The organism is Rhodopseudomonas julia (genome assembly GCF_030813515.1).
Taxonomy (GTDB): Bacteria; Pseudomonadota; Alphaproteobacteria; order Rhizobiales; family Afifellaceae; genus Afifella; species Afifella julia.
Window position 1 is genome coordinate 1,530,378 of sequence record NZ_JAUSUK010000002.1, and the last position, 57,671, is coordinate 1,588,048.

The 57,671-nt window shown below is 62.6% G+C and carries 48 protein-coding genes and 1 tRNA gene (2 of these 49 cut by a window edge); 20 read left to right on the forward strand and 29 right to left on the reverse strand.

The features are described 5' to 3' along the window. The 6 genes from bchZ to J2R99_RS16420 all read right to left on the reverse strand — a co-directional run. Nucleotides 1-790: the 5' portion of a chlorophyllide a reductase subunit Z gene (bchZ, locus tag J2R99_RS16395; protein WP_307155446.1), read on the reverse strand. Its footprint begins 668 nt before the window's first position; the window shows 790 of its 1,458 coding nt (coding positions 1-790); its start codon is at nt 788-790; its stop codon lies beyond the left edge, outside the window. After that, on the reverse strand, nt 790-2,337 hold the full coding sequence (gene bchY / locus J2R99_RS16400; protein WP_370872428.1) for a chlorophyllide a reductase subunit Y: 1,548 nt from the start codon (nt 2,335-2,337) through the stop codon (nt 790-792). The genes bchZ and bchY overlap by 1 nt, the downstream gene beginning before the upstream one ends. A gap of 138 nt (nt 2,338-2,475) precedes the next feature. Continuing rightward, nucleotides 2,476-3,489: a chlorophyllide a reductase iron protein subunit X gene (locus J2R99_RS16405; RefSeq protein WP_307155447.1), complete on the reverse strand. Its 1,014-nt coding sequence runs from the start codon at nt 3,487-3,489 to the stop codon at nt 2,476-2,478. Beyond that, complete coding sequence (gene bchC / locus J2R99_RS16410) at nt 3,486-4,424, reverse strand: chlorophyll synthesis pathway protein BchC (protein WP_307155448.1); 939 nt, start codon at nt 4,422-4,424, stop codon at nt 3,486-3,488. Before bchC ends, J2R99_RS16405 begins: the two co-directional genes overlap by 4 nt. A gap of 93 nt (nt 4,425-4,517) precedes the next feature. After that, on the reverse strand, nt 4,518-5,663 hold the full coding sequence (locus tag J2R99_RS16415; protein ID WP_370872429.1) for a methyltransferase: 1,146 nt from the start codon (nt 5,661-5,663) through the stop codon (nt 4,518-4,520). A 43-nt stretch (nt 5,664-5,706) separates the two neighbouring features. Next, nucleotides 5,707-6,579, reverse strand: a complete 873-nt coding sequence (locus J2R99_RS16420) for a polyprenyl synthetase family protein (RefSeq protein ID WP_307155450.1) — start codon at nt 6,577-6,579, stop codon at nt 5,707-5,709. Between the two features lie 110 nt (nt 6,580-6,689). Between J2R99_RS16420 and crtD the strand changes: the two genes are divergently transcribed. Both crtD and J2R99_RS16430 read left to right on the forward strand, forming a co-directional pair. After that, nucleotides 6,690-8,231, forward strand: coding sequence for a 1-hydroxycarotenoid 3,4-desaturase CrtD (gene crtD, locus J2R99_RS16425; protein WP_307155451.1), 1,542 nt, complete (start codon nt 6,690-6,692; stop codon nt 8,229-8,231). Continuing rightward, nucleotides 8,171-9,094 (forward strand): carotenoid 1,2-hydratase family protein, encoded by a 924-nt coding sequence (locus tag J2R99_RS16430; RefSeq protein WP_307155452.1) that lies wholly within the window; start codon nt 8,171-8,173, stop codon nt 9,092-9,094. Before crtD ends, J2R99_RS16430 begins: the two co-directional genes overlap by 61 nt. 239 nt (nt 9,095-9,333) lie before the next feature. On the opposite strand, the gene J2R99_RS16435 is transcribed toward J2R99_RS16430, so the two are convergent. From J2R99_RS16435 to ispH, 7 genes are all read right to left on the reverse strand, one after another. Then, a complete protein-coding gene (locus J2R99_RS16435; protein ID WP_307155453.1) occupies nt 9,334-9,492 on the reverse strand; it encodes a hypothetical protein in 159 nt (52 codons plus the stop codon). 39 nt (nt 9,493-9,531) lie between these two features. Continuing rightward, nucleotides 9,532-10,590 carry a phytoene/squalene synthase family protein gene (locus J2R99_RS16440; protein WP_307155454.1) on the reverse strand — a complete coding sequence of 353 codons (1,059 nt, stop codon included), beginning with the start codon at nt 10,588-10,590 and terminating at the stop codon, nt 9,532-9,534. After that, complete coding sequence (locus tag J2R99_RS16445) at nt 10,571-12,064, reverse strand: phytoene desaturase (RefSeq protein WP_307155455.1); 1,494 nt, start codon at nt 12,062-12,064, stop codon at nt 10,571-10,573. Before J2R99_RS16445 ends, J2R99_RS16440 begins: the two co-directional genes overlap by 20 nt. A 125-nt stretch (nt 12,065-12,189) precedes the next feature. Next, complete coding sequence (bchO, locus tag J2R99_RS16450; protein WP_307155456.1) at nt 12,190-13,083, reverse strand: alpha/beta fold hydrolase BchO; 894 nt, start codon at nt 13,081-13,083, stop codon at nt 12,190-12,192. A gap of 62 nt (nt 13,084-13,145) precedes the next feature. Next, nucleotides 13,146-14,951 (reverse strand): magnesium chelatase subunit D, encoded by a 1,806-nt coding sequence (locus tag J2R99_RS16455; RefSeq protein WP_307155457.1) that lies wholly within the window; start codon nt 14,949-14,951, stop codon nt 13,146-13,148. A 13-nt stretch (nt 14,952-14,964) separates the two neighbouring features. Then, nucleotides 14,965-15,990, reverse strand: coding sequence for a magnesium chelatase ATPase subunit I (bchI, locus tag J2R99_RS16460; protein ID WP_307155458.1), 1,026 nt, complete (start codon nt 15,988-15,990; stop codon nt 14,965-14,967). A gap of 219 nt (nt 15,991-16,209) precedes the next feature. Beyond that, nucleotides 16,210-17,169 (reverse strand): 4-hydroxy-3-methylbut-2-enyl diphosphate reductase, encoded by a 960-nt coding sequence (gene ispH / locus J2R99_RS16465; RefSeq protein ID WP_307155459.1) that lies wholly within the window; start codon nt 17,167-17,169, stop codon nt 16,210-16,212. A gap of 185 nt (nt 17,170-17,354) precedes the next feature. Between ispH and J2R99_RS16470 the strand changes: the two genes are divergently transcribed. After that, complete coding sequence (locus tag J2R99_RS16470) at nt 17,355-19,625, forward strand: putative bifunctional diguanylate cyclase/phosphodiesterase (RefSeq protein ID WP_307155460.1); 2,271 nt, start codon at nt 17,355-17,357, stop codon at nt 19,623-19,625. A gap of 14 nt (nt 19,626-19,639) precedes the next feature. On the opposite strand, the gene J2R99_RS16475 is transcribed toward J2R99_RS16470, so the two are convergent. From J2R99_RS16475 to J2R99_RS16485, 3 genes are read right to left on the reverse strand one after another with little or no spacing between them, the layout of a single operon-like run. Next, complete coding sequence (locus J2R99_RS16475) at nt 19,640-20,827, reverse strand: CaiB/BaiF CoA transferase family protein (RefSeq protein WP_307155461.1); 1,188 nt, start codon at nt 20,825-20,827, stop codon at nt 19,640-19,642. A 21-nt stretch (nt 20,828-20,848) separates the two neighbouring features. Further along, on the reverse strand, nt 20,849-22,057 hold the full coding sequence (locus tag J2R99_RS16480; RefSeq protein WP_307155462.1) for an acyl-CoA dehydrogenase: 1,209 nt from the start codon (nt 22,055-22,057) through the stop codon (nt 20,849-20,851). A 22-nt stretch (nt 22,058-22,079) separates the two neighbouring features. Next, nucleotides 22,080-22,769 carry a TetR/AcrR family transcriptional regulator gene (locus J2R99_RS16485; RefSeq protein WP_370872395.1) on the reverse strand — a complete coding sequence of 230 codons (690 nt, stop codon included), beginning with the start codon at nt 22,767-22,769 and terminating at the stop codon, nt 22,080-22,082. Nucleotides 22,770-23,214: 445 nt separating this feature from the next. On the opposite strand from J2R99_RS16485, the gene J2R99_RS16490 reads away from it, so the two are divergent. From J2R99_RS16490 to J2R99_RS16510, 5 genes are all read left to right on the forward strand, one after another. After that, nucleotides 23,215-24,345, forward strand: coding sequence for an efflux RND transporter periplasmic adaptor subunit (locus J2R99_RS16490; protein WP_503167856.1), 1,131 nt, complete (start codon nt 23,215-23,217; stop codon nt 24,343-24,345). 9 nt (nt 24,346-24,354) lie between these two features. Continuing rightward, nucleotides 24,355-27,504 carry an efflux RND transporter permease subunit gene (locus J2R99_RS16495; protein ID WP_307155464.1) on the forward strand — a complete coding sequence of 1,050 codons (3,150 nt, stop codon included), beginning with the start codon at nt 24,355-24,357 and terminating at the stop codon, nt 27,502-27,504. A gap of 99 nt (nt 27,505-27,603) precedes the next feature. Next, the gene (locus J2R99_RS16500; RefSeq protein ID WP_307155465.1) at nt 27,604-29,043 is read left to right on the forward strand and encodes an efflux transporter outer membrane subunit; all 1,440 of its coding nucleotides are present in this window, start codon (nt 27,604-27,606) and stop codon (nt 29,041-29,043) included. A 21-nt stretch (nt 29,044-29,064) separates the two neighbouring features. Beyond that, nucleotides 29,065-30,282 (forward strand): efflux RND transporter periplasmic adaptor subunit, encoded by a 1,218-nt coding sequence (locus J2R99_RS16505; protein WP_307155466.1) that lies wholly within the window; start codon nt 29,065-29,067, stop codon nt 30,280-30,282. A gap of 3 nt (nt 30,283-30,285) precedes the next feature. Beyond that, nucleotides 30,286-32,241 (forward strand): MacB family efflux pump subunit, encoded by a 1,956-nt coding sequence (locus tag J2R99_RS16510; protein WP_307155467.1) that lies wholly within the window; start codon nt 30,286-30,288, stop codon nt 32,239-32,241. A 48-nt stretch (nt 32,242-32,289) separates the two neighbouring features. Here J2R99_RS16510 and prpB read toward each other — a convergent pair whose 3' ends face one another. The 3 genes from prpB to J2R99_RS16525 are packed head-to-tail and all read right to left on the reverse strand — an operon-like array spanning nt 32,290 to nt 35,081. Continuing rightward, nucleotides 32,290-33,219: a methylisocitrate lyase gene (prpB, locus tag J2R99_RS16515; protein WP_307155468.1), complete on the reverse strand. Its 930-nt coding sequence runs from the start codon at nt 33,217-33,219 to the stop codon at nt 32,290-32,292. A 33-nt stretch (nt 33,220-33,252) separates the two neighbouring features. Beyond that, nucleotides 33,253-34,407, reverse strand: a complete 1,155-nt coding sequence (locus J2R99_RS16520; protein ID WP_307155469.1) for a PrpF domain-containing protein — start codon at nt 34,405-34,407, stop codon at nt 33,253-33,255. Next, a complete protein-coding gene (locus J2R99_RS16525) occupies nt 34,404-35,081 on the reverse strand; it encodes a GntR family transcriptional regulator (RefSeq protein WP_307155470.1) in 678 nt (225 codons plus the stop codon). The genes J2R99_RS16520 and J2R99_RS16525 overlap by 4 nt, the downstream gene beginning before the upstream one ends. Before the next feature lie 217 nt (nt 35,082-35,298). Between J2R99_RS16525 and J2R99_RS16530 the strand changes: the two genes are divergently transcribed. From J2R99_RS16530 to J2R99_RS16545, 4 genes are all read left to right on the forward strand, one after another. Continuing rightward, nucleotides 35,299-36,291 carry a Bug family tripartite tricarboxylate transporter substrate binding protein gene (locus J2R99_RS16530; RefSeq protein WP_307155471.1) on the forward strand — a complete coding sequence of 331 codons (993 nt, stop codon included), beginning with the start codon at nt 35,299-35,301 and terminating at the stop codon, nt 36,289-36,291. 74 nt (nt 36,292-36,365) lie between these two features. Continuing rightward, nucleotides 36,366-36,818, forward strand: coding sequence for a tripartite tricarboxylate transporter TctB family protein (locus J2R99_RS16535; RefSeq protein WP_092815063.1), 453 nt, complete (start codon nt 36,366-36,368; stop codon nt 36,816-36,818). Further along, a complete protein-coding gene (locus tag J2R99_RS16540; RefSeq protein ID WP_307155472.1) occupies nt 36,815-38,344 on the forward strand; it encodes a tripartite tricarboxylate transporter permease in 1,530 nt (509 codons plus the stop codon). The genes J2R99_RS16535 and J2R99_RS16540 overlap by 4 nt, the downstream gene beginning before the upstream one ends. Beyond that, nucleotides 38,341-39,414 (forward strand): AbrB family transcriptional regulator, encoded by a 1,074-nt coding sequence (locus tag J2R99_RS16545; RefSeq protein WP_307155473.1) that lies wholly within the window; start codon nt 38,341-38,343, stop codon nt 39,412-39,414. Before J2R99_RS16540 ends, J2R99_RS16545 begins: the two co-directional genes overlap by 4 nt. Nucleotides 39,415-39,419: 5 nt before the next feature. Here the strand turns inward: J2R99_RS16545 and J2R99_RS16550 are convergent, their stop codons facing one another. Then, nucleotides 39,420-40,133, reverse strand: a complete 714-nt coding sequence (locus J2R99_RS16550) for an IclR family transcriptional regulator (RefSeq protein WP_307155474.1) — start codon at nt 40,131-40,133, stop codon at nt 39,420-39,422. A 164-nt stretch (nt 40,134-40,297) separates the two neighbouring features. Here J2R99_RS16550 and J2R99_RS16555 point away from each other — a divergent pair, with 164 nt between their 5' ends. From J2R99_RS16555 to J2R99_RS16580, 6 genes are all read left to right on the forward strand, one after another. Next, nucleotides 40,298-41,491 (forward strand): CaiB/BaiF CoA transferase family protein, encoded by a 1,194-nt coding sequence (locus tag J2R99_RS16555; protein ID WP_307155475.1) that lies wholly within the window; start codon nt 40,298-40,300, stop codon nt 41,489-41,491. Beyond that, on the forward strand, nt 41,488-42,333 hold the full coding sequence (locus tag J2R99_RS16560) for a citryl-CoA lyase (protein WP_307155476.1): 846 nt from the start codon (nt 41,488-41,490) through the stop codon (nt 42,331-42,333). Before J2R99_RS16555 ends, J2R99_RS16560 begins: the two co-directional genes overlap by 4 nt. Continuing rightward, nucleotides 42,330-43,325, forward strand: coding sequence for a Bug family tripartite tricarboxylate transporter substrate binding protein (locus J2R99_RS16565; protein ID WP_370872396.1), 996 nt, complete (start codon nt 42,330-42,332; stop codon nt 43,323-43,325). Before J2R99_RS16560 ends, J2R99_RS16565 begins: the two co-directional genes overlap by 4 nt. Before the next feature lie 58 nt (nt 43,326-43,383). Continuing rightward, nucleotides 43,384-43,815: a tripartite tricarboxylate transporter TctB family protein gene (locus J2R99_RS16570; RefSeq protein ID WP_307155477.1), complete on the forward strand. Its 432-nt coding sequence runs from the start codon at nt 43,384-43,386 to the stop codon at nt 43,813-43,815. An 18-nt stretch (nt 43,816-43,833) separates the two neighbouring features. Continuing rightward, nucleotides 43,834-45,372 carry a tripartite tricarboxylate transporter permease gene (locus J2R99_RS16575; RefSeq protein ID WP_307155478.1) on the forward strand — a complete coding sequence of 513 codons (1,539 nt, stop codon included), beginning with the start codon at nt 43,834-43,836 and terminating at the stop codon, nt 45,370-45,372. Between the two features lie 145 nt (nt 45,373-45,517). Next, nucleotides 45,518-46,651: an alpha/beta fold hydrolase gene (locus tag J2R99_RS16580; RefSeq protein WP_307155479.1), complete on the forward strand. Its 1,134-nt coding sequence runs from the start codon at nt 45,518-45,520 to the stop codon at nt 46,649-46,651. Between the two features lie 40 nt (nt 46,652-46,691). Here J2R99_RS16580 and J2R99_RS16585 read toward each other — a convergent pair whose 3' ends face one another. The 4 genes from J2R99_RS16585 to J2R99_RS16600 all read right to left on the reverse strand — a co-directional run bounded on the left by J2R99_RS16585 (nt 46,692) and on the right by J2R99_RS16600 (nt 49,870). After that, the gene (locus J2R99_RS16585) at nt 46,692-48,014 is read right to left on the reverse strand and encodes a TRAP transporter large permease (protein WP_307155480.1); all 1,323 of its coding nucleotides are present in this window, start codon (nt 48,012-48,014) and stop codon (nt 46,692-46,694) included. After that, nucleotides 48,007-48,492: a TRAP transporter small permease gene (locus J2R99_RS16590; protein WP_307155481.1), complete on the reverse strand. Its 486-nt coding sequence runs from the start codon at nt 48,490-48,492 to the stop codon at nt 48,007-48,009. The genes J2R99_RS16585 and J2R99_RS16590 overlap by 8 nt, the downstream gene beginning before the upstream one ends. Nucleotides 48,493-48,555: 63 nt before the next feature. After that, complete coding sequence (locus J2R99_RS16595) at nt 48,556-49,557, reverse strand: DctP family TRAP transporter solute-binding subunit (protein WP_307155482.1); 1,002 nt, start codon at nt 49,555-49,557, stop codon at nt 48,556-48,558. Nucleotides 49,558-49,793: 236 nt separating this feature from the next. After that, nucleotides 49,794-49,870 (reverse strand) — tRNA-Ile (locus J2R99_RS16600). A 125-nt stretch (nt 49,871-49,995) separates the two neighbouring features. Here J2R99_RS16600 and J2R99_RS16605 point away from each other — a divergent pair. Then, entirely contained in the window at nt 49,996-50,715 is a 720-nt protein-coding gene (locus tag J2R99_RS16605; protein WP_307155483.1) for an SIMPL domain-containing protein, read from the forward strand. An 89-nt stretch (nt 50,716-50,804) separates the two neighbouring features. Here J2R99_RS16605 and rpoD read toward each other — a convergent pair whose 3' ends face one another. The 5 genes from rpoD to J2R99_RS16630 form a co-directional block, all read right to left on the reverse strand. Continuing rightward, nucleotides 50,805-52,790: an RNA polymerase sigma factor RpoD gene (rpoD, locus tag J2R99_RS16610; protein ID WP_307155484.1), complete on the reverse strand. Its 1,986-nt coding sequence runs from the start codon at nt 52,788-52,790 to the stop codon at nt 50,805-50,807. 165 nt (nt 52,791-52,955) lie between these two features. Then, on the reverse strand, nt 52,956-54,914 hold the full coding sequence (dnaG, locus tag J2R99_RS16615) for a DNA primase (RefSeq protein ID WP_307155485.1): 1,959 nt from the start codon (nt 54,912-54,914) through the stop codon (nt 52,956-52,958). A 104-nt stretch (nt 54,915-55,018) separates the two neighbouring features. Further along, entirely contained in the window at nt 55,019-55,753 is a 735-nt protein-coding gene (locus tag J2R99_RS16620; RefSeq protein WP_307155486.1) for a DUF4396 domain-containing protein, read from the reverse strand. A gap of 171 nt (nt 55,754-55,924) precedes the next feature. Then, nucleotides 55,925-56,389, reverse strand: coding sequence for a GatB/YqeY domain-containing protein (locus tag J2R99_RS16625; protein WP_307155487.1), 465 nt, complete (start codon nt 56,387-56,389; stop codon nt 55,925-55,927). Between the two features lie 75 nt (nt 56,390-56,464). Beyond that, nucleotides 56,465-56,629 (reverse strand): hypothetical protein, encoded by a 165-nt coding sequence (locus J2R99_RS16630; protein ID WP_307155488.1) that lies wholly within the window; start codon nt 56,627-56,629, stop codon nt 56,465-56,467. Here J2R99_RS16630 and carA point away from each other — a divergent pair. Beyond that, nucleotides 56,628-57,671, forward strand: partial view of a glutamine-hydrolyzing carbamoyl-phosphate synthase small subunit gene (gene carA, locus J2R99_RS16635; protein WP_307155489.1) — the 5' portion only. The gene runs 156 nt beyond the window's last position; only the first 1,044 of its 1,200 coding nucleotides appear in the window; the start codon lies at nt 56,628-56,630; its stop codon lies beyond the right edge, outside the window. The genes J2R99_RS16630 and carA overlap by 2 nt on opposite strands.

Sequence of the window (57,671 nt, forward strand, 5' to 3'; positions counted from 1 at the left end):
GTTTTTCGCGCGCGATGAAGGGTTCCGGATCGAGCCCCAGAAGCTCGCCCAGCGCGCGCAGGAATTTCGTAGTGGAATGCAGGCCGATCGGCGCCTGCAGATAGGGCTTTTCCAGCCCCTCGCAGAGAAGTCGGCCGAACTCGCGGTACATGCAGATATTGACGTCCGCGTCGACGAGCCGCCCGACCTCGGAAATATGGCTGCCCATCGGGAAGACCATATTCACTTCAGCACCGATTCCCTCCACCAATCGCCTTATCTCGGCGAGGTCGGAGGCCATGTTGAACATGCCGTAGATCGGGCCGATGATGTTGACGCGCGGCTTGTCGCCTTCTTTGCGAGCCCGCGCCTTCGGCATCTTGCCCTTCTTGGCGCCAAACTGATTCCACAGCCAATACATCGCGCGGTCGGCGCTCTGCCATTGGTCCTCATCGATCGTGCGCGGCAGGAAACGCTGAAGATTCGTCCCCTCCGGTGTCACGCCCCCACCGATCATCTCGGCGATCGAGCCCGTTACCACGACTGCAGGAAGAGCAGGATCGAGCGTTTCATGCGCTCGGCGCATCGCGCCTTCCGTGCCGGTCTGGTTGAGGTTTTCCTCAGACAGACCCGTGACGACGATCGGCAATTCATGCGGCGGCAAGGCATCGGTGTAGTGCAGCACCGATGTGACCGGCAGATTCTCACAGCCGACCGGACCATCGATGACGACTTGGAGCCCTTTGATTGCGGTAAAGACGTAGACGGAGCCCCAATAGCCGCCGGCGCGATCATGATCGAGAACCAGCATCAGACCACCGATTCCGCGACCCGTTTCGGGTCTGCGGCCTTCCGAGCTTTTTCCGCCCTGGCGAGTTCCTTGCGGCGGAAATCCGAATGGTCGGCGGGAACTCCTTCCCACAAGCCGGCGGTGTCGCCGTGGCCGACGCCATCAAAGAACTCACGCATCTCATCGAAGCGGGCCTTGTTGCCGATCGCAGCATTGACGACCTGCGCGAGCGAGCCGGCGCCGGCAACGCCGAACAGCGGCCGCGCCGAGATGAGATTGGTGAAGTAGAGACCCGGGATCGCCATCTCCTTCGCCTTCTGCACGACCGGTGTCGTGCCAATGGCGAGGTCCGGCCGAAACTCCTCGACCGCGGCGATATCCTTTTCAAGTGACGCTCGGTATTCGACGTGAACGCCGCGGGCCTCAAGCCATTCGCAGTCAGCGGCCGAATACGGCGTCTTCGGGCAGGCCGTGCCGACATAGGGCACGTTCGCGCCGCTCTCCAGGAGAAGTCGCGCGACCAGAAGCTCAGAGCCTTCGTAGCCGGAGAGCGTCACGCGTCCCTTGATCGGCGCATTTGCCAGAGCTCCCTTGATCATCGGGAGGAAGCGATTCTTCGTCTGATCGACACAGTCGCGGGCAATGCCACACGCCTCGCCGATCGCATCAAGCCAGGCTGCCGTTCCGTCGTGGCCGACCGGCGCAGAACCCACGATCGGGCGCCCGGCTTCCTGAAACTCGCGGATGCTCGCCGTATAGAACGGATGGAGCGCCGCCACGGCGGCACAGTCGAGCGCTGCATAGAGCTCGCGCCATTCGCGTGTCGGCACGACCGGGCCGGCGGCAAGACCGAGCGGCTCCAGCATCATGCCAAGACCCACGGGATCGGCCGGGAACATTTCGCCAAGAAGCGTCACGGTCGGCTTCTGGCTCGGGCCGCCACGCGGCGCTTGAACGGGACCAAGCTCCGCCTCGGTGCGTGCATAACGCAGCATGGCGCCGGAGAGGACGTCTTTCGCCTCTGCATGGGTCGGCACACCAAAGCCCGGCACATCGATGCCGATGATGCGCACACCGTTGATTTCTTTCGGCAAAAGCCTGAGCGGCACACCGGAGGCCGTCGGCACGCAGAGATTGGTGACGATGACCGCGTCATACTTCTCCGGATCCGCGAGCTTATGGACGGCTTCGCGAATGTCCTCGAAGAGCTTGCCGGTGACGAGCGTTTCGGAATCGAAGGGAACGTAGCCGACGGTGCGGCGCGCACCATAGAAGTGCGAGACAAAGCTCAGGCCATAAACGCAGCAGGCGGAACCTGAGAGGACGGTCGCCGTGCGGCGCATCCTCAAACCGACGCGCAGCGAGCCGAAAGCCGGGCACATCGATTGCGGCTGGTCGTGCGGCCCCTTCGGATAATCGACGGCGTAACGCTCCAAAATCTCGCTCTGGCCGGCCTTTTCGGCCGCAGCGCGCATTTCAGCCTGACCGCCGTGGCAGCCAAGGCCGTCCGCTTCGGGAGAAGGAACGTTTGAGGGGCTTTTCGTCATGTTTTCACCTGGAGCGGCCATACCGGTCCCGGACGCCGCGGCGAGATCATTCGCCATCGGCGTGGCAGCGGCACCGTCGTAGACGACTTCCGTCGTCTTGCGGTCCCCACCTTTCCGGTCTTCGGCATCTGCCATCGTCTTAGCCCCCCAAGACGGCTGTCACACTGTGTCGTATATCACTTCAAGCGACGGTTTCTCTTGGGCAGCTTTGCCGCACATGTCTTCCATGGTGGCAGGCTCCAAGACCACGTCGCGCCCGACCTCATCGCTCTTGAAGAGACCGAGAAGGTCCTCCTGGCTGAGCGGATCGGGGCGCATCGGCGGTGCATCGGCGACGTTTTTCGCGAGCCCTTCGAAAAGCGGCGCCCATTGCGTACCGGGACGTCCAACGATCTGATAGGCGGCGCTCTTGCGCCGGATGTCCTCATCCGCGGGAATCGCGGCAAGGACCGGGATGCCGACTTTGTCGGCGAAGGCCGCCGCCTCCCCGGTCCCGTCATCCTTGTTGATGACCATGCCGGCCACACCGACATTGCCGCCGAGCTTGCGGAAATAATCGACCGCATTGCAGACGTTGTTGGCAACGTAGAGCGACTGCAGATCGTTGGAGCCGACGACGATCACCTTCTGGCACATGTCGCGCGCAATCGGCAGACCGAAGCCGCCGCAAACCACGTCGCCCAAAAAATCGAGCAGGACGTAATCAAAGCCCCAATCGTGGAAGCCGAGCTTTTCCAGAAGCTCAAAGCCATGGATGATGCCGCGCCCGCCGCAGCCGCGCCCGACTTCCGGACCGCCGAGCTCCATGGCGAAGACGCCGTCACGTTTGAAGCAGACGTCGCCGATCTTGACCTCTTCGCCGGCGGCTTTCTTGATCGCAGACGTCTCGATGATCGTCGGGCAGGCGCGCCCACCGAACAGCAGCGAGGTCGTGTCGCTCTTCGGATCGCAGCCGATCAGGAGGATCTTCTTCCCCTGCTGCGCCATCATGTACGAGAGGTTGGCGAGCGTGAAGCTCTTGCCGATGCCGCCCTTGCCGTAAATGGCGATGATCTGAGTCTCGCGCGTCACGGGACCTGTCGCAACCGGATCAGGCTCGATCGCCGCCTCGTCCCGCAGATAGTCTTGCATTCCACGGCGGTTGAAGCCTGGCGCGTTGACGTCAAGGGTCATGCAGCTCTCCAATCCAGAATCATCTTGAGACAGGTGGCATCGCCGAAAGCGGTTCGATAGGCGCTGTCGGCGTCATGTGCCGGGCAGCGATGCGTGATCAAACCGTCGAGCGACAGGCGCCCCGTTTCTACCAATTCCTTGACCGCCACCAGATCCGGCTCGCGCCATTCGGCCGCGACGCGCAGTCGCGCCTCCCGCAGAAATGCCGGAGGGAAGGTGAAAGACAGCGGCGCAGAGTAAAAGCCGGCGAGGACGATCTCACCGCCTGGAGCAAGACGCGCAATCAGCCGATCCAAGATCGTCGAATCGCCGCTCACGTCATAGATCGCGCGATAATCCTGACGAGCATCCTTGTCTGGATCGATGGTGACATAGCCAAGCGCACCTTCCGCGCGTTCGGCGTTGCGCTCCCAGACGACGGGCGGCTCGGCCTCGAGCGCGACAGTCACGCGCGCCAGAAGGCGCCCGAGAACGCCGTGGCCGATGATCAGATCCGGCTTTCTCGCGCCTTCGGCCGCGATCGCGTGATATGCGGTCGCGGCCAGAGCAAGCAACGTCCCCCGCTCGCCGAGATCTTCTTTGATGGTGATAGCCCGCGCCGACGGCACGATCAGCCGCTTGGCGGCGCCACCAAACAGACTGCGTACGTCCGAAAAGCTGCGCGACCCAGGCACGAAAACCCGCTCGCCGATTCTGGCGCGCGCGCCCTCGCCCGCATCGCTCACTCGCCCGACGGATTCGTATCCGGGTACCAGCGGATAGCCCATGCCCGGAAAGTCCGGCATCCGCCCCGACCAGAGCAAACGCTCCGTCCCCGTCGAGATGCCGCTCCACTCCACATCCACGACAACGTCGTCCACACCAGGCGTCACAAGCGCGACTTCCTTCAGCGCAAGATGCTCAGGCTGTTCCAGAACGACGGCGAGAGTGTTCAAACCGGCCTCTCCTAAATGTGTGCTCACGCTTCTGTTTTGGCGCGTTTTATAGAGTGTAAGTCTAGCTTGACCCATCGATACGTCAAGCTAGATTTACACAGGCGCCTCGTCACGGAAGGCGACCAAAGCGCGCGCCAAGACCGGTGTCGGCGTTCCAAGTTGCTGCGAGCGCCCAAATCCGGCCTCCCGCAACATCGCCTGAAGCTCGCCGACCGAGCGCGGCCGACCGCTGCCCATGGCGAGGAGATAGAAGCCGAAATAGGCCTCGGCCGCGGCGTCGCGACCCGGCACCGGCGCCATCGGTTCGGCAATCAAAAGCATGCCATCGCGAGGCAGCGCCGCGTGCGCGGCGCGCAAAAGCGTCATCACCGACGCGTCGTCGTGATCGTGCAGGATGCGTACGAGCGAGATGACATCTGCCCCGAGCGGCAGAGGGTCGCGCAGGAAATCGCCACCAACGGCCGCAGCGCGCTGGCTCAACCCCGCTTGAGCGAACCGCGTCTCCGCGCGGGCGGCCACGCTCGGCAGATCGAAAAGCATCAGCTGGAGATCCGGAACCCGCCTTGCCACCTCCATCAGGAAAGTGCCGTCACCACCGCCGACATCGAGGAGACGCCGACGGGTGGCGAGCGCATTCGTTGCCAGGACCTCCTGGGCGATCATGGTCTGCGAGGCACCCATCAAGGCGGTGTATTCATCGATGGATTCTGCCGGCAGAGCCCGCGGATCTTCGGCCTCCGCATAGGCCCAGTATCGGGCAAGCCGCTTCTCTTTCGCCTCGCCCCTCAACAGAGCGACTGGATCTGCGAGATCGGCATAAAGATGCGCATGGTGCTCGACCATCGCAGCAATGCCTGGATTGTCGACCATTGCGGCACCGAGGGTGCCGAGGCCATAGCGGCCTTCCCCTCGAACGGAGACAAGGCCCAAAGAGGCAGCCGCACGCAGAAGCCGCCGCGCCTCGCTCTCCTCAAGCTTCAGCCGCCTGGCGAGCGATGCGAGATCCTGCGGTCCATCGGCGAGAATCTGGAAAATATCGAGCCGCACGCAGGCGAAAAGAACCTGCGAATAGACGAAACCCGCGCAGATATCGAAGAGCGAGCGCGCATTGTGCTGCGCAATGGGACGCGTCAGGAGGTTGCGCGAGGCACGCTCGCGAAACTCCTTGTTCCCGACCAGACGATCACGCAGGGCGTAGACACGGTCGAGTATCGATGCGCGCAGTTCCGAGGCGTTCATCTTATTACGGTCGACCCGATTGCCTTCGATATTCCCTGCCGCCTCAGGCGGCGACACGATCGGACAGCTGCTTTGGCACGAGCCGCGTCGATTCCGACATCACGAGCGCCTTGAGCTCGTCAGACCCCTGACAATCCGGGATCGAGGCGACTGCGCCCTTCACGAGATCACGGAGGCGCTCCATGGCACCAGCGAGACCCAGCTGAACGACCGCACTCGGGCGGCCCAAAGCAATGTCTCGCCCGACCGGCTTGCCGTTGTCTTCCTCAGCGGCGACGGCATCTCCAATGTCATCGGCGACCTGATAGGCCTCCCCAAGGCGATCACCGAGCGCGCGCCACGGCGCCGGATCGGCACCCGCGGCCAGAGCGCCAGCAGCGGTCGCAGCTACGAAGAGCGACCCCGTCTTCGCGCGCTGGTAATCGGAGACAGACACCCTCGGCTCGCTTTCCCACGCCTGACCGGCGATGATTCCGGCCGGCATGCCAACCGAGCGGGCAAGCGTCAAAGTGAGACCGGCGAGCCGTTGAGGGGCGCAGGCTCCTGCCCGCGCCAGCGTCTCAAAAGCAAGCACGATGAGAGCGTCGCCAGCAAGAACCGCCAGCGGCTCGCCGAAGGCCCGGTGGACCGAAGGACGGCCGCGCCGCAATTCCGCATCGTCGAAGCAAGGAAGATCGTCGTGTACGAGCGAAGCGCAATGGAAGAGCTCGATCGCCGCTGCCGCCGCGTTGGAAAGATCGGGCGCGTCATCACCGCAAGCATGCGCCACGGCAAGACAAAGCCTCGGACGGATACGTGCCCCACCCGGAAAAACAGAATAGCGCATCGCCTGCGCCAACTGTGGCGGGGCCCCTGGTGCTTCGGCATACGCCACAGCCATGTCGAGCGCCTGCTCGATGCGGACCAAGGCTTCCATAACGCCCCCCTTCACGCTGTCTGTAAGTCCCTATTGTCACAGGGAGTGTCAATTACGATGGACAGATGCTAGCCTGAAGTCAACAAAGTCATGTAGGAGTAAATGTCGCGGTGCGGAGCGAGCGGGTGGTGATCGTCGGGGCCGGGATCGGGGGCCTTGTGGCGGCCCTCATCCTCTCTGCCAAAGGTTGCGCCGTGACGGTCGTGGATAAAGAAAATGCGCCCGGCGGCAAGATGCGAGAAGTCGCAGCCGGGGGCCGCCGGATCGATGCGGGTCCGACCGTATTCACGATGCGCGATCTCTTTGAGGAGATCGTTGCGGATGCCGGTGTCGATCTCGGCGATGCACTTTCGCTCAGCCCCTTGTCGATCCTCGCGCGTCACGCCTGGAACGCGGATGAACGTCTCGACCTCTTCGCCGACATAGACGAAAGCGCCGAGGCGATCTCGGCCTTTGCTGGCCCCGACGAAGGGCGCGGCTATCGCCGTTTCTGTGCCCGGGCCAAGCGCATCTTCGACACGCTCGACGAACCGTTCATCCGCACGCCACGTCCGAGCGTGGAAAGTCTCGTTCGCGGCGTTGGTCTCTTCGGCCTGCCGGGTCTCATGCAGATCAGCCCGTTCACGACGATGTGGCGGGCACTCGGTGAATACTTCAAAGACCCGCGCCTCAAGCAGCTCTTCGGCCGTTATGCCACCTATTGCGGCTCCTCGCCGTTTTCATCGCCCGCCACCTTGATGCTGATCGCCCATGTCGAACAGGAGGGCGTGTGGCTCGTGGAGGGCGGCATGCACGAAGTGGCGGAGACCTTCGCCCGCCTCGCGGAGGCCAGGGGCGCGGAGTTCCTCTACGGCGAAAGAGTGACGGAAATCCTCTCCGAAGGAGGAAAGGCAACAGGTGTGGCCCTTGCATCGGGTGAACGCCTGGAAGCCGATTCCGTCATCTTCAACGGCGATGTCGCGGCGCTCGCGGCAGGGCTCGCCGGTGAGGCCTCTCGCCGCGCCATTAGCCTCCCCGCCTCTGCCGAGCGCTCCCTCTCAGCCATCACCTGGGCGATGACGGCGGAGGCAGAGGGATTTCCTCTTATTCGCCACAACGTATTCTTTTCAGACGATTACGAGGGCGAGTTCGACCGCATTTTCAAAGCCGGGCGGCCGCCGGAAGTTCCGACGGTCTATCTCTGTGCCCAAGACCGCGGCGACAATGCGGTTTCCGTTGCGGCTGGACCTGAGCGGCTGTTTTGCCTCATCAACGCACCAGCGCGTGGCGACAGCGCGCCCCTCACTGACAGCGAGATCGCGGCATGCGAGACACAGACATTCCAACTCATGGAAAAATGCGGCCTGACGATCAAACACGACGCAGAGGCGACGGTGATCACGGCGCCCCAGGGGTTCAACCAGCTTTTCCCGGCGACGGGGGGAGCGCTCTACGGCCAGGCGTCGCACGGGTGGAAGGCGTCGTTCGAGAGGCCGGGGGCGCGAACCAAGCTGAAGGGACTCTATCTGGCCGGGGGCAGCGTGCATCCGGGAGCGGGTGTTCCGATGGCGGCACTGTCGGGGAAGATCGCCGCCACGAGCCTGATGGACGATTGTGTTTCGACACGACGGTCCCGCCCCGCGGCTACCGCTGGTGGTATGTCGACGCGCTGAGCGAGGATGGTCGCCAGGGTCTGACCATCATCGCCTTCATCGGCTCCGTCTTCTCACCTTATTACGCCTGGGCACGAGACCGCGGCGAGACGGATCCCAAAGATCATTGCGGATTGAACGTCGCGCTTTACGGCGAAGGCGGCAAGCGCTGGTCGCTCACCGAACGCGGACGTGGCCGCCTGCAGCAGGGCCCCGACGCGCTCGTCATCGGCCCGAGCGCGCTTTCCTGGGACGGGCGCACGCTCACCATTCGCATCGACGAGACCACCGTGCCGATTCCCTCGAGTCTGAAAGGCACGGTGAGAATCACCCCGCACGCGATCACACCCGGCCCTTATCAGCTCGACGAGGCGGGCAAGCACTTCTGGTGGCCCATCGGACCGTGCGGTCATGCGGAAGTGGCAATGGAAAAGCCGTCGCGCGCCTGGCAGGGCGAGGCGTATCTGGATTCCAATTGGGGCAGCGAACCGCTGGAAGACGGCTTTCGCCAATGGGACTGGTCCCGCGCGGCGCATCCGGAAGGCGCTGCAATCCTTTACGACATGCAGCGACGACGGGAAGGCAGCAAAACGCTTGCGCTTCTCTTCGACCGTGAAGGCAACGCCCGGGATTTCGACGTTCCCGCCCCAGCTCCCCTGCCTTCGACTCTCTGGCGCATTGCGCGTAGCACGCATTGCGAGGTCGGCAGCGAGGCGCGCGTGTTGGACACGTTCGAGGACACACCTTTCTACGCGCGTTCTCTCGTCGCGACGCATCTGGCAGGTGCCCCAGTGAAGGCCGTGCACGAAAGCCTGTCTCTCGACCGCTTCAAAACCCGATGGGTTAAGATGCTGCTGCCTTTCCGCATGCCGCGGCTGCGCTGAGCTTCAGCTTCGAAAAGGCGCCGGCGACCACCTCGTCGTCGGCGCTGTCGATTTGCATCACCGTGGCCGGCGACTCTTCATTTTGTAGACGACAAAGACGATCGCCAACGCGATCAGGCCGCCGAGCGTCATCAAAGTCAACGACGGCAACAATGCCATTTCACCCATTTTCCTCTCCCTGCTTCTTGTGAAGGTTTCATCAAAGCCTATCGCGTGCGGGGAACGGCCGCTGACGTCGCTCAGCGCGGCGGCCGCCGGTCGAGTGCCTGCTTGCTCTCTTCCTCGAGCTTCGCTTGCCTGTCCGCGCGACGCACAGAGACAATCTGCCAAATGCCGAAGACGAGGACGCCGCCGAAGAAAAAGATGAGTTCGATCAAGACGATCGTCGTTGCATCCATGCTCTCCCCCCGAGGCAAAGATTGGCAGCCGCAGCTGCTCTAGAGGCGAATACGGCCTGCCGCTTCCCTCTCGTTAAGCTGGGCGAAGAGGTCGATCACCCACTCCGCCTGCTCGCCGAACCCGCGCCGCCGCACAGCCATGTCCCGGAGTGGATAGGCTGACGAGGTAGCTGCCGCTTCTACGAGGAAGCGTGTTTCCGGCAGCGGTGCGAACACCAGATGGGTCTGTGCAGATCGGCCAGCCGCGCAGCAAGCAAGCAGCAACGCCTTGCGCGAAGCGGGGACGACCGTTCGGCGTGACACCGAATCGAGCCCCCTGCGTTCGAGCTCGCGTCCAATCTCGGCATAAAGATAGCAAGCGGCCCTGATAGCGGGCCGGCATCGCCACGGCAAACGTGCAATGCCGCTCGCGGCACGCAGGTAAAGCTCGTCGGCATAATCGAGGAGCCTTTGGATGACGCGACCGAGCTCCGGAGAGAATTTCGGGTCTTCCAGCCAGATATCGGGATCGATCCCCTCCTCGCGCATCCATTCGAGCGGCAGATAGATGCGGCCCGCGCGCGCATCCTCGCCGACATCACGAGCGATGTTGGTGAGCTGCATCGCCACGCCGAGATCGCAGGCCCGCGCCAGAACCGGATAATCACACTCGCCCATGAGCACTGTCATCATGGCGCCGACCGTACCGGCGACACGTGCCGCATAAGCGTTGAGTTCGCCGATCGTCTCGTAGCGGCGCCCCTCGACATCCCAGGCGAAGCCGTCGAGCAAGGCTTCCGGCAGGGCGCGAGGTAGGCCATAGCAAAGAACCATCTCGGCAAACGCGCGATCCGCCGGAACGGCTGCGGGACGTGCCGCATAGGCCGCGTCGAGCCTCGCACGCAGGCGCTCGAGCGCTTCCGCCTTGCCGTTGGAGAGATCCACGGCATCGTCGGAAAGACGGCAGAAGCCATAAAGCGCATAAGCGGGGCCACGCACCGCCGGAGGCAAAAGAAGCGATGCAGCAAAGAACGTGCGCGAGCCCGTGCGAATGAGCTCGCGACAGGCGGCGTGATCGGCAGCTGAGGCCAGACGTTGCTCAGGCCAGCGCGGCAGCATCAGGGACGACCTCATCGAGAATGCGGGCGGAAGACAGAACACCCGGCAGGCCGGCTCCCGGATGCGTGCCTGCACCCACGAGATAAAGCCGGTCGACCTCTTCGCTCTTGTTATGGGGACGGAACCAGGCGCTCTGCGTGAAAACAGGTTCCAGCCCGAAGGCGGCACCATTGAGCGACAGAAGCCGATTGCGGAAGTCCAAAGGCGTCGTCATGCGCGAACTGATGACATGCGATTTCAGGTCCGGCAGGATGGTCTTGCTCAGATGTTCTTCGATCGTCTGGCGATAAGCCTCCGCTTCGGTGCGCCAATCGGTGTTGCCGCCGAGATGCGGGACCGGAGACAGCACGTAAAATGTGTCACATCCAGCGGGCGCGAGCGAAGGATCCGTCGCCGTCGGCCGATGCAGGTAGAGACTGAAATCGGGCGCGAGACGTTTCTTATCGAAGATATCGCTGAGCAATTCCCGGTAGCGCGGGCCGAGCAGGATCGTGTGATGAGCCACGTCTGGATAGGTGCGATCAGTGCCGAAATACCAGACGAAGAGGCTCATCGAATAGCGTGCGCGATCGATCTTTTCGTTGGTCCAGCGACGCCGCTTCACGCTGCGCAAAAGCTTGCGATACGTGAAGGCCGAATCGGCATTGGAAACGACGACATCGGCAGCGATCGTCTCTCCCGAGGCGAGGCGAACGCCGCAGGCGCGCCCATTCTCGACCAGGATCTCGTCGACCTCGGCATTGAGACGGACCTCGTTGCCCTGATGCGCGACCAGGCCCGCCATCCCTTCGATCAGCGCGCCCGTTCCACCCATGGCGAAATGCACCCCCCAATGCCGCTGTAGGAAGGTGATCATGGCGTAGATCGACGTGGTCCGGAAGGGGTTGGCGCCGATGAAGAGCGGATGAAAGGACAGCGCGATACGCAGGCGCTCATCCTTCACATAACGCGAGACGCAGGAATAAACGCTGCGGAAACTCTGCAGCCGCACAAAATCCGGCAGCACCTTGGCCATATCGAGCAAGGAGCCGAACGGCACATGCGCAAGTTGTTCGAACCCGACGCGGAAGATCGCCTCGCTTTCGGCCATGAAACGGTCATAGCCTTCCACATCCTGCGGCGAGATACGCGCGACTTCCTTGCGCATGACGTCCGGATCGGAAAACTCTTCGAACGTCGTGCCGTCGGCGAAGATCAGCCGATAGAACGGGCTCAACGACTTCAGCGTAATATCGTCGGAAAACTCACGGCCGGCCAGGCGCCAGAGTTCTTCGAAGAGAAAAGGCGCCGTGACGATGGTCGGCCCGGCATCAAAGGTGAAGCCGTCCTGGCGAAAGACGTAGGCACGACCGCCCGGTTGATCGAGCTTCTCAAGAACCGTTACGCGGTATCCTCGAGCGCCGAGACGGATGGCCGCGGCAAGACCGCCGAAGCCGCTGCCGATAACGATCGCATGCGGGCGACGCTCCGCCATCTCAGCGACCGGAATTGAAGCTGAAGCACGTGTCAACATAACCTGACATGTACACCTGAGAGGGCGTTTCGCGCAACGCGGCTCAAGGCATCACGGCCGCGACAATTCCGGCCCATCGCGCCGCCTCAGGCGTCAAAAACTCGCGTTTCCTCCCGGACCAGGCGGAAGATGAGGTCGGCCACCTGCCCCGGCGCTTCCTCATGCGCGAGATGACCAAGACCGCGGAGATACTCGACTCGGGCAGACGGCAAGATGTCTTTGACACGAAATGCGGTCGAGGGATCGATGGAACCATCCTCACCGCCGGTAACGAGAACGAGTGGCGTCTTGAGCTTCGGGAGATCACGCTCCAATGGGCCGAGCTCCCAATTTGCCATCATGTTGATTGCCGCCCAGACATGACCGGTGTTGCGGGCAAGCATTTCGTACCAGTCGATGTCCTTTTGGCTCAGTTTCGAGCCCGTTCCGTCGATCAACCGTTTGACCGCGTTCTCGTCCCGATCGGCGCTCCAGGCAAAAAAGCGCGCTGACAGTGACGTGCGTGCCAGGATCTTCGCCACGGGCGAGAAAAACTGCCCGGCCATCCCGGACAAAGGCAGAATAGCCCCGTTGAGACTGATCAGAAGGTCGGAATCCAGATGTCTGTCGAGATCCATACGCATCAGGATGGCCGCGCCCGCCGAATGCCCGGCAACGATGGTCGGACGCACGGCAAGAACATCGAGCAACCCTGCCACAGCATCGGCCATTCCCGGCATCGACAGCCGATGAGCCGCCGGCGTCGAGGTGAAGCCGTGTCCGGGAAGATCCATAGCCGTGACCGAAAAGCGCTCGGCCAGAAGCGGAAGGATCGCACCCCAGGAATGGGTCGTGGCGCCAGTGCCGTGAAGGAGCACAAGCGACGGCCCCTCCCCCATTTGTTGCACATGCCAGCGCAGCCCCGCCGCATCGACAAAGCGGCTCGCGGCCCGGTTCGGCCAATTACGGCCTTCCTTCTCCCAGTCGAGCTTCCTGGTCATCCGACGAATCGCCCTCGCATCACTCCACCAGCCGTCATTCTCGTCGCCACACGTCGAGCGGACTATGCCGCTGCCGGCACGTTCGAGGAAACGGCACGCACCGCCTGCGAGAGGCCTTCGGCATCCGCATAGGGCAACGGCAGATAGATCGCAGCCATTTCCCCGGCAAGCTTCTCCGCCTTCGGTTGCGGCCTTGGCGAAGTATCGACGAGAACGGCGCGAAAACCAGCCAGACGAAAGGCCCTGGCGGAGGCCAACGCATCCTCCTCGGCCTGAGAACGCCCCGGCTCGCCGTCACGCGCGATATTGGCGCGTCCATCGGTCAAGAAGACGATGCTCGGCGTCTGGCCCTTGCGTTTGACGCTATCGGCGAGGGCCGCGGCCGCATCGATCGCCGTCGCGAGCGGGGTACCACCTCCGCCCGGCAGCCCTGCGAGGCTGCGCTTGGCGCGCGTCAAAGACCGCGTCGGGGGCAGAAGGAGCTCGGCCTCACGTCCGCGAAAGGCGATCAGCGCCACCTGGTCGCGGCGCACGTAGCAATCGGCCAAGAGGAGCTCGACGGCCCCCTTGGCCTCGGCGAGGCGATGCAAGGCCGCCGAGCCCGACGCATCGACGACAAAGATGGTGGCCGTCTCCGACCGCTCCTTGTGACGCGAGATGCGGAAATCGTCGCGCCGAACCTCGACGCGTGCCGGACGTTTGCCTGGTTCGAGCACCTCCCCGCGCGCCGTTCGGCGGATCGGCTGCCAGGGAGCGGCAGCACGCAACGTCTCCACGACATTGAGGCGCATCCCATCACGCAAATCGCCCTGTCGCGTACCGATCGGCCGGCCGCGCGTCTTCGACTGTTTTTGCGCGCCCGCCTTGCCCCCGGCCGAAGAGCCGCGGTTGTGGCGGTCGAGCCCCATCTTCAACATGGCCAGGAGGCCCGGCGGAATGGCAGCCTGTGCGGCTTCCAGGATCACGTCATCGAGCGGCTTGTCCTTGGCCTCCGATTCGTCCTTCTGCTCGGTTTCTTCCGGAGGTTCCTGCGGCTCGGGCGGTTGTTCCTCGGTGGATTCGTCCTCCGGATCCTCCATTTGCGGGATCATCGTGGCGCGCGGCGCCAGAACGAGACGAGCGGCCGTCTGCAGGTCCACCTCGCCGACCGAATCTTCGCCGCACAAGGCAGCGTGCGCCTTTGCGGCCCGTGCGGCCAGCATTGGCGCGCGCAGAGAGCCGATCCCAAGTGCCATCGCCGTCGTGCACAGCGCCTGCAGCGCCTCGTCGGAGAGGGCCACGGCGCTGAAACGCGCAGCGGCGGCCGTCACCTCTTCCGCCGTCACAACGGAAGGCTCAAGATCCCGCAAGGTGGCGCCGGAAAGATCGATATGGAAGGCGAGCCGGTCCATGAGCGCGGCGGGCGGTCGCTCCTCTTGCGACAAGCCCTCATCGAGGGCGACGACGCCGAAACGGCTTGGCGTCCGCAACGCAAGGCCATCGCGTTCGAGAACGACTTCGCCGGCATCGAGTGCGGCGACGAGATGAGCGGCCTTGTTCAGTTCCATGCGCTCCGCCATGGCGAGAACGACGACGCCACCATCGGCCGCGGCGAGGATGCCACGCTCGGCGACCGGACGCCCGGCGCGCAGGGTCGCCGTCAGATCCAGCCCGCCCAAAATGCGGCTCTCGCTGGCATGCAGCGGCACCCGGCGCATGGGAGCCTCATCGGGCAAAAGAGCACGCAGAGCTTCAAGCCAGGCATCGCGGCCCGGGCCTGCGAGAGAGCGTATCGCAGCACCGCCGAGCTGCGCAGGGGCAACGGCGAACAATGCCGCGGCAAGAAGCGCATCGCCCCAAATCGGATCTTCTGCTGAGCGCTCGCTCATCACCTTCGCACCTTTAAGCGCCGAAAAGCTCCTCAAGGGCGCGACCGACGCGCACCGAGGAACCGGAATCGTCGAGGGGATTGCGCCGCAAGCGGTGTCGGAGTGCCGGTGGCGCCACCTGACGCAAATGTTTGTCACCCACTTCCGCGTCGCCTTCGAATGCTGCGAGCGCCCGTGCGGCCCGCATCAGCGTCAGCTCGCCCCGCAGACCGTCCGTGCCAAGCGCCATGCACAACTCGGCCGCGCGCTCCAAAGCCTTGTCAGGAACAGACACATCGCCAAGACGCTTGTGCGCAGCGGTCAGACGCGAACGCAGCTTGCCGTCGCGGCGCTTCCAGTGCTCGACGAACGCAGCGGGGTCATGTTCGTACGTGTCACGACGGCGGATCACGTCGATGCGCGTCGGCAAATCCGTCGGGGTCTTCACTTCGACGGAAAGACCGAAACGGTCGAGAAGCTGCGGGCGCAGCTCGCCTTCTTCCGGGTTGCCGCTGCCCACGAGCACGAAGCGGGCGGGATGGCGAACGCTCAAACCTTCGCGCTCGACGACGTTCTCACCGGAGGCGGCGACATCGAGGAGAAGATCGACGAGGTGGTCCTCGAGAAGGTTCACTTCGTCGATATAGAGAAAGCCGCGATGCGCACGGGCGAGAAGACCGGGCTCGAACGCCTTTTCGCCCTTTGTGAGCGCCAGTTCGAGATCGAGCGCCCCGACCACGCGGTCTTCGGTCGCTCCGAGCGGCAGATCGATCACGGGAACCGGGACCTGGCGCGTCTTCAAGTCGCCTTCCGCCGCTTTCTCCTTACAGCTGTCGCAGAAAGCGCCCGGATTGGCGGGATCGCAGCCATAGGGGCAGCCCACGACGACACGCATCTTCGGCAGCAGAGCCGCCAATGCGCGCACCGCCGTAGACTTTCCGGTGCCCCTGTCTCCGAAGACGAGGACACCGCCGATGGATGGGTCGATCGCCGCCAGAAGCAGCGCTGTCTTCATCTCGTCCTGGCCGACGATGGCGGAGAAGGGAAACGGCATTGCCATGTTTGTTCAACCTTGCGGCTTGGGCCGATACGCGCCCGAAATGTCAGCTTCGCAGCTCAACATCCGACCGGCTGACGCCGGGCCGGACAACGACGGGCTGACGCCGCAGCGCTCGCCCAGGTTCATGAAAGGATTGAGACTTTTTCGAAAGAGAGACGCCAGATGAAACACCATCCTCACAAGCCAGGAACGCAAAATCAAGCTTTCCGCCAGCAAGGCTCAGGCATCGGCCAGAGCCTCTCGAAGAAGTCTCTGAGGCAGTTTGAAGTGAACTCTTTCTTCGATTCCGTCCAGGGTTTCTACATGAAGTGTGCGGAAAGTTCGCAGCCAAGTCAGGACCGCTTGAACGCTCGCCTCCGGCGCCGAGGCGCCGGCCGTGACGCCGAGCCGATCAACGTCCTGAAGCAATGCCGGATCAAGCTCGTGCGGTGCCTCGATCAGATAGCTCGGTATGCCCGACGCCTCTCCGAGTTCACGCAACCGACTTGAATTGGAGCTGTTGGCGGAGCCCATCACGACCAGCATTTCGACACTGTCGGCGAGATCCAGCACTGCCGTCTGCCGGTTCTGTGTCGCATAGCAGATGTTGCGCGTCTCCGGCCCGACGATCGAAGGAAAGCGGGCCTTCAAGGCCGCAATGACGTTGCGTGTGTCGAGCAGGCTCAAGGTCGTCTGGGTGATGTAGGCCACGCGCTCGGGATCCGCGACATCGATCTTAGCCACCGCCTCGGGCGTCGACAGGATGTGGAGACGACCGTCGATCTGGCCGCGCGTGCCCTCCACCTCGGCATGACCGGCATGTCCGATGAGCACCACGTCGTAGCCTTGCGCGGCGTAGCGGCGGCCTTCCCTTTGCACCCTTTGAACGAGCGGGCAGGTCGCATCGACCACGTCGAGCTTCTTCGACGCGGCGCGATCGGCAACCGCGCGGGACACACCATGCGCGCTGAAGACGGTGATCGAGCCGTCCGGGATCTCGTCTGTCTCCTCCACGAAGACAGCGCCGCGCTCCTTGAGCGCGTCGACAACCTGCTGATTGTGAACGATCTGGTGACGCACATAGACGGGGGGGCCATAAAGCGCGAGCGCGCGCTCCACGATCGTGATCGCACGTTCCACGCCCGCGCAGAAACCGCGTGGCTGAGCTAGGATCACCCTCAGAGACCGTCCTGTCGCCATGAGCCTCTTTATAGGCAATCTACACCGACGGCGTAATGTGTCACGTCGGTTTGACACTGTGACGGATTGCCGTCATCCGAAGCACGGCTCTCCCGAGCGATTAACTCCCCTTTATCTGAAAAGATGGACAAAGCTTTTACTGCTTGCCGGCAGGTTTGCGTCGGGGGAACCAAGAGGACAACGTCATGACGGCCGCACAGTTACAGGAGGCTATGTGCCCCTGCCCGGCCAATGAGCAGGAACGGCTCCAGGAAGTTCTACATTATCGTTTTGCCGATGGCGGATCGGAAAAGGCGCTCGACGAGATCTGCGGTCTTGCACAAAGCCTGTTTGAGGTCCCGCTTGCATTCGTCACGCTCATGGATGCGACCGAAGAGGTTGTCCTTGCAAGTTGCGGTGCCGGCGATCGCCCGATTCCACGTAGTGAAGCGATCTCCAGCTGGGCCGTGCTTTCCGACGGGGTCTTTGTCGTCGAAGACGCCCTGCAGGACCCTCGTTTTCACGGCAACGAATGGGTGCAGCGACGACACCTTCGCTTTTATGCGGGAGCGCCGCTTATCGTCCGTCCTGGCGTTGCGGTGGGTACGCTCTGCCTCATCGACACGCGGCCGCGTCACCTTTCCGCGGGCGAGACAGAGCGGCTCGCAATGCTCGCCTCTCTTGCCATGAACGAATTGTCGCGCAGACGCACGATCATCGATTTGCGCCGACAAAAGCGGCTTCTGGCACAGGCCACCCGCCTGACCAAAGTCGGCAGCTGGAAGCTCGACGTGCGCAATGACAGCCTGACCTGGTCGGAGGAGATGTATCGCATCTTTGAACTCGACCGTCGGGTCAATCCGACGCGCGAATTCTTCAAGCAGACGCTCTCAAGTGCAAGCGACGCAGACGCGCAGCAAGCGGTGACCGCCCTCGTCCAGGAAGGCAAGCGCTTCGACCATGAGGTCGAGATCACCACGGCAAAAGGCCATCGACGCTGGATCAGGTGCCTCGCCGAAGCCGAGTGGAGTGACGGTCGGGTCGCGCATGTGATCGGCAGCGTGCAGGATGTGACCGAGCAACACCAGCACAATGCAGAGATCGAGCGCCTGGCGTTCCGCGACGGCCTGACGGGACTCCCCAACCGTGCGCTGTTTCATGAGCGCTTGTCGGGTGCCATTGCCCATGCGCGCGAGACACGGACGAGCGTCGGGCTCATCATGCTCGATCTCGATCACTTCAAGACGGTCAACGATACGCTCGGCCACGACGCCGGGGACTTACTCCTTTGCCTCATCGGCGAACGTCTGCAGCGCGTTTTCGGGCAAAACAACACGGTTGCCCGTCTCGGCGGCGACGAATTCGCCATCATCATGCCCGGCATCAAGACGGCCGCCGACATCCACAAGGCCGTCGAACGGGTGATGGAATTGCTGCGCCATCCCGTCGAACACGACGGGCGCAACTTCTCCATTACGGCGAGCGCCGGAGCGGCTATGTGTCCGCAGCATCATGAGAACCCGACGGATCTTTTGAAGAACGCCGACATCGCCTTGTTCCGCGCCAAACTCGCAGGACGCAATCGCCTGATCGGCTTCCAACCCTGGATGCGCCTTGCGGTGGAGCGCCGAGCCGAGCTCATGCAGGATGTGCGCAGCAGCCTCAAGGAGAACCGTTTCAAGCTATTCTATCAGCCGACGGTCAGTCTCGCGGATTCCTGCCAGGTGACGGGGCTCGAAGCGCTGATGCGGTGGGAGCATCCCAGCAAAGGCCTTCTCACACCCGCAGCCTTCATCTCCGCATTCGAGGATTCAGAATGCGGGCATCAGCTCGGTGAACTCGCTTTCGACAGCGCCATTGACCAGATGCGGCGCTGGCTCGACGACGGCGTCGAATTCGGCCGCGTTGCCATCAACCTCTCATCGGCGCAGTTCCGTAGCGGAAATCTCACCGAGGTGATCCTGGACAAGCTCGCGGCGGCGGGCGTGCCCCCTTCTCGCCTCGTCCTCGAGGTGACGGAAAACACCTATATGGGGTGGAGCGCCGAAATGGTCGGGGACGCGCTGCGCGCCCTGCATATTGCAGGCATCAAGATCGCGCTCGACGATTTCGGGACGGGGTACGCCTCTCTCACCCATCTCAACCAGTTTCCGATCGACAGACTGAAGATCGACAAGTCGTTTCTGCGGGGCACCAGTGACGGCGCAATCGTCCACGCCATCGTCACGCTTGGCGCGCGCCTCGGAATGACGGTGGTGGCCGAGGGCGTGGAGGATGCCGAGCAGCTGGCGATCTTGCGGGAGATGAAGTGCGACGAGGCACAGGGCTATTACTTCGCACGCCCGATGCCCGCCGACGACGTGCCGGCTTTCCTCAATGAGTTTCGAGGCCGCTCAGACGGCGAAGACATGACGGCGCTTGCGAATCCGCAAATTCTCGGCCGCTTTGACGAGACACAGCAGTCGACATGCGCCTGAACCGCCGTGCCGGCTCAGGCTTCTGAGGCCGTTTCTTCCATATCGATTTCGCGCAAAATCTCCTGACCGTGCTCGTCGAGCCGCGGAGAGCCCGATTGGGCGGCAAGCGGCGATCCGTCGAAGAGGATCGGCGTGCGCAACCCGGGAAGAGAGAAGGCGCCGCCGGCCATCTCGGCGGCTATCACCATGCCGCGTTCGCGCAATTGCGGGTCGGCAAACACCTCAGACAATGTGTTGATCGGTCCGCCAGGGATCGCCGCCGCCTCGAGACGCTGAAGCATTTCCGCTCGCTGCCAGGACGCGAGTTTTGGACAGAGGAGTCCGAGAAGATCAGGTCGATTTGCGACACGCGCGGCATTGTTGGCGAAACGCGGATCGTCCGCCCATTCCTCGTTGCCGAGAATCCGACAAAGAGCACGAAACTGCCGATCGTTTCCGACTGCGATGATCAAATGGCCGTCGCTGACGGCGAACACCTGGTAGGGTACGATGTTGGGATGCGCGTTTCCGGCACGTCTGGGATTTTGGCCGGTCACGAGATAGTTCATCGCCTGGTTGGCGAGGACGCCCGTCATGGAATCAAACAGCGCCATGTCGATGTGCGTCCCCTCACCGCTCGCCTCGCGTGCCCGCAACGCCGCCTGAATCGCGATGACGGAATAAAGCCCGGTGAAGATGTCGGCGAAGGCGACGCCCATCTTCATCGGCTCGCCGTCCGGCTCGCCCGTCAGAGACATGATCCCCGACATGCCCTGAATCATCACGTCGTAGCCGGCGCGGGACGCATAGGGCCCGGTCTGTCCGAAGCCGGTGATGGAGCAGACAATCAGGTGGGGAAAGTCCCGACGGAGCGTCGCCGCGTCGAGCCCATATTTCTTCAAGCCGCCAAGCTTGAAGTTCTCGACGAGCACGTCGGCATCGGCACAAAGCCGTCGCACGATTTCCTGCCCTCGGGGCGTGGCGATATCGACCCCGATTGAACGCTTGCCCCGGTTGCAGGCGTGAAAATAGGCGGCCCCCTCCGATCCACCGTCCGGATTGACGACGAAAGGAGGCCCCCAGTGCCGCGTATCATCCCCCTTGCTCGGCTCCTCGATCTTGATCACGTCCGCACCGAGATCGGCGAGGACCTGACCGGCGAAGGGCCCAGCCAAAATTCGGGCGAGCTCGATGACTTTAACGCCCTCAAGCGGCTTGTTCATTTGTCGACACCGAGCCTCAGATCAAAAAAAGGCCTGAATACCCGTCTGGGCACGGCCGAGGATCAACGCGTGGATGTCGTGCGTCCCCTCATAGGTGTTGACGGTCTCGAGGTTCTGCGCATGGCGCATGACGTGGTATTCTTCCTGGATACCGTTGCCGCCATGGATGTCGCGGGCGACACGGGCAATATCCAAAGCCTTGCCGCAATTGTTGCGCTTGATGAGCGAAATCATCTCAGGCGCCATCTTGCCGTCGTCAAAGAGACGGCCGACGCGCAAAGCGGCCTGCAGTCCCAAAGCGACCTCAGTCTGCATGTCTGCCAGCTTCTTCTGAATCAGCTGAGTGGCGGCAAGCGGCCTGCCAAACTGATTCCGCTCCAGCGCGTAACTCCTTGCACGGAACCAGCAATCCTCGGCTGCTCCCATGACGCCCCAAGCAATTCCATAGCGTGCGCGATTGAGACAACCGAAGGGACCTTTCAGCCCCGAAACGTTGGGCAACAGATTCTCTTCCGGCACCACGACGCCGTCCATGACGATCTCGCCGGTGATCGACGCACGCAGAGACAGCTTGCCGCCGATCTTGGGCGCGGAAAGACCCGGCATACCCTTTTCGAGAATGAAACCGCGGATCGCACCGTCATGTTCGGCCGATTTCGCCCAAACCACGAACACGTCGGCAAGCGGAGCATTGGAGATCCACGTCTTGGAGCCGGTGAGACGATAGCCATCGCTCACCTTCTCCGCCCGCGTCTTCATCCCTGCCGGGTCGGAGCCGGCATCAGGCTCGGTTAGACCGAAGCAGCCAATCCATTCGCCGCTTGCGAGCTTCGGCAGATACTTCCGCCGCTGAGCTTCATCGCCATAGGCGTAGATCGGATGCATGACGAGCGAGGATTGGACGCTCATCATGGAGCGGTATCCCGAATCGACCCGCTCGACTTCACGCGCCACGAGGCCGTAGGCGACGTAGGAGGCATGCGCACAGCCATATTCTTCGGGAATGGTAATCCCGAGAAGGCCGAGTTCGCCCATTTCCGCGAAGATTTCCGGCTCGGTTCTTTCCTTGGCGTAGGCTTCGAGAATCCGCGGGGCGAGCTTCTCCTGCGCGTAATCGTGCGCCGTGTCCCGGATCAGCCGCTCTTCTTCGCTCAGCTGATCGTCGAGGAAAAAAGGATCCGCCCAATCAAAGGCGGAGTGTGAATCGGTCTTCTTAACGTGTTGATCCATTACCTGCTCGCCACCGTCGCCCCTACCGGGGACGCACTCCATTCAAAAATATCCGAATGCAGCGGCGCAGATAGCCCTTGCGATCATCACCACCGCCTAATTCGGGGTCTCCCGGCGTCTTGAAAACAATGGCACCGAAGATCATGTCCATCAAAATCTTCCCGGCACTCAATGCATCGTCGACATCGATACGCCCGAGTTGGCGCTGCTTGTCAAACCATTCACCCAGCAGAGCTCGCGATCTCTCGCCGCCGCGCTGGCGGGCCAATTCGTGCAACTCCGGATAATGCCGCGATTCCACCATCACGAAACGCAAAAGAGCGATGCGCTCACGATCGGCTTCTTCGGAGATGTCGATGCGAAAAATGGCTTCGAGCGCCTCCTGCAACGACATCTCCTCATAATCGCCCGGGAGCGCCAGCATGGTCTGGCGATGGGCGTCGATGATGGCGGCAAAGAGCTCCGTCTTGCTGGGGAAAAGCCGGTAAAGCGTGCGCTTCGAAATCCGGCACCGGGCCGCGACCTCGTCCATCGTCGTGCGCGCATAGCCGCTCTCCTGGAACAGCTCGCGCGCCTTCTGCAGGATGATCGCGCTTTGGGCTTCATCCGACATGACTTTCGGACGGCCACGTCCGCGAGGAGCCTCAGAGCCGCCCTCAGCCTTGCCGAGATTTAAGGTTTCTTCGTCTTTTGAAGAGGCTACGGAATGCATATCGGTCACCTGAGCGGCTTGACAGAGCGCCAGGGATGATTATAGGTACGATTGCGTTTTATATTAATGGGCACAGCTTCTCCCTCCCAATCCTTACGCTGTAGCACCCCCCGGTCTCAACATGGCTCAAGACAGTCCTTTTCCCAATTATGGTTATCGCGGAAATAACGCCTCGCGTAAACGGCGAAATGCGCGAATGATTTTCTGCAGCCCCTCATCAGGCGGCCATCGCAAGGAAATCTTTCTTCCGTTCTCAGCGACAGATGCCCCCGAAACCCGGCGTCGGAGGATCCCACCGCGTCTCGCCAACTCGCCCCACATCAACCGCCTATCCAAACTCTACGATAGGCTGCGATCCTCCTCGCTCAACCTCGTTGTGGGCACTTTCGCCGCGACCTTACTTCTCAGCGCTTGTAACCCGTCTGAGGAACAAAATACGCCGCCGGTGCAGAGCAATTCTCCGCAGGTGAGCGTCATTGCTCTCCATCCGGGATCGACCACCATCACAGCCGAACTTCCTGGGCGCGTGGCGGCCTCCCTGGTGGCGGAGGTGCGGCCCCAGGTTGGCGGCATCATCCGCGCGCGCGCCTTCGAAGAAGGCAGCGAGGTCAAAGAAGGCGACGTTCTCTATGAGATCGACAGCGCCTCTTACCAGGCAGCGTACGACGTGGCGGCTGCAGCGCTTCAGAAAGCCGAAGCGAAGGTCCCAAGCGCCCAGGCCAAGGTGGAACGCTATGAGGGGCTCGTGGCCCAGAATGCCGTCTCCAAGCAGGATGTTGACGATGCTCGTTCGGACCTCCTGCAAGCGCAGGCCGATGTTGCATCAGCCAAGGCCGATCTCGAATCCGCCCGCATCAACCTCGATCACACGAAGGTCAAGGCGCCGATCTCTGGCCGTATCAGTGCCTCGGCGATCACCGTGGGCGCGCTCGTCACCGCCGATCAAGAGACCGCGCTGACGACGATCCGCACGCTCGATCCAATCAACATCGACGTCACCCAATCCAGCACGAACCTGCTCAGATTGAGGCGCGCCGTCGACGAAGGGCGCATCAAGACCTCGGGTAAAAACGTCGCCGTCAGGCTGAAGCTCGACGATGGCAGCACCTATGCCCAAGACGGAACGCTCGAGTTCATGGAATCGGTCATCGACGAGACCACCGGCACTTTCACAGTTCGCGCGATCTTTCCGAACCCTGAGAGAGTGCTTCTTCCGGGCATGTATGTGCGCGGCATCCTCCAAGAGGGCATCTCAGAGGGAAGCTTTCTCGTCCCGCAGCGCGCCGTCACCCACAACCCGGATGGCGAGGCGGTGGCGTTTTTCGTCGATGCCGACGGCAAGGTGGACCAGCGCGTGCTGAGCGTACAGCGCAGCATCGGCAAAGATTGGCTCGTGGACGGCGGCGTCTCGGATGGCGACCGGCTCATCGTGGAAGGCGCCCAATCCGTCAAAGACGGCGAAAGCGTGCGTGCCATCGAAGTCACCATCGACGAGGAGACAGGCGAAGTTCAGGCGCTTTCAGAGGCGCTTCCCGAAAATGCCGCCCTCTCCGACGAACCCGCGCAGAAGGGCTGACCCACACCCATGTCGCGCTTCTTCATCGAACGGCCGGTTTTCGCCGCAGTCATTGCGCTTGTCGTGATGCTGGGCGGCCTGCTTGCCCTGACCACCCTGCCCATCTCGCAATATCCGCAGATCTCTCCGACAACGGTTCAGATCTCCGCCAATTATCCGGGCGCCGATGCGGAGACGGTCGAGAACTCGGTGACGAAAGTGATCGAGCAGGGCATGACCGGCATCGATTTTCTCGACTACATGACCTCGTCGTCGACATCGACCGGCTCCGCCTCCATCCAGCTCACCTTTACCAATCAAGCGGATCCCGACGTCGCGCAGATGCAGGTGCAAAACAAGCTGCAGCTTGTGGAATCGCAACTGCCCCAGGCCGTCGTCAACAATGGCGTGACGGTCACCAAGTCGACGCAGAGCTTCTTGATGGTCGTCGGATTTGTGTCGACCGACGGCTCGCAGACGACCACGGACCTCGCCGATTACGTTCAATCGACGTTGAACGACCCTTTGAGCCGCCTCGGCGGCGTCGGCTCGACCCGCCTTTTCGGCTCGGGCTACGCCATGCGCGTCTGGCTCGACCCTGCCAAGCTGCAAAAATACTCGTTGATGCCGAGCGACGTGACGGCGGCAATCCAGGCCCAGAACACGCAGGTGTCCGCCGGCCAGCTCGGCGCCGAACCGCAGGTCCAGGGACAGGCGCTCAACGTCACCCTCACCGCCAAGAGCCGCCTTCAGACCGTCGAGCAATTCGAGAACATCATCCTGAAGAGCGCGACCGGCGGATCGATCGTGCGGCTCAACGACGTGGCGCGTGTCGAAATCGGCTCGGAGAGCTACGACACGAGCTCACGCTACAACGGCAAACCCGCCGCCGGTCTCGCGATCTATCTCGCCACCGGTGCCAACGCCATCTCCACGGCGGCAGAGGTTCGCGATGTGCTCGACGCGAATGCCGGCACGCTCCCGCGGGGTGTCGAGATCGTCTATCCTTACGACACGACCCCCTTCGTCGAACTCTCCATCGAAGAGGTGGTGAAGACGCTGTTTGAGGCCATCGTCCTCGTCTTCATCGTCATGTTCGTCTTCCTGCAGAACATCCGCGCGACGCTCATTCCGACGATCGCCGTTCCGGTCGTTCTGCTCGGCACTTTCGCCATGCTGTCCTTCGCCGGCTATTCCATCAACACCCTCACCATGTTCGCCATGGTGCTGGCCATCGGCCTTCTCGTCGACGACGCCATCGTGGTGGTGGAGAATGTCGAGCGCGTGATGGACGAAGAAGGCTTGTCGCCCAAGGAGGCGACGATCAAGTCGATGGGCGAGATCCAGGGCGCGCTGATCGGCATCGCCACGGTGCTTTCCGCCGTCTTCGTGCCGATGGCGTTCTTCTCCGGCTCGGTCGGCATCATCTATCGCCAGTTTTCCGTGACCATCGTCACCGCGATGATCCTCTCGGTCGCCGTCGCACTCATCCTGACCCCGGCCCTGTGCGCAACGCTGCTCAAGCCCGTGAAGGAAGGACACAAGCAGAAAGGCGTCTTCGGCCTCTTCAACCGCTCTTTCGAGCGCTTGACCAACGGGTACCGCTCAGGCGTCAGCGGTATCATCAAGCGTTCGTTTCGCTTCCTTGTCGTCTTCCTCGTCATCGCCGGGGCAACCGGATATCTCTTCACAAAGCTGCCGAGCTCCTTCCTGCCAGACGAGGACCAGGGCATCCTGATCGCCAGCGTTCAGCTTCCTGCCGGCGCGACCCAGGAGCGAACGTGGCACGTGATGCGTCAGGTGCAGGATTACTTCCTCGACGATGAGACGGACAACGTCGCCGGCGTGATGACGGAGGTCGGGTTCGGGTTCGGCGGCCAGGGCCAGAATGTCGGTCTCGCCTTTATTCGCCTCAGCGATTTCGAGAAACGTACGAGCGAAGCTGCGAGCGCGCAGGCGATCGCCGGACGAGCTATGGGTGCGCTATCGGGAATCAAGGACGGTCGCGTCTTCGTGCTCAACCCGCCTGCCCTGCCGGGCTTCGGCGCGACGGGCGGATTCGATTTCTATCTGCAGGACCTCAACAACGCCGGCCACGACGCCCTCAAAGGGACGCGCAACCAACTGCTCGGGTTGGCGGCACAAAGCCCGGTTCTGAGCGGCACACGCCCCAATGGCCAGGAAGACACCTCCCAATACCACATCGACATCGATCAGGAGAAAGCGAGCGCCTATTCTCTTGCCCTCTCCGACATCGACAGCACCCTCTCGGTCTCCTGGGGCAGCAAATACGTCAACGACTTTATCAACAAGGGACGGGTGAAGCCGGTCTATGTGCAGGGCGATGCACCCTTCCGCATGCAGCCGGAAGACATTGAGCAATGGTATGTGCGCAATTCCGACGCGAAGATGGTTCCCTTCTCGGCGTTTGCCACCGGCACATGGACCTATGGCTCACCGCGCCTTGAACGTTTCAACGGGCTGCCGGCCATGGAAATCCAGGGCTCGGCGGGTGCGGGCTATAGCTCCGGCCAGGCGATGGAGAAGGTCGAAGAGCTGATTTCCGAGCTGCCAGCCGGCTTCGGACACGAATGGACCGGTTTGTCGTATCAGGAGCGCATCGCCGGCAATCAGGCCGCATCCCTTTATGCGATCTCGGTCCTTGTCGTGTTCCTGGCACTTGCGGCGCTTTACGAGAGCTGGACGATCCCGATCGCCGTGATCCTCACCGTGCCGATCGGCATTCTGGGAGCGCTCGTGGCGTCGCTCTATTTCGGCCAATCCAATGACGTCTATTTCAAGGTCGGTCTGCTGACGACCATCGGTCTCGCGGCGAAGAACGCCATTCTGATCGTCGAATTCGCGCTAGACTGGCAGAAACAGGGCAAAGACCTGGTGGAAGCGACACTCGAAGCGTGTCGGCAGAGATTGCGGCCGATCCTGATGACTTCGCTCGCTTTCATCCTCGGCGTCTTGCCGCTCGCCATTGCAGATGGCGCCGGTTCGGGCAGCCAGAATGCCGTCGGCATCGGCGTCATGGGCGGCATGATCGCCTCCACGACGCTGGGCGTGTTTTTCGCGCCTCTCTTGTTCGTCGCAGTGCGTCGTCTGTTTTCCAAACGGCGCGATCCGCAGGCTTCCACAGCCGACACCATCCCCGCGCCAGCTTCACAGGCTTAGGCGGAAGAGAAAGACCGAGCGCCAGGCATGACAAAGACGATCGCTCACCCCATCGCGACACGGGCTTCGCATCGTCGAGGCAGACGCACCAGTGTGGCGATGCTTCTGACCCTCCCATGGCTCGCAGGCTGCATGGTGGGACCGGACTATCAAAAACCTCTGATGGCGCTCCCCGCGAGCTGGAGCCACAGCGGCGCCACGCAACCGACCCAGCCGCCGGAGCTCGCGCATTGGTGGGGCCGCCTCAACGATCCGTTGCTCGATTCCCTCATCGAGGAAGCGGTCGCAGGCAATCTCGATGTCGCCTCGGCAAAGGCGCGGATCCGCGAGGCGCGGGCAAGCTACCGCCAGAGCACCGGCGCGCTCCTCCCCTCCACTGACGGATCCGGCTCCAGCAAGCGTTCCAAAAGCAGCGGTGCGAGCACAGGAAGTTCGAATACGGCCTGGAGTTATCAAGCCGGCTTCGACGCAACCTGGGAGCTCGATCTCTTCGGCGGGAATCGCCGCTCGGCCGAGGCCGCCCGCTACGGTGTCGATGCCGCCGAAGAAGACCTGCGCAACACGCTTTTGACGTTGATCGGCGATGTTGCATCCAACTACGTCAATCTGCGGGGCTATCAGGCACGCATCGCACTTGCCCAGCGCACCGCGTCTTCACAGCGCGAGACCGCGGAAATCACCCGCAACAAGTTTGAGGCGGGTGCAGCCTCCTCGCTCGATGTGGCCAACGCCACGGGTCAGGCGGCCAACACGGAGGCGACGATTCCCTCCCTGCGCACCTCCTACGCCGAAGCGTTGCACCGGCTCGGCGTGTTGACCGGTCAGGCGCCCAGCGCGCTTGAGAGCAAGCTCAAGAAGAGCAAACCGATTCCGCGGCCAAAGCTGCCGATCCCGACCGGCATTCCGGCCGAAATTTTGAACACACGCCCCGATGTGCGTATGGCAGAGAGACAGCTCGCCCAATACACAGCGCGGGTCGGCGCGGCCGAGGCGGATCGATTCCCGAGTGTCAGTCTCCTCGGCAACATCGCCACATCTGGTGCTCAGATCGGCGATCTTGCAGACCATTCCTCGATCGCCTGGTCGTTCGGTCCGAGCCTCAGCATTCCCCTTTTCCATGGCGGCCAGCTCGCCGCTGCGGCGGATGTCGCACGGGCTCAGCGTGACCAGTATTTCATCGCCTACAAATCGTCCGTGCTCAACGCGCTGGAGGAAGTGGAGAACGCCATCGTCGGGCTGTCCCAGGAGCGCATCCGCTACGGCAAGCTTGCCACATCCACACAGGCCTACCGGCAGGCGGCCGACCTTGCCCGGACACTCTATAAGAGCGGTTCATCGAGCTTCCTCGACGTGCTCGACGCGGAACGCTCGCTTTATTCCGCGGAGGATGCCTTGCTCGCGAGCCGCGTGGAGATCACGCAGGATTATATCGCCCTGCAAAAGGCGCTGGGCGGCGGCTGGGACGGTCGGGTGCGGATCGACGAGCCGGAGATCGTCGACCGGCCGAAGACCAGGCCGGTCGTCTTCGTGCAGCATTAGGGCACAAAGATCGGCAACGTGATGGCGGCCCGCAAGCGCAAGCGCTCCAAGCTCATCTGGCTTCTGGTCGCCATCCTCCTGATCGGCGGGGCCGGCTATTGGGTGAAAACCAACTACTTCGCCGAAGAGCCGCCGGAGATCATGACATCTGCGGTGACCCGCGGCGATATCGAGAAGACGGTCCTCGCCACGGGCATCCTGAAGCCGGCGAAACTTGTTGCCGTAGGTGCACAGGTGTCAGGCCGCGTCACGTCTCTCAAAGTCAGCGTGGGCGACAGCGTAAAGGAAGGCGATCTCATCGCGGAGATCGATTCGGAGACGCAGGCGAACGACCTGCGCACGGCGGAGGCTTCTCTCGCCAACGTCCGCGCGCAAAAAGAGGAAAAGCAAGCGACGCTCGTTCAGGCCGAACAGGCTCTCGCGCGACAGACGCGCATGATCAACCAGAATGCGGTTTCCCGGGCCGACTACGAAGAAGCGGAAGCCACCGTGAAGGTGACCAGGGCACAGATCGCCGCCCTCGACGCGCAGATCGCCGAAGCGGAGGTGGCCGTCGAAACAGCGAAGGTCGATCTCGGCTACACCCAAATCACCGCCCCGATGGACGGGACCGTGCTTTGGGTGGTGACGCAGGAGGGGCAGACGGTGAACGCCATCCAGTCGGCCCCGACGATCGTCATTCTCGGGCAGCTCGACACGATGACCGTGCGAGCTGAAATCTCCGAAGTCGATGTCGTCGACGTCAAGCCGGGCCAGCCCGTCTATTTCACCGTGCTCGGAAATCCGGACCGTCGCTACGAATCGACCCTCTCGTTCATCGAGCCGGCGCCGGAATCGATCACCAGCGACAGCATGGTCGCCTCCTCTTCTTCGAGCTCCTCGAGCTCCGCCTCGGAAAAGGCGATCTATTATAACGGCATCTTCGAGGTGCCGAACCAGGATCGTGAGCTGCGCACCTACATGACGGCGGAAGTCCACATCGTCCTCGGCCAAGCGAATGACGTCTTGATTTTGCCGTCGGCCGCACTCGGCAGCAAAGGCGCCGACGGGAAATACTCCGTCCATGTGCTGGAGGCGAATGGCAACGTCGTGGAACGCCACGTGGAAATCGGCCTCAATGACAAGATCCGGGCAGAGGTGGTCTCCGGTCTCTCGGAAGGCGACCGGGTCGTGATGGGTCAGCCGGGTGAAGCCGCAAGCGGCCAACGGCGCGGGCCCCGGGGTCCGATGGGGTTCTAGGCGTTGGCCACACCTCTCATCACGCTTGAGAAGCTGCGCCGGGAGTTTCCCGCAGGTGAGGACACGATCGCGGTTCTCAAGGATATCGACCTCAAGATCGATGCCGGAGAAATGGTCGCGATCGTCGGGGCATCCGGCTCTGGGAAATCGACACTGATGAACATTCTCGGCTGTCTCGACCGTCCGACAGCGGGAAGCTACAGGATTTCCGGCCAGGAAACGTCGGCACTCGAACCCGATCAGCTGGCAGCGCTTCGGCGCGAGCATTTCGGCTTCATCTTCCAGCGCTATCATCTGCTTTCGGAACTGACGGCACTCGGCAATGTCGAGATCCCGGCAATCTATGCCGGCCAGCCACCGGCAGAGCGCGAAGAGCGGGCCGAAGAACTTCTCGCGCGACTTGGCATGGCCGATCGGCTGGAGCATCGGCCGGGCCAGCTCTCAGGAGGCCAGCAGCAACGTGTTTCGATCGCCCGCGCGCTGATGAACGGCGCGCAAGTGATCCTCGCCGACGAGCCGACCGGCGCCCTCGACAAGCATTCCGGCGAAGAAGTCCTGAAGATCCTCGAAGAGCTCAATCGAGAGGGCAAGACCGTCATTCTGGTGACGCATGACATGAACGTCGCGGCGCGCGCCGAGCGGATCATCGAAATCAGCGACGGCGAAATCATTTCCGACACCCGCAGCAGGAAGGCTGACGGGCAAACGATCGCCGGAGAGATCGCCCAGGATCGGCGCCGCGGGCGTGTGCGTGCCGCAATCGATCGTTTCGGCGAGGCTTTTCGGATGGCCCTCCTCTCCATGCGGGCTCACAAGCTCAGGACATTCCTGACGATGCTCGGCATCATCATCGGCATCGCTTCCGTCGTCTGTGTGGTGGCCCTCGGCGCAGGATCCAGGCAGCAGGTTCTCTCGCAGATCTCCAGCCTCGGCACCAACACGCTGGAGGTCTTTCCCGGCAAGGATTTCGGCGACGTGCGCTCGGGCAAGATCACGACGCTCGTCGTCTCCGACGCCGACGCCCTCGCCGGCCAGCCCTATGTGGCAGCCGTCACGCCCACGGTCTCCACAAGCGCCAACGTCCGCTTCGGCTCGATCGAAGCGAGCGCACTCGTCAACGGCGTCGGCGCGCAATATTTCGAGGCCCGGGGCACGACACTTGCCGCCGGCAGCTTCTTCAACCAGGAGAGCGTGAGACGGCTGGAGAAGGACGTCGTCATCGACGACAATACGCGGCAATCGCTGTTCGCTGATTTCGACGGCAGTCCGGTCGGCCAGGTCATCCTGGTCGGCAAGGTGCCCTGTCGCATCGTCGGGGTCGCAGGCGCCCAACAAAGCGGCTTCGGCTCCAGCAGCAACCTCAACCTCTATCTGCCTTATACGACCGTGCAGGCGCGTTTCCTGGGCGACCAGTCACTCAGGAGCATCACGGTGCGCGTCGCCGACGACACGTCCACCGACACTGCCGAACAGGCCGTGACGGAGCTCCTCACCCGGCGGCACGGATCGAAAGATTTCTTCATTCTGAATACGGATGACATCCGTCAGACGATCACAGCCACGACGGAGACCTTGACCGTCCTGATCGCCTCCATTGCTCTCATTTCGCTGATCGTGGGCGGGATCGGCGTCATGAACATCATGCTCGTTTCGGTGTCGGAGCGCATCAACGAGATCGGCGTGCGCATGGCTGTCGGTGCGCGCCAAAGCGACATCCTGCAGCAATTCCTGATCGAGGGCGTCCTCGTCTGCCTTATCGGCGGCGTGCTCGGCATCGCCTTGGCGCTCGCCTTCGGCACTCTTTTCGACGCGCTCGGATCGAGCTTCACGCTCATCTACTCGCCCGTCTCGATCGTCGCGGCGTTCCTCTGTTCAAGCCTGATCGGCATCGTCTTCGGCTATCTGCCGGCGCGCAATGCCTCAAGGCTCGATCCGGTTGCCGCACTCGCCCGGGATTGACGCCGGCCACGGCAAACCGTGCCGGCGACAATCAGGATCAAGATCCGATTACGCCGCAAAGGCCGGGTCGAGGACCGTCCGCAGGACCTTCTTGTCCAGCGATTCGTAGCCGAAATAATTGATGATGTCGTAGAGCTCGACCCGGCTCTGCATGTCTTTGACCGTGCCGGCAGCGGTGCCGGTGGTCTTCAGCTCGGTGAAGAACTTCTCCATCGCATGCGCGCAGATGCGCAGGCTCGAAACCGGCCAGATCGCCATCGCATAGCCCATCTCGGCAAACTCCGCGGCCGAAGTCTGGGGCGTACGACCGAACTCCGTCATATTGGCGAGCAGCGGCACCTTGATGGCCGAAGCGAACTGGCGGAACTGCTCTTCGCCTTCGAGCGCTTCAGGAAAAATCGCATCGGCCCCGGCCTCGATATAGAGGCGCGCGCGCTCGATCGCGGCCTCGACGCCTTCGCTCGCTGCCGCATCGGTGCGGGCAATGATCTTGAGATCGCGTCGCGCCCGCGCGGCCGCGGCCACCTTCTGAGCCATGTCTTCGGCGGAAACGAGCTGCTTGCCGTTCAGGTGGCCGCATTTCTTCGGCATGACCTGGTCTTCGAGCTGCACGGCCGCCACACCCACGTCCTCGAGCTCGCGGATGAGGCGCATGGCGTTCAAAGCCTCGCCAAAGCCGGTGTCGCCGTCGACGACCAAGGGTAGCCTGGTCACACGGATGATCGCGCGCGCCCGTCCGACGAGCTCTTCCATCGTGAGGAGGCCGAGATCCGGCAGGCCGAGAGACGCCGTGAGCGCTGCTCCGGAAAGATACAACGCCTCAAACCCCGCCTTGCGGGCGACGAGCGCGGCCATCGGATCGTGGGCACCCGCGATCTGCAGGAATTCGCCGGAGGCCCATTTTTTGGCAAGCGCGGCGCCAAGATCACGCGGAAGCGGCTCTTCCAACCATACGGGTCTGTTCGGTGTCTCGTTCATGGGCACTCCTTGATTGTTGTCCGCTGAGGGAATTCACGATGGGTTGGGGATGCAGACCGCGCCTTCCATGAGGCGGCGCTGGGTCCGGAGAACATGTGCGGCTTCGATTACGGGGACGCCGGCATCCTCGCCGTTCACCTTCACGCCGACGGTCACGATGCCGCTCGGCGTGCCGAGCCGAAGCCGGCTCAATTCTGTCTCGGGCTTGAGCAGCGATCGCACGACGCTTCCCTCGACCGCGGCGGCGCTCGCCAGAGCGAGCGAGCAGGTGATGGGAACGGCACGGTGCGGCTGACCCGCTGAAATCATGCGTACGAGGATGTCGAAGTCGCCGGGCGCGAGAGCAGAACCGGAAAGATCAGAGAACGGGGCCGGAGCAGCGACGAAGCCGATCTTCGGAATGGCGATGATTTTCGCCGCCTCGTCGATATTCGAGGCAATTCCCATGGCAACGGATGCCTGGCGGCGAAGATGTTCGATCTCCTCCAGCACGTCGCCCGAGGCATCCAGTGCGTCCGGCATAATCGTTGGATCGACGCCGAGCGCCGCCGCGGGAAGGAAACAGGTCGGGATCGCCGCATCGATGAGGCTCGCTTCGACCACACTGCCGTCGCGCTTCGTAAGCTGGGTAAGCGCTTCGCCCGCCGGCAGAAGGCCGTTGCCGCGCGTCCCGGCCGGATGCAGGAATTCCAGGCGCACCGGCGCACCGGTCCCGGCTACTCCGGGCAGAGCCGCATCGCCCTCAACCGTCGCCTCGCCCTCTGCCATCCGGAACACAGATCGGATGATCTTGCCGGTGTTGGTGTTGTGGATGCGGACCGTGGCCTCACCGTCGCGCGGCGCAGCGACCATCTCTTCATCGACGGCAAAAGGGCCGACGGCGGAGCTCATATTGCCGCAATTGCCGCTGAAATCGACCTCGTCGGTTTTCACCGCGACCTGGGCGAAGGTGTAGTCGACATCCGCATCGGGGCGCGTTGAAGGCCCGATGACACAAATCTTGCTCAGAGAAGAAATGCCGCCGCCAAGGCCGTCGAGCTGCCTCCCATTCGGGTCGGGGCTGCCGAGCATCTTGCGAAAAAGTGACGGCCACAGGGCGCGATCCTCAGGCAGATCCTGTTCTTTCAACATGATCGCCTTCGAGGTGCCGCCGCGCATGAAGACAGCCGGAATGCGCTGCTGGGTCATCGTTCCTCCTCTTGAGAGAGTTCGCCGGCAAGCGAGGTCCAACTCGTGCGGATATGCCGGCGCATCAAAAGCCCGGCGAGTTCGCCATCGCCGGCGGCGATCGCTTCCTGGATGCGCTCGTGTTCGATGAGCGCCTCGCGCCCCCGGCCCTGCACACGGCCATGGCGCCGGCGCAAAAGCGAGAGTTGCGGATAAAGCTCCGAATCGAGGAGCCGCAGGATGAGTGGATTTCTCGAAAGCCTGGCGATGACGATGTGAAAATCCGCATCGCCGCCGCTTTGAAAATAAGCGCCCACCGGATGCGCGGCGATCTCGCCTGCGTGCTGCTTCAAAAGTGCACCGAGATCCTCCGCCTCTGCCGGCGTCGCCCTGAGCGCGGCAAGCCTCGCCGCTTCAGCTTCCAGCGCTTCACGCAGCTCATAGAGCACACGGGCGTCAGAGAGGGAGAGTTCGCGCACACGCGCACCCACATTGGGGGTGAAGCTGACCAATCCAGCGTCGGCCAGAAGCCGCAGCGCCTCGCGCACCGGCCCGCGGCTCACCTCGAAGCGACGCGCCAGAGCCACCTCGCCGAGCCGCTCGCCGGGGAGCAGACGTCCGGCCAGGATATCGGCCCGCAACTGCTCAAGGACGGCGGCAGAGGAATCGCCGTGCTTTACCGCAATTGTCGACAATATCCCCCTCCTAGATGCTGATCACATTTCCCGCCCATCAGCGAGATTGATTCAATGCGGGGCCGCAACCCCTCGTTTTTCTTCACTTAGAAGAATAGTTCGGCACTGACAAGCGGTCGGCGCGCCAGGAGGTGCCTCCCTGCGCCTCTCACACATTGTTGACATTCTCGTCGAGCGATGCAAATTCCGCTGAGACAACAAAAGCGGGAGGACGATTATGAATTTGACCAGACGCTCCGCATTGGCCGGCCTCGTCGCCGGCATGACATTGCTCGGGACATCGATTTCAGCACAGGCGCAGGATGACTGGCCGAACCAGCAGATCACCTTCGTGGTGGCACTCGGACCAGGCGGCTCTGCCGACCGCACCGCACGCATGCTGGCGCAGAAGATGCAGGACGAACTCGGGGTGCCGATCCGGGTGGTCAACCAGAAGGGCGGCGGCGGCCATGTGGGCCACACCTACTTCCTCAACATGCCGGACGACGGCAGCTTCTTTCTGGCGACCTCGATCCATCCCTACATCAGCAACGCCATCCTGCAGAAAGACGCCGACTATACGCTCGACGACTTCGCCTTCATCAACGGTCAGTGGACGGACATCGATCTCTTCGCGCTCAACAAGGATCTTCCCTACAAGACGCTCGACGAGTTCGCGGCCGCCATCAAGGAACAGCCGGGCAAGCATTCGATCAGCGTCGTTCCTGGCTCGACCGGCTACATCAACGCGCTCCTGATGCTCGAAGGCTACGGCCTGTCGGAGGATGACGTGAACATCGTCACCTACGAATCCGGTTCAGCAGCTCGCACGGCCGCGGCTGGTGGACAGGTCGACATGACGGTGCTCGGCGCCGACGGCTCGCTGTCGATCGCAGAATACATCCGCCCCCTCGCCGTCGCCTCCGAGAAGCGTCTGCCGGATTGGGACGCGCCAACCTTGAACGAAGCGCTGGCGGACGAGGGCGTGAATGTGCCGCCGCTGGTCGGCTCGATGCGCGGCCTCGCGGCCCATGCGACTTTCAAGGAAAAGTACCCTGAGCGCTTCCAGCGCATGACGGACGCCTACAAGGCGGCTCTTGACGATCCAGAATTCGTCGAAAGCCTCAAAACGCAGGGCATCGGCGCGGAATGGCTCGGACCGGAAAAGACCACCGAGATCATCAAATCCAACTTCGAGATCCTGAAGCGTTTTGACGACGTGGCGGGCTAAACCCGCCTGGAGAGGGCTTTTGCCCTCTCCCTCCACCCTTCCGCCGAACTCTTTCCCGAGGTCTGTCGCAGATCATGCCGCTGCGTATCGCACCCACTCATCTCGTATTTCTGGTCCTCGGATCGATCACGGCGATCTATCTCAACTGGAGCGCCATTTCGGCATCGACGAGGCTCTACAATCTCATCGTCGTGGTGCCGGTCGGGATTGCCCTCCTCGTGCTTGCCGCACTCATTCTCGGCAAGAGCCTGCTGCGGCCCCACGATCCGGAGCGTCTGGAAAAGACGCCGCTCCGCGAGACCCTCGGGGATGTCGTGCTGCTTGCCTGCTTCGGCGTCTTCTGCGTGGCGCTGACCAAGGTCGGCTTTGATCTCGCGACGTTCTTCTTCGTATGGATCGGAGTCCATTTGAGCGGTGAGAAGCGGCTCTGGGCACCGCCGCTCTATGCGGCCGTATTTACGGCGCTTCTGGTGGAAAGCTTCGGCTCGCTCTTCCCCTTCCCCATGCCCCTGGCGGTCCTTTCATGATCGACGGCCTCGCACTTTCCCAGTCGCTCGACCTCCTCTTCAGCGGCTACGGTCCCTGGCTTTATGTTCTGCCTGGCCTTCTCATCGGGCTTATCTTCGGCGCCATTCCAGGCCTGCAGATCTCCATGGCCATGGCGGTCTTCCTGCCGCTCACCTGGAACATGGATTTCCTCCAGGCGATGCTGTTCCTGACGTCGATTTTTACCGGCGGCGCCTATGGCGGTGGCGTCACCGCCATCTTGATGAACATCCCCGGTTCGTCGTCGAGTGTCGCGACCGCCTTCGACGGCTATCCGATGGCGCGGCAGGGCCGACATAACGAAGCGCTGGGCCTCGGTCTGGGCGCCTCCGTCGTCGGCGCTTTCGTCGGCTATGTCTTGCTTTTTCTTCTGATCGAACCGCTGACAGTCGTGGTCTTGAAGCTCGGTCCGCTCGAAATGGTGATGGTGGTGTTCTGGGGGCTCACCCTGATCGCCACGCTCAACGACAGCACCATGGCGAAGGGCCTTTATGCCGGCCTTCTCGGTCTGCTTCTGAGCCAGATCGGCATGTCGACGACCGGCACGATGCGCACGACCATCGGCAATCCCTACCTCATCGACGGCATCCCGGTCGTGCCGGCGATGATCGGCATGTTCGCCGCCTCCGAGCTTCTCCGCCTGCGCGGCAATTCCTACCTCGTCGACGCCAAGGGCCTGCGCACGATCTCGCTCTCGGCGCTCCTCAAGGGCTTTCTGAAAACCTTTCGCTATCCGAAGACGTTGATCCGCGGCAGCCTGATCGGCGCCCTGATCGGCGCGGTGCCGGGCGTCGGTTCCTCGGTTGCAAATCTCGTCGCCTACGGCGAAGTGCGGCGCAGCTCCAACCATCCGGAAAAGTTCGGCAAGGGCGAACCTGAGGGTGTCGTCGCGGCCGAATCATCGAACTCATCTTCCGAAGGCGGATCGATGACGGCGCTTCTGGCGCTCGGCGTGCCGGGCGGTGCCGCGACGGCCGTGCTTCTCGCAGCCTTTTCCTTCCACAATCTCGTGGGCGGCCCCGCCTTCATCCGCGACAACCGCGACGTCGTCTACTCCATCATCATCGGCAATATGGGCCAGGTGATCCTGCTTGCGATCGTCGGCATCCTGTCGCTGCGCGTGCTCGGCATGGTCGTGCGCGTGCCGCTCAGCTATCTGGTGCCCTCTGTTCTTGCATTGTGTGCCTGGGGCGGCTTCGGTATCACCGGCACCATCGCCGGCCCCGTCACGGTCGCCGTCTTCGCCGGGCTCGGCTGGATGATGCGCCGACATTCCTATCCCGTCGCAGCGACGGTCATCGGCCTTCTTCTTGGCCGCATGACAGAGGGTGAGATGGTACGCACATTGCAGATCTCGGGAGGCAATCCCCTCGCCTATCTCGCGGAGCGGCCGATCGCGATCCTGTTCCTGGTCCTGCTTCTGCTTTCCGCCGTGGTGCTGCCCTTGTGGCGCCGCCATCGCGAAAGTCGGCAAAGCGCGGAGAAAGCGGCCGCCGGCTCATCTTGAGCCAGAAGACATCCGGCCGAGCATCAACCCTTCTCATCGGCCTTGCCACACTCGCCGCCGGGCTGACCGGCGGCCTCACCTTCACGGCGCTGTCGATCCCGCTGCCATGGGTGCTGGGGAGTTTTTCGGCGACCGGGCTCCTGTCGCTTTTCGGGGTTCGGCTCGCCCTGCCGAGTTCCTGGCGCGGCTACGCCATGGTGATCGTAGGCACGATGCTCGGGGCCGGTTTCGATCCGGAAACGGTGAAGGCGATCCCAGGTTGGTGGCCGAGCCTCCTGATCATGATCTTGTTGTCGATCGCGTTCTTCTTCTTCGCCTTTCTGGTGCTGCAGACATGGGCGAAGATGACGCCTGCTACCGCCTTCCTGGCGGCCGTGCCAGGCGGGTTATCGGTCGTCAGCGTGCTTGCCGAAACTTACGGCGCAGATCCTCGCCGGGTCGTGCTTTGCCACTCGGCCCGCCTCGTCGCTCTCTTGGTGACGATGCCGATCCTTATCCACCTGCTCGGCGATTATGATCTCGCCGGAGCATCGCGCCCCGGCAGCCTCCCACCCATCGACGGGTCGCCCCTCGATCTCTTGCTGCTTCTGGGCTGCGCGATCGCCGGCTATTTCCTCGGGCGGGTGATGAAAGTACCGTCGGGCCTTTTGCTGATACCGCTCATCCTGTCTGCCTTCGTCCTCAGCCTTGGTGTCGTCGAGGCGCATGTGCCGGCTCAGATCTCGATCGTCGCGCAGATCATCATCGGCGCGAATGTCGGCGTCCGCTTCGTCGGCTATCGTCTCCGAGACATTTTGAGCGACGGCTGGATGTCGGCGATCATCGGCGTGGTACTGTCCTTCAGCACCTTCCTCGCGGCACTTGCGGCCTCAGAACTTACCGGCATCGACGCGGCACCGCTGCTTCTGTCGTTCCTGCCCGGCGGGGCCCCGGAGATGGGCGTGGTCGCAGTCGCCCTTCACATCGCACCCGCAATGGTGGCGTGTCATCATCTTGTGCGCGTCGCACTCATGGTGGCGCTGATCCCATTCGGGCTCAAGCACCTCGCAAAGCCTGGCAAGTCTGACTGACCTGTTCAGGAGGCCGTTTTCTGGCGGCCGATTCGCTCCGCGCTTTCCTTCAAAGCCACCAGCACCGTCCCGCGGCGGGCATCGTCAAAGCGCGTGATCAACCCGGAAATGGCGAGCGCGCCGCGCAGATTGCCGTCGGGACTGAAGACCGGGACGGCGATCGCAGCGATGTCGGAATCACGTTCGCCCAACGAGATCGCATGGCCCTCGCGCCGGATTTCTCGGTACCGGGGATCATCCTCTGTCCAGGCAAGCAGAAGATGGGACGCTGCCCCCGCCGTCAACGGCATACGCGCGCCCTCCACGATGTGGTGACGGATCGCCCGGTCCGGCTCGTGGCGATAGAGGCAGACACGGCTGTCACCATCACGGACATAAAAGGATGCCGTCTCGCCCACTGTCTCGGCCAGGCGACGCAGTTCCGGACGGATGAGGTCTGCGGCAGTGAAATTCTGCCGGTACCGTGCCCCAAGCCGCCACACCGTCGCGCCGAGCCGATAGCGGCCGTCGGGCTGGCGCGCGATGTAGCCAAAGCGCTCAAGCGAAACGCAGAGCCGTAGGATCGTGCTTTTGTAGAGGCCCGTCCGACGGGCGAGCTCCGCAAGGGTGAGCGTCAGCTCTCCCTCATCGAAGCAGGCAAGAATACGGAAGGCCCGCTCGACGGCCTCTACGCCGCGCTGGCCCGCATCGCCGGAATCACCGTTTTCAGCCGCTGCCACAATTGTCTTCCCCTCTTGCCGCTATACAATCGTTCTGCTACGTTGAATATACGTTCTGCCTGACAGAACGCAAGAACAATGAAGAACGATCCGGAGGACATCGGCCCAACTTGCGGAATTGATTCCGCACGTTCCGCTATCCTTCTGATCGAAAAGGAGACGCCATGCTCCGGCCCCTCGCCGGCATCCGCATTCTCGACCTGACGAACGTGCTCGCGGGACCTTTCTGTTGCCATCAACTCGTCCATTTCGGTGCGGAGGTGATCAAGGTCGAGGCAACGGGCCGCGGCGACCTCGCGCGTCAGCTCGGGGCCGATCCCGAGCTCAATGCCCGCAACATGGGCATCTCCTTTCTGGCGCAGAACGCCGGCAAGAAATCCGTCACGGTCAACCTCAAGGACGAGCGCGGCAAGGCCATTTTCCGCCGCCTGGTGGAAAGCGCCGATGTGCTCGTCGAGAATTTTCGCCCCGGCGTCATGGAGCGGCTGGGCGTAGGCTATGAGGCGCTGAAGGACGTCAACCCGCAGCTCATCTACTGCGCCATCTCCGGCTTCGGGCAAAGTGGCCCCTGGATCGGACGCCCCGCCTACGACCAGATCATCCAGGGCGCATCCGGCGTCATGTCGATCACTGGCGACAGCGATTCAGGCCCGTTGCGCGTCGGCTATCCGATTGCCGACACGATCGGCGGATTGACCGCAGCCTTTGCGATCGCAGCCGCTCTCAACGCGGAAGAGCGCGGCGCGTTTCTCGATGTCTCCATGCTCGAAGCGACGATCGCCACCATGGGCTGGATCGTCTCCAATTACCTGATCGGCGGTGTCGAGCCTTCGCCGAAGGGCAACGAAAACATGACGTCTGCCCCCTCCGGCTCGTTCCAGGCGCAGGACGGGCTCCTCAACATCGCAGCCAACAAAGACGAGCAGTGGCAGCTGCTTGCCCGACATCTTGCGCGCGAGGACCTGCTTCAGGATCCGGATTTCGCCACCCGCGAGAAGCGCAAGGAGAACCGGGCGCGTCTCAAAGCGGAGCTGGAAACAGCGCTGACACGACGTCCCGCGCGCGATTGGGTGCGCGAATTGAACGAGATCGGCGTCCCGGCGGGCGCAGTGATGAGCGTGCCGGACATCCTGGCGCATCCGCAGATCGCCGAGAGAGGAATGCTTGGCACGTTCCAGAACGTCCCGGGGGTCGGGCGCGACATCACCGTCATACGCACGGGCATCAAGATGAGTGGCGAGGCGCCGAGCGTCGATGCACCGCCCCCACAACTCGGCGAGCACAACCAAGAAGTCTATGGGGCTCTCGGCCTGCCGGCGAGCGAGATCGAGACGCTTCAGAAGGAAGGTGCGATATGAGTGACGTGTCCGATTGGTGGCGCACCTCCATCATCGAGATGGAACCGGGCAAGATCAGTTTCCGAGGCTATCCCGTTCAGGAACTCATTGGTCAGGTGAGTTTTCCCGAGATGATCTGGCTGATGACGCGCGGCGAGTTGCCGGGCCATGACGAGGCGGCCTTGTTTGAGGCGGCACTCGTGGCGGCCGTCGATCATGGACCTCAGGCTCCTTCGATCGCGGCGGCACGCATGGCCGTCACCTGCGGCCTGCCCCTGAATGGCGCCATGGCCTCCGCGGTCAATTTCCTCGACGACGTGCATGGCGGCGCCGGCGAACAGGCCGTCGAACTCTACCATCTGATCGACGAGGCCGGCGGGCCGGACAAGACCGCGGAAATCCTCGATCGCTGGCAGGCGGAACGCGGCCGTTTCGTGCCGGGCTTCGGCCACCGCTTTCACAAGCCTGTCGATCCCCGCGCGCCCCGCCTTCTCGGGCTCGTCGATGAGGCTGCTGCGGCCGGAACCGTTTCCGGACGCTTTGCGAAGATCGGTCGTACGATTGAAAAAACGCTGACGGAGACGAAGAGCAAACCCGTCCCGATGAACATCGATGGGGCGACCGCGGTCATCTATGCCGAGCTCGGCTTTCCGGCTCCTCTTGCCAGAGGCCTCTTCTGCCTGTCACGCTCCGTCGGCATTCTCTCCCATGCCTGGGAGCAGATGTGTCAGGGTGGCCGCAATAAGGGCCCGACACCACCAGCCTACCGCTGGACCTTCGACGGAGCGGCTCCGCGCGAAGTGCCGGCTTCCTATCGCAGCCAGAAGCTGCGTCAGAATGGTCAAATCAGGGAGGATTCATGACCATGTCATTGCGTCGTTTGCTTGTACTTGCTCTGCCGCTGGCTTTTGCCACGGCCACGCTGAGCGACCGTGCGTCGGCCTTCGAGCCGTCGTCGACCGAATGCATCGCCCCCGCCAATCCCGGCGGCGGCTGGGATTTCACCTGCCGTCAAGTCGGCAAGACCATGCAGGATTTGGACTTCATCCCAGGTACGATGAAGGTCACCAATCTCGCCGGCGGATCCGGCGGCGTCGCGTTTGCCGAAGTCGTCAACAAGCGCAATGACGACAACAACCTGATCGTCGCAGCCTCTTCGGCAACCTCGAGCCGCCTCGCCCAGGGCGCCTATCCCGGCGGCGACATGGATCAGGTCCGCTGGCTCGCCTCCGTCGGCGCCGACTATGGCATCATCGCGGTCGCCAAGGATTCGAAATTCAACACGCTTCCCGAGCTGTTCGACGCCATCAAGGCCGATCCTTCTTCGATCGCCGTCTCCGGCGGCTCGGCCGTCGGCGGCTGGGACCATCTGAAAGTTCTGATCGCAGCCAAGCGTGCCGGCATCGATAAGCTGCGTCAGATCAAATACGTCGCCTTCGAGGGCGGCGGCGAGGCGGTCACTCAGCTTCTCGCAGGCTCCGTTCAGGCCTTCTCCGGCGACGCATCGGAAGCCAAGGGCTTCGTCGATTCCGGCGACATCAAAGTTCTCGCCGTCCTTGCTCCGGAACGCCTGCCGGGCGATTTCTCAAAATTCCCGACCGCCAAGGAACAGGGCATCGATGCCGTGGGCGCCAATTGGCGCGGCTTCTACGCCCCGGGCGGCATGTCGGACGAGGCCTATGATTGGTGGGTCGAATCGATCGGCAAGACCTACAAATCCGACGAATGGAAGAAGATCATGGCGGCCAATGGCCTTGCCCCGCTTGATCTTCAAGGCGAAGAATTTGAGGGATTTGTGGGCGATTCCGTCGCGGAGATCAAAGAGCTCTCCAAAGAAATCGGCATCATCAGGTGACATCGCGAAGGGCCGTGCCGAATCTCGGCGCGGCCCTCTTCGATAACGGGGAGAGCTCATGAGCGATCGGATACTCGGTGTGATCGGCATTGCACTTGCCGCCTTCTATATCTGGCAAGCGACCCTCATCCAGGAAAGCTTCATGTCCGACCCGGTCGGGCCGAAGACGTTTCCGATCATCATCGGCGTCATTCTCGGACTTTCCTCCATCTATTTCGTGATCAAGCCCGATCCGGAACCGCAATGGGCCAGCTTTGCGCGCACGATGGAGGTGCTCTTCGCCGCCGCGGTGCTCTTTGGCTACGCCTATGCGCTGCCGATCGGCGGCTTTGTCCTGACGACCGCAGTCACCGCAATGTTTCTGTCCTGGCGTCTCGGCGCGGGCCCCGTGCAAGCCGCGATCGCAGGTGCGACCATTTCAGTCGGCATCTATGTGCTGTTCGGCGTCGTCCTCGGCCTGTCGCTGGCACACGGCCCCTGGGGCTTTTGAGAAAGCGGAGGATTTTCAATGGACGCACTCTCCTCCCTTGCCGACGGTTTCGCTGTCGCCCTCACCTTCCAGAATCTGCTTCTGGCGCTCCTCGGCTGCTTCCTCGGTACGATCTTCGGCGCACTTCCGGGACTGGGGCCTTCGAACGGCGTCGCCATTCTCATCCCTCTCGCCTTCACGCTCGGGCTGCCGGCGACGCCGGCGCTGATTCTTCTGACCAGCGTCTATTACGGTGCCATGTATGGTGGGCGCATCTCGTCGATCCTGCTCAATATTCCAGGTGACGAGCCGGCGCTCATGACGACGCTCGACGGCTATCCGATGGCCCAGCAGGGCAAAGCCGGAGAGGCCCTCGCACTTTCCGGCATCGCCTCTTTTGTCGGCTCCTTCTTTGCCACCTGGGGGCTCGTCTTCCTCGCCCCGCAGCTCGTCAAGGTCGCCCTGCTCTTCGGCCCGGCGGAGTACTTCGCGCTCTTCACCCTCGCCTTTGCCACGCTTGGCGGTATCGCCAGCCGCAACCAGGCGAAGGCCGCCTTCTCCGCGGCTCTCGGTGTCGGCATCGCCATGATCGGCGTCGATGCCCAGACGGGCGTGCCGCGCTTCGCCTTCGGCGAGGTGCATCTTTACGACGGCATCGATTTTCTCGTCGCGATCGTCGGCCTGTTCGCAGTCTCCGAAGTGTTCATCTTCCTGGAACACCGCGGCGAAGAGGCTCACGCCCAAGGCGCCAGCAAGATGATCAACCGCGTCACCGCACCGCTTTCGATGCTCCGGAAGACGGCCGGCACGATGGGCCGTTCGACCGTTCTCGGCTTTCTCGCCGGCGTTCTGCCCGGCGCCGGTGCGTCGCTTGGCTCCTTCATCGCCTATTCGGTGGAAAAGCGCGTCTCCGACCGCAATGGCACCTTCGGCAAGGGCGACCCTCGCGGCGTTGCTGCGCCAGAGGCTGGCAACAATGCCGCCGCCGGTGGCGCCCTCGTTCCGATGCTGGCGCTCGGCGTTCCAGGCTCGGGCACGACGGCGGTGCTGCTCGCCATGCTGCTCGCCCTCAACATCACGCCTGGGCCGCTCCTCTTTCAGTCCAATCCGGATGTCGTCTGGGGTCTGATCGCAGCTCTCTTCATCGGCAACATCATCTTGCTGATCATGAACATCCCGCTCGTCTCTTTGTTCGTGCGGGTTCTTCTCGTACCGCCGAAATACCTGATGCCGGCGGTCGCGATGATCGCCTTCGTCGGCGTCTACGGCATTTCCGGTTCGACCTTCGACCTCGTCGTCATGGTGCTTTTCGGCCTGGGCGGCTGGCTGTTGCGCAAGCTCGACGTACCATTGGTGCCGGTGATCCTCGGCGTCCTCCTTGGAGGCCAAATGGAGGTCAATCTGCGCCGCGAGCTCACGATCTCCAACGGCGACTGGTCGGCGCTCGTCGATTCCTGGCTGTCGATCACGCTCTGGGGGCTCGCCATCGTCGGCTTCATCCTGCCCATTATCGTCGGCTCGTTCTTCCGCACCAATGTCGGCAAGGGCCGTTCGCGCGAAAGCGACGATCCGGATTGATCGGTGATTTCGGTGAGGCAGGGGCTCGTTTCTTGCAGCCCTGCCCCGCCTGACGGCGACTTGCCCGGGCTTTTGCGACACGCCACCTGCGGACGGGGAGCAGAAGAACGCCCAGTCTTTACCTCGTCACGGGGGAACCGTCGTCATGTCTCAAGGAACGCCGCGGCCGCATGAGTTCAAGCTCGCCAGCGTGCCGGCCTTCTGGCCGGTCGCCATGGCGTCCGCTCTCGTCGAAGAGGAAGCGGAACTCTATGCCCGCAACGTCAAATTCATCGAGGAGGAAATCAAGATCCATCACGAGCTGCGCCCGCAGCTTGCGACGGAGAACAGGATCCGCCTCGAACTGAGAACCATGCATCTGCGCGATTACGGACGCGAAGAAGGACGCCCGACACTCGTCGTCGCCCCTTATGCCGGGCACAGCGCCATGATCGCCGACTATCACAATGGCCAAAGCCTCGTCCAAACGCTGCTCGATGGCGGCATCGCCCATGTCGCCCTGACGGACTGGAAGTCGGCCACCCCCGACATGCGCGACTTCGAGGTCGACAATTATCTGGAAGAACTTCTCGTCGCGATCGAGGATCTCGGCGGTTCGGTCGATCTCGTCGGGCTCTGCCAGGGCGGCTGGGCATCGGCAATGCTTGCCGCGCGCTTTCCGGAGAAGGTCAACAGCCTCGTTCTCGCGGGAGCGCCCATCGACACGAATGCCGGCGACGGCCCCATCAAGCGCATGGTGCAGGCCTCTCCCCTTTCCTTCTACCGCGAACTCGTGGAACTCGGCGGGGGGCTGATGCTCGGCCGCTTCATGCTGCGCGGCTGGAAGAACATGCATCCGGCCGAACATTACATCGAGGAGCATATCGAGCTTTACGAGCATATCGACGATCCCGCCTATCTTGCCAAACGCGAGACCTTCGAGAGCTGGTACGAAAATCCGATCGATCTGCCGGGACGTTGGTATCTCCAGGTGATCAAGGAGATCTTCAAAGAGAACCGCTTCGCCAACGGCAGCTTCGTCGGCCTCGGGCGGCCGCTCAAGCTGAGCGATATCAGCTGTCCGGTCTACCTTCTTGCGGGTGCCGCCGACGACATCACCACACCCGAGCAGGTACTGGAGGCCGACCGGCTCCTTGGAACACCCCAAGACGCGATCGTGAAGGAGACAGTTCCGGGCGGCCATATCGGGCTCTTCATGAGCGCGCGCACCCTCTCGCAAACCTGGCCGAAGATTGCCCGCTGGATCGTCCGAACCTCCGCCATGCCTGCCGCGGCCTGACGCCGGCCATTCGCTGCCGCCGGCGGCCCTCCGCCAAGCCCTATTTGAGCGCCTCGACGAGCACGCTCGACAGGCTCGGAAAGGCGGCGATGAGGATGAGACCTATGAGGCTCGTGATCAGGAACGGCACGGCGCCGCGTGCGATCTTTTCCAGAGGCAGCGACGTCATGTTGGCCGCGACGTAAAGATTGATGCCAACGGGCGGCGTGAAGAGCCCGATCGCCAGATTTACCATCACCAGAACGCCGAACCAGACCGGATCCCAGCCGAGCTCGCGCATCACCGGCAGGAAGATCGGCAGCGTGATGAACATGATGGTGATTGCATCCATGAACATCCCGGCGATCAAGAGGATGAGCATGATGACGATGAGGATGACCCAGTGCTGGTCGCTCAGCCCGAGAAGCACGGTCGAATATTTGCCGATGAGGTCATCGACCGTCACGACCCAGCCGAAGAGGCTCGCATAGGCCACGACCAGCATGACGACGGCCGAGGATGCTGCAGCTGCGGACAACGCCTCGTAGAGCGTCGCAAAGCTCAAGGTGCGGTAGACGAGGCCGCCGACGAAGAGCGCATAGACGGTCGCCACGATCGCCGCTTCAGTCGGCGTGAAGATGCCGGAATAGATGCCGCCCAAGATGACGAGCGGGGTCATCAGCCCCCAGAAGGAATGCAGGAAGGAGCGCCACAGCCGCCGCCCGTATGGGAGCTCCGAAAAATCCTGCGGCATCAGGCGCTTGAGGCTCGGCGGCATCTCGCTCGTATCCGTCCTGGGCACGAAAGGCAGAGCAACGAGCATCAAAAGCCCCATGACGAGGCCCGGGATGATCGCTGCTGTGAAAAGATCCGAAATCGAGGTTTCCGCAATGACGCCGTAGATGACGAGGCCGATCGAGGGCGGAATGACGATGGAAAGCCCCGCACCCGTACAGACGAGGCCGGCCGCAAAGGCTTTTGGGTAACCATCCTCGGCCATGCCGCGCACGATCAACGGGCCGATTGCGGCGACTGATGCCGGTCCGGACCCGGAGACCGCACCCCAGAACAGGCAGACGACGGTTCCAACAAGTCCCATGCCGCCCGGCAAGCCACCGACGAGAATGCGGAAGAAAGAGATCATACGCTCGGCAATGCCGAGGGACCCCATCAACGTGCCGGCGAGGATGAAGAACGGGATCGCCAGCAGGGAGAATTTGGCGATACCGCTGGCGATGAGATCTCCCGCCATATCGAGACCGAAGCCGATCGCCCACATCGCATAGACGGCGGAAAGCCCGAGGGCGAACGCGACCGGCACGCGAAGGAACAACAGCACGAAGAACAGGATCACCATCTGCGTGCCGGCATCGAGGTCAAACATCGGCGACGACCTCATGCGTGTCACCGCGCCAGCGCTCGAAGGCATGCTGAATGTAGCGGATAATGACGAGCGCGAAGCCGAAAGGCAGCGCCACGCTGTAGTACCAGGCCGGGATCTGCAGCGCGTAGGAGCGCACACCACTCTCGAACTGGTTCGCGAAAAGCTGCCAGGTGAACCAGGCCGACATCGCGAGGAGAGCGACGGAGAGGACGCTCGACAGGACGAGGATCGCCCTCCGAATCGGCCTCGGCACGGCATCGTAGAGGATGGTCACGGCAAGATGCTCGCCGTTGCGTGCGGCGATGGCCGCGCCGAAAACCGTCAAAAGCAGAAAGCCGTTGGTGAGGAGCTCTTCCGTCGATGCGAGCGAATAGCTGGTCAGATAGCGCACGACCACATTGGCGAAGCCTAGGCCGGTCATCGCAAGAAGGATCACCGCGCAGACGATCTTCTCCGCTTCGCGCAACAGGAACGACACGAAACCTCCTCAAAGGCTGAACGTGCAGGCGGGCACAGACACCCCGCCTGCACGAGCGATGCCTCAGTTCGACTGAGCGATGGTGTCCTGGAAGCTCTTCACGAGATCCTCGCCCACCTTCTTCGACCAGGTGTCGAAGGCCGGCTTGGTCGCTTCGCGGAAAGCGTCGATCTCTTCGGCGTTCGGCTCGTAGACGTCCATTCCCTGTTCGCGTAGGAATTCGACGCCCTTGGCCGTGCCTTCACGGCTGATTTCCTTCTGGTATTCCATCGCCTCTTCGGCGGCCTTCTCCACCGTGGTCTTGGTCTGGTCGTCCCACGAATCCCACAGCTTCTCGCTGACGCCGAGGAAAAGCGGGTCGTAGGAATAGTGCCAGGTGGTCAGGTATTTCTGCACCTCGTAGACGCGCTGCGGGATGATGACGGCACCGATCGGGTTTTCCTGGCCGTCGACCACGCCCTGCTGCAGAGCCGGAAACGTCTCCGACCATTGCATCTGCTGCGGGTTGGCGCCGAGCGCCTGCATCACGTCGATGTACATCGGACCCGAGACGCGCATCTTGAGGCCCTGCATGTCCTCCGGCGTCTTGATCGGGCGGACATTGTTGGTCACTTCGCGGAAGCCGTTCTCGCCCCAGGCGAGAGCGATGATGCCGTGCTCTTTCAAGATCTCTTCGATCTTCTGTCCCGGCTCGCCGCTCGTCGTGGCGTCGACCGCGTCATAGTCCGAATAGAGGTACGGCAACGAGAAGACCGCAAGCTCCGGCACAAGCGGCGTGACATTGATCGCGGAGGTCAGCATGAAGTCGATGGAGCCACGGCTCACCATCTCCGTCTGCTTCATCTGGTCGCCGCCGGCGAGCTGCGCATTCGGGAAGATACGGACTTCCATCTTGCCGTCGGTCGCCTCACCCAGAAGCTCGTTGAACTTCTCGGCGCCCTTCTGCCAGGTCGTCGTGTTGCTGGTATTTTGCGACAAACGATAGGTTTCGGCCGAAGCCGGCCCCGCCATCGCGGCAAGCGTGGCGGAAAACAGCGCGATCGCGCCAAGTTTCGAAATTTTCATTTTCTTCCTCCCGTTTTCGCCTCACCAACACGAACGATTTTTCGGCAAAGCGCTCTTTGGTGATCGAAAAATCCATCTGAGGCCGCGCACAATACGGATGAGAGAGCCGCACGCAATGCCGTAAACGCCTCACCCATCGAGCGACAGGCTGCGCGGGGGCCGACGCCTCGCAGCGAGCAACCGAGGCGGGTGGCGCGCTTCAGACTTCGTCCGAGATGATACAAGGGAAGACGGTTTGGTGGGTCCGGCAGGACTCGAACCTGCAACCAAGCGGTTATGAGCCGCCGGCTCTAACCAATTGAGCTACGGACCCAGACAGGCGTCAGGTACGCGATTGGCCGGCACCGGGCAAGCCGGCGCGACGCAGCAGCCCCAAAAAGAGCCGCATTCGGCAGGCATTCGCACGGGCCACTGATTCATGCACCCCGGAGAACCGACATGCCGACCAGACGCCTTATCGCACCGGCCCTCGCCCTCTCGCTCGCCGCATTCGCAGCGCCGGCACTCGCTCAGAATGGACCGGACCGTCCGCAAATCACCGTCTCCGGAAATGGCGAGGCATTCGGCACGCCGGACATGGCGGTCGTCACGCTCGGCGTGTCAGAACAGGCGAAGAGCGCGCAGGAGGCGCTTCGCGCCAATTCAGAGGCGATGACGAAGGTGACCCAGGCGCTGAAAGACCAGGGCATCGCCGACCGCGACCTGCAGACCTCCGGCTTCTCCATCCAGCCTGTCTACGAGCAGCCGCGTCCGGGCCAGGTCTCCGAGCGCAAGATCGTCGGCTACCGCGTCGACAACCTCCTCACGGTCCGCATCCGCGACCTTGAAAGCGCCGGCTCGACTCTCGACAAGGTCGTGGAGCTCGGCTCCAACCGCATCCAGAATCTCTCCTTCACCATCGACGACCCGAAGCCGCTTGAGGAAGAGGCTCGCAAAAAGGCGGTCGAGGACGCGCGTGCGCGCGCCGAACAGCTCGCCGAGGCGGCCGGGATCACCCTCGGGCCGATCCAGTCGATCTCCGAACAGAGCTATGGCCGCCCGCAGCCGAAGATGATGGCGATGGTCCGCGCGCAAACGGACGAGGCAGCGGTGCCGCTGGAAGGCGGCGAAGTCTCCGTCGAGGTCCAGGTCAACATGGTCTGGGGGATCGAGGAGTAATCGGCACTTCCGCGATCTGAGCACGAGCGACTGCAACGAAAAAGCCCGGCGCAATGGCCGGGCTTTTTTTTATCTCTTGCCTTGGAGGCTCAGCTATCCAGGAAGCTCCGCAGCTTCCGCGAGCGGCTCGGATGCTTCAGCTTGCGGAGCGCTTTCGCTTCGATCTGCCGGATGCGTTCGCGGGTCACCGAAAACTGCTGACCGACCTCTTCGAGCGTGTGGTCGGTGTTCATGCCGATGCCGAAGCGCATGCGCAGCACGCGTTCTTCGCGAGCCGTGAGCGAGGCGAGGACGCGCGTCGTCGTCTCGCGCAGATTCGACTGGATCGCCGCGTCGATCGGCAGAATGGCATTCTTGTCCTCGATGAAATCGCCGAGATGGGAATCTTCCTCGTCGCCGATCGGCGTTTCGAGGCTGATCGGCTCCTTGGCGATCTTGAGGACTTTTCTGACCTTTTCGAGCGGCATCTGCAGCTTCTCGGCCAGCTCCTCCGGGGTCGGCTCGCGGCCGATCTCGTGCAGCATCTGGCGCGAGGTACGGACGATCTTGTTGATCGTCTCGATCATATGGACCGGGATGCGGATCGTGCGCGCCTGGTCGGCGATCGAGCGGGTGATCGCCTGGCGGATCCACCAGGTCGCATAGGTGGAGAACTTGTAGCCGCGGCGGTACTCGAACTTATCCACCGCCTTCATCAGGCCGATATTGCCTTCCTGAATCAGATCAAGGAATTGCAGGCCGCGATTCGTGTACTTTTTGGCGATCGAGATGACGAGCCGGAGGTTCGCCTCCACCATCTCCTTCTTCGCCTGTCGGGCCTCGCGCTCGCCCTTCTGCACCTTGTGGACGATGTTGCGGTACTCTGAGATTTCGAGTCCGGTGCTCGCCGCAAGTTCCTGAATTTCCGTGCGAATGCCGTGGATCTGATCCTTGCCGTTGGCGACGAAATCGCGCCAGCCCGGCGAGGTCAGACGCGCCACGCGACGGATCCAATGCGGGTCGTGCTCGTTGCCGCGATAATGCGACAGGAATTCCATGCGATCGACGCCATAGCCCTCGGCGAGGCGCATCAGCCTGGTGTCGAGCGAGACGAGCCGCTTGTTGATGTCGTAGAGCTGTTCGACCAGAGCGTCGATGCGGCCCTGGTTCAAGGACAGCGACTTCACCTCGGCGACGATCTCGTCGCGCAGCTTCTTGTAGCGGCGCTCCTGCGGCGGGGTCAGCGCCCGGCTCTGCATGTCGTTTTCGACAAGCGTGTCGTGCAGTTTCCTCAGACGCTTGTAATTGTCGGCGATGGTATCGAAGGTCGCGAGCACCTGCGGCTTGATCTCCGCCTCCATGGCGGCAAGCGACAGATTGTTCTCGTAATCGTCCTCGTCTTCGTCGCTCTCCTCGCCGCCTTCGGAGGTTTCCTCGGCTTCGGCCCCGCCCGCGGCCTGGCCCTGCGCGGGATCCGGCGCCTTGGCATCGGGCCCGGCATAGGTCGCTTCGAGATCGATGATGTCGCGCAGCAGCGTATCGCCGTTGTTGATCTCATCGCGCCAGATGATGATGGCCTGGAAGGTGAGCGGGCTTTCGCAAAGCCCTGCGATCATCGCCTCGCGGCCGGCCTCGATGCGCTTGGCGATCGCGATCTCGCCCTCGCGTGACAGGAGCTCCACCGCCCCCATCTCGCGCAGATACATACGCACGGGATCGTCGGTGCGGTCCGACGGCTCACGCTTGGTCGTCTTCTTGGTGACGGCGGTCGAACCGGCTTCCACGAGATCGCGGCCTTCCGATTCATCTTCTTCTTCCGCGTGCGGCTCGCTCTCCTCCGCTTCGTCGGCTTCCACCACGTTGATGCCCATATCGGAGAGCATCGACATGGTGTCCTCGATCTGCTCGGAGGTCACCTCCTCCGAAGGAAGGACGGAGTTGAGCTGATCGACCGTGACATAGCCGCGCTTCTTCGCCTCCTTGATCATGCGCTTTACAGCGGCATCTGAGAGATCAAGAAGCGGGCCATCGCTATGCTGGCCTTCGCGCGTCTCGTCCTTGGTTTCGGTCGTCTGGGGCTGGTTCGCTGTCGTCATTGATCCGTCGTCTCAGCGGTGCGATGGTCAATCGCCCGTGCTATCGCTGTCGAGGTTGCGTTCCAAACTAAGGGCGGCACCGTAAAGCGCCACTTAACCATGGCCCGCTTTATCGGCAATTTGTTTTTCTCGAACGCTCGACCGCTCGAACAAACTTGGCCCGCCTTAACGGCGAGCCTTGAAGGGATGAAGGAGAACGGTTTCCGTCTGCTCGTCTTCAAAGGCACGATGGCGGAGCCGCAGATCTTCCTCTTGTATATCCTTCAACCGGGTTAAACTGGTCTCAATCGTCTCGTTAGCAAGATCACGTGCTGCCTCCCGGCGCTCGTTAGATAGAGTTGTGGTGCGCAGACGCAAGAGGGCCGCGTCGTCCCAAATGGCTGCGGCTTTAAGAGAATCTCCGCTCGGCCCCAGATCGGCAAGGCCTGATGTGGCGAGCTTGCGGCCGATTGTCTCCACCAGCGCCGAATGTCCTTTTGTCTTCAGACGGTCAACGAGTGCGGCCGCCGTCAGCTCGGGCTCCTCGGAAAGCGCCAAAGCAATGGCACCTGCCAGCGTCGAAAGGGCTGCGTCTGCGAACGGAATTCGGCCGAGCATTTCGAGACGCTCCTCGGCGAGCTGAGGATGAGCCAGAAAAGCGCCGACCAGGATCGCGTCGGAAAGGCTGATCGCAGCCCCTGTTCGCCCGCCGCCCCGCACGAGCGCCGTCGACAAGAGACTGGTTGAGGCTTCGCCGAGCGCCTCGGGAGGCATGAAGCGCCCGCCCCTGCCGCCACCTTGCCGTCTCCCTCCACCGAAGTTCTGGCGGGACGTGCGGCCTTGCTGGGAGCCCCCGCCCCGGTTGCGACGACGCTCAAACAGACGGTCGCGGTAAAGCTGCTCGTAATTGCGGCGGACATCCGCATCGCCAATCTGTGCCACGGCGTCTTTGAGCGCTTTTTCGGCACCGGCGAGACGTTCCGGCGTATCGACAGGACCCCGCTCCATTTCCCGGCGCCAGAGCATCTCTGCAAGCGGGTTCGCCTGCTCAAGAAGCGATGCGAAAGCTGCCGACCCCGAGGCCCGGATCAGGTCATCCGGGTCCTGCCCTTCCGGCAGGAGTGCAAACAACAGGCTGCGGCCGGGCTTGAGATGCGGCAAGGCGAGATCGATCGCCCGTGCAGCCGCCTTGATGCCCGCCTGATCACCGTCGAAGCACAGGATCGGCTCTTCGGCCATCTGCCAGAGAAGCTGCAGCTGCTCTTCCGTCAAGGCCGTGCCGAGCGGCGCGACCGCCGCTTCGAAACCCGCGGCGACGAGGGCCATCACGTCGATATACCCTTCGACGGCGACCACCTTCTGACCCTTGGCGCTCGCCGCGCGGGCCATCTTCCCGTTGAAGAGAACGCGGCTCTTTGAGAAGAGCGGCGTCTCCGGCGAATTCAGATATTTGGCCTGGGCTTCCGGCGATAGGGCCCGTCCGCCGAAGGCGATGACGCGTCCCCTGAAATCGAGGATCGGAAAAATAATGCGATCGCGGAAACGATCATAGCTCACCGGAATGTCGTTGCCGGCGATGACGAGGCCGGCCTCCGCCATCTCCTCCGGCTTCACCCCCGCCTCTGCGAGATGATTTTTCAGCGCGTTGCGCGAGGACGGCGCAAAGCCGAGGCGGAAGCGGTTTTGGATGTCCTGTCCGAGGCCGCGATCGCGCAGATAAGCGCGCGCCCGAGCGCCATCCTTTCCGGCGAGGTTCTGCTCAAAAAAGGCAGCCGCCTTTTCCATCACCTCGACGAGCCCACCGCGGCGGGCCTGACGCGCCTCTTCGCGCGGGTCGGGGTCGGGCAGCTTCAGACCGGCATCGGCGGCAAGCTGCTCGACCGCCTCCGGAAAGGTCATCCCGTCGAGCTCGACGAGAAAGGTGAAATGATCGCCAGACACACCACAGCCGAAGCAATGATAGCGTCCACGGCGATTGTCGGCGTGGAAAGACGGCGTCTTCTCGCCATGAAACGGGCAGCAGGCCCAGTAGTCGCCGCGAGAGGGCAGCGACTTGCGCTTGTCCCATGCCACGCGCCGACCGACGACGTCGGAGATCGGAATCCGGCTTCGGATCGCGTCGAGAAAAGATGGCGGGAAACGCATCCGATCCTCTTAGCACAGCGGCGTGGAACGCTGCAGAAGAAATCCTATGGAGGCCCCGCCCTCCCCGCTACTCACAGCCCGCGCCCGCGGCGCGCCTGTCAGGCCTACATCTTCTCCTTGATGCCGGCGCGAATGAGCCACCAATTCACCGGATAGGCCGTCATGAAGCCGAAGATCATCGCGATCTGCATCATGAACCAGAACTCGACGCTCGTCACTTCGAGCTTCACCCCCAGGACGTGCGCGAAAATGTAGAAATGGGCGATGGCCATGAAGCCATACATGCCGACCTGCCAGGCTGTGAGCGAGAGCGCATCGGCTTTCACGGCCTGGATGAGACCCTGCACCGGGGACAGGTTCCGCATCGGCTTGATGGTGAAGTACTGGAAGGCCACGCCGAAGCCGAAGGCGAGGATATAATCGAGGATCCAGACGGCGAAGATCTTCTCCGAGAAGATCGTCTGCCAACCGAACCAGACGGCGACAGTCGGAAACAGAAAGGCGATCCACTCCGCGCAGATGTCGCCAAGGGTGCAACCGGATCCACAATGGCCGGTGCCCTTGCCGACCATCACGGGGAATGGCGTCAGGCGCTGGCTTGGTGGTGTTTCGTTCGCCTGCATCGCCGCGTGCATTTTTTCATGCGTCGCGAGCCGCCCATAGGTGAAGTAGGCCCACAGGGCGATGAGCGAGGCAAAGAGGGCGAGAGCCGGCCAGACGACGTTCATGATCCACATATGCTGTGGATGGCGTCCCTCATCGACGGCGATGATGAGAGCGCAGACGAAACCGAGAAGCAAAGACGCAATCGCAAGAATATGGAGCCAGGCTGGAACCATTGTCACATCCCAATCGTGCTGCTGAAGTATCGACTTTTCCAACAACCGATCGGCAGACGAGTTCCGGCAAGATACCTTGCATCTTCGGCGCATCCAGTGGCCCGCTCCGGCATTTCGGCGGGCAGACCTTCACGCGCCCAGATCGGCGCGCAAAGGCCCTGGAGATCGCGATCAGGAGCTCAGAATGTCTTTCACGACGGAGCTCGCCCGGGCGAAATCCATGCGCCCGGAATAGCGTTCCTTGAGCGTGCCCATGCACTTGCCCATGTCGCGCAGGCCCTGAGCGCCCACATCTCCGACCACATCGTGGCAGGCGCTTTTGAGCTCGTCGTCATCCATCTGCCGTGGCAAAAACGTGCGAATGACTTCGATTTCCTTGCGTTCCTGCTCGGCGAGTTCGAGGCGGGCATTCTCCTCGTAGATCTTGGAGGATTCCTCACGCTGGCGGATCATTTTCGTCAAGATCGACATGATCTCGTCGTTGGAGACCCCGTCCTTGCCTTTCGTCCTCGCCTCGATGTCGCGGTCCTTGATGGCCGCGTTGATCAACCGCAGCGTCGTCATGCGCACGCGGTCCTGTTTCTTCATAGCCTCTTTGAGGCCTTCGCTGATCTGATCGCGGATTCGATCAACCATGGGTCACCCCTTCGATGCGTCGTCAGACGCCTCAGATAAAATGAGAAGTGAAGTCTCGACGGTCGGCTTTGGGTCTCATGTGGGTCTCAACCATTCCTCGCGTTGACGCGACATGATCCGCCCACTAGGTATCGCGCGCTGCCCCAGCGCGCCATAGAGGTCGTCGATATAGGCACTCGCAGCGGGGACGCAAGAGAGCGCAAGCTCCACCTGTTGATGCTGACCGTCGGATCCGTTCATGACCGCCACTTCCTGGCCCGAAAACAAACCCACCGCATGTCTCGTCCTTGCCGATGGTACAATCATCGAAGGTGAAGGATTGGGGGCAACGGGCAAGTCGTCCGGCGAGGTCTGCTTCAACACCGCGATGACCGGTTATCAAGAGATTTTGACCGACCCCTCTTATGCCGGGCAGATCATCACGTTCACCTTCCCGCATATCGGCAATGTGGGCACGAACGACGAAGACGTCGAAACGGTGAACATGGCCCGCAACTCCGGTGTGGCGGGTTGCGTTTTGCGCGCACCGATCACGGAGCCGTCCAACTGGCGCGCGGCGAAGAATCTCGATGCGTGGCTGAAGTCGCGCGGCATCCCCGGCATTGCGGATGTCGATACCCGCGCGCTCACCAATCGTATCCGCGAAAACGGCATGGCGAATGCGGTGATCGTCCACGATCCGAACGGCAATTTCGACTACGAGGCGTTGAAAGCGGAAGCGGCCGCGATGCCGGCGATGGATGGGCAGGATCTCGTACCGGGCGTCACCTCCGCGCAGCGCTATGACTGGAACGAAACAAGCTGGAAGCCCGGCCAAGGCTACGGACATCGCGACGACGGCGAGTGCCACGTCGTGGTGGTGGATTACGGCATCAAACGGAACATCCTGCGTCTTCTGAGCGAAGAGGGCTGCAAGGTCACCGTTCTGCCGGCAACAGCCACGGCGGAGGATATTCTGTCCCTCAATCCGGACGGGGTTTTCCTCTCCAACGGCCCCGGCGATCCGGCCGCGACCGGCACCTATGCAGTTCCGGCGATTCGCAGCGTCATCGACAGCGGCACGCCGACATTCGGCATCTGCCTCGGCCATCAGATGATGGGTCTCGCGCTCGGCGGGAAGACGGCCAAGATGCATCAGGGCCATCACGGGGCCAATCATCCGGTCAAAGACAAGACCACGGGCAAGGTGGAAATCGTTTCGATGAACCACGGCTTCGCAATCGATCGCGACAGCCTGCCGCCCGAGGTTGAAGAGACACATATCTCCCTGTTCGACGGCTCC

What these genes read in the sequence shown, in the direction of transcription:
- rpoD (WP_307155484.1), bottom strand. Translation starts at nt 52,790, where the DNA reads ATGACGACAGCGAACCAGCCCCAGACGACCGAAACCAAGGACGAGACG.
- J2R99_RS16455 (WP_307155457.1), bottom strand. Translation starts at nt 14,951, where the DNA reads ATGAGCGAGCGCTCAGCAGAAGATCCGATTTGGGGCGATGCGCTTCTT.
- prpB (WP_307155468.1), bottom strand. Translation starts at nt 33,219, where the DNA reads ATGAACGAGACACCGAACAGACCCGTATGGTTGGAAGAGCCGCTTCCG.
- J2R99_RS16500 (WP_307155465.1), top strand. Translation starts at nt 27,604, where the DNA reads ATGCTTCTGACCCTCCCATGGCTCGCAGGCTGCATGGTGGGACCGGAC.
- J2R99_RS16560 (WP_307155476.1), top strand. Translation starts at nt 41,488, where the DNA reads ATGAGTGACGTGTCCGATTGGTGGCGCACCTCCATCATCGAGATGGAA.
- J2R99_RS16520 (WP_307155469.1), bottom strand. Translation starts at nt 34,407, where the DNA reads ATGACCCAGCAGCGCATTCCGGCTGTCTTCATGCGCGGCGGCACCTCG.
- J2R99_RS16405 (WP_307155447.1), bottom strand. Translation starts at nt 3,489, where the DNA reads ATGACCCTTGACGTCAACGCGCCAGGCTTCAACCGCCGTGGAATGCAA.
- J2R99_RS16470 (WP_307155460.1), top strand. Translation starts at nt 17,355, where the DNA reads ATGACGGCCGCACAGTTACAGGAGGCTATGTGCCCCTGCCCGGCCAAT.
- bchI (WP_307155458.1), bottom strand. Translation starts at nt 15,990, where the DNA reads ATGGCAATGCCGTTTCCCTTCTCCGCCATCGTCGGCCAGGACGAGATG.
- J2R99_RS16570 (WP_307155477.1), top strand. Translation starts at nt 43,384, where the DNA reads ATGAGCGATCGGATACTCGGTGTGATCGGCATTGCACTTGCCGCCTTC.
- J2R99_RS16555 (WP_307155475.1), top strand. Translation starts at nt 40,298, where the DNA reads ATGCTCCGGCCCCTCGCCGGCATCCGCATTCTCGACCTGACGAACGTG.
- J2R99_RS16505 (WP_307155466.1), top strand. Translation starts at nt 29,065, where the DNA reads ATGGCGGCCCGCAAGCGCAAGCGCTCCAAGCTCATCTGGCTTCTGGTC.
- J2R99_RS16485 (WP_370872395.1), bottom strand. Translation starts at nt 22,769, where the DNA reads ATGCATTCCGTAGCCTCTTCAAAAGACGAAGAAACCTTAAATCTCGGC.
- J2R99_RS16415 (WP_370872429.1), bottom strand. Translation starts at nt 5,663, where the DNA reads ATGAACGCCTCGGAACTGCGCGCATCGATACTCGACCGTGTCTACGCC.
- J2R99_RS16620 (WP_307155486.1), bottom strand. Translation starts at nt 55,753, where the DNA reads ATGGTTCCAGCCTGGCTCCATATTCTTGCGATTGCGTCTTTGCTTCTC.
- J2R99_RS16605 (WP_307155483.1), top strand. Translation starts at nt 49,996, where the DNA reads ATGCCGACCAGACGCCTTATCGCACCGGCCCTCGCCCTCTCGCTCGCC.
- bchY (WP_370872428.1), bottom strand. Translation starts at nt 2,337, where the DNA reads ATGGCCGCTCCAGGTGAAAACATGACGAAAAGCCCCTCAAACGTTCCT.
- dnaG (WP_307155485.1), bottom strand. Translation starts at nt 54,914, where the DNA reads ATGCGTTTCCCGCCATCTTTTCTCGACGCGATCCGAAGCCGGATTCCG.
- J2R99_RS16440 (WP_307155454.1), bottom strand. Translation starts at nt 10,590, where the DNA reads ATGCTGCCGCGCTGGCCTGAGCAACGTCTGGCCTCAGCTGCCGATCAC.
- J2R99_RS16420 (WP_307155450.1), bottom strand. Translation starts at nt 6,579, where the DNA reads ATGGAAGCCTTGGTCCGCATCGAGCAGGCGCTCGACATGGCTGTGGCG.
- J2R99_RS16475 (WP_307155461.1), bottom strand. Translation starts at nt 20,827, where the DNA reads ATGAACAAGCCGCTTGAGGGCGTTAAAGTCATCGAGCTCGCCCGAATT.
- J2R99_RS16630 (WP_307155488.1), bottom strand. Translation starts at nt 56,629, where the DNA reads ATGAACGGATCCGACGGTCAGCATCAACAGGTGGAGCTTGCGCTCTCT.
- J2R99_RS16585 (WP_307155480.1), bottom strand. Translation starts at nt 48,014, where the DNA reads ATGTTTGACCTCGATGCCGGCACGCAGATGGTGATCCTGTTCTTCGTG.
- J2R99_RS16480 (WP_307155462.1), bottom strand. Translation starts at nt 22,057, where the DNA reads ATGGATCAACACGTTAAGAAGACCGATTCACACTCCGCCTTTGATTGG.
- bchO (WP_307155456.1), bottom strand. Translation starts at nt 13,083, where the DNA reads ATGACCAGGAAGCTCGACTGGGAGAAGGAAGGCCGTAATTGGCCGAAC.
- J2R99_RS16445 (WP_307155455.1), bottom strand. Translation starts at nt 12,064, where the DNA reads ATGGCGGAGCGTCGCCCGCATGCGATCGTTATCGGCAGCGGCTTCGGC.
- J2R99_RS16540 (WP_307155472.1), top strand. Translation starts at nt 36,815, where the DNA reads ATGATCGACGGCCTCGCACTTTCCCAGTCGCTCGACCTCCTCTTCAGC.
- J2R99_RS16575 (WP_307155478.1), top strand. Translation starts at nt 43,834, where the DNA reads ATGGACGCACTCTCCTCCCTTGCCGACGGTTTCGCTGTCGCCCTCACC.
- J2R99_RS16625 (WP_307155487.1), bottom strand. Translation starts at nt 56,389, where the DNA reads ATGGTTGATCGAATCCGCGATCAGATCAGCGAAGGCCTCAAAGAGGCT.
- J2R99_RS16535 (WP_092815063.1), top strand. Translation starts at nt 36,366, where the DNA reads ATGCCGCTGCGTATCGCACCCACTCATCTCGTATTTCTGGTCCTCGGA.
- J2R99_RS16530 (WP_307155471.1), top strand. Translation starts at nt 35,299, where the DNA reads ATGAATTTGACCAGACGCTCCGCATTGGCCGGCCTCGTCGCCGGCATG.
- ispH (WP_307155459.1), bottom strand. Translation starts at nt 17,169, where the DNA reads ATGGCGACAGGACGGTCTCTGAGGGTGATCCTAGCTCAGCCACGCGGT.
- J2R99_RS16435 (WP_307155453.1), bottom strand. Translation starts at nt 9,492, where the DNA reads ATGGATGCAACGACGATCGTCTTGATCGAACTCATCTTTTTCTTCGGC.
- J2R99_RS16495 (WP_307155464.1), top strand. Translation starts at nt 24,355, where the DNA reads ATGTCGCGCTTCTTCATCGAACGGCCGGTTTTCGCCGCAGTCATTGCG.
- J2R99_RS16580 (WP_307155479.1), top strand. Translation starts at nt 45,518, where the DNA reads ATGTCTCAAGGAACGCCGCGGCCGCATGAGTTCAAGCTCGCCAGCGTG.
- J2R99_RS16565 (WP_370872396.1), top strand. Translation starts at nt 42,330, where the DNA reads ATGACCATGTCATTGCGTCGTTTGCTTGTACTTGCTCTGCCGCTGGCT.
- J2R99_RS16595 (WP_307155482.1), bottom strand. Translation starts at nt 49,557, where the DNA reads ATGAAAATTTCGAAACTTGGCGCGATCGCGCTGTTTTCCGCCACGCTT.